Annotated in this window: 57 protein-coding genes (1 of these 57 only partly in view); 23 read left to right on the forward strand and 34 right to left on the reverse strand. The window is 44.3% G+C overall.

The window, feature by feature from the left end; translation table 11 throughout:
* Window positions 1-12: 12 nt before the first annotated feature.
* Complete coding sequence (locus tag AC1DCV_RS15535) at window positions 13-867, reverse strand: ester cyclase (protein ID WP_477023987.1); 855 nt, start codon at window positions 865-867, stop codon at window positions 13-15.
* A gap of 189 nt (window positions 868-1,056) precedes the next feature.
* On the opposite strand from AC1DCV_RS15535, the gene AC1DCV_RS15540 reads away from it, so the two are divergent.
* A complete protein-coding gene (locus AC1DCV_RS15540; RefSeq protein WP_477024466.1) occupies window positions 1,057-1,239 on the forward strand; it encodes a LytTR family transcriptional regulator DNA-binding domain-containing protein in 183 nt (60 codons plus the stop codon).
* A gap of 1 nt (window position 1,240) precedes the next feature.
* Here AC1DCV_RS15540 and AC1DCV_RS15545 read toward each other — a convergent pair whose 3' ends face one another.
* Window positions 1,241-1,945 carry a phosphodiester glycosidase family protein gene (locus tag AC1DCV_RS15545; RefSeq protein ID WP_477023988.1) on the reverse strand — a complete coding sequence of 235 codons (705 nt, stop codon included), beginning with the start codon at window positions 1,943-1,945 and terminating at the stop codon, window positions 1,241-1,243.
* 155 nt (window positions 1,946-2,100) lie between these two features.
* Between AC1DCV_RS15545 and AC1DCV_RS15550 the strand changes: the two genes are divergently transcribed.
* Complete coding sequence (locus AC1DCV_RS15550) at window positions 2,101-4,524, forward strand: TonB-dependent receptor (RefSeq protein ID WP_477023989.1); 2,424 nt, start codon at window positions 2,101-2,103, stop codon at window positions 4,522-4,524.
* 47 nt (window positions 4,525-4,571) lie between these two features.
* On the opposite strand, the gene AC1DCV_RS15555 is transcribed toward AC1DCV_RS15550, so the two are convergent.
* Complete coding sequence (locus AC1DCV_RS15555) at window positions 4,572-4,913, reverse strand: winged helix-turn-helix transcriptional regulator (RefSeq protein ID WP_477023990.1); 342 nt, start codon at window positions 4,911-4,913, stop codon at window positions 4,572-4,574.
* 120 nt (window positions 4,914-5,033) lie between these two features.
* Between AC1DCV_RS15555 and AC1DCV_RS15560 the strand changes: the two genes are divergently transcribed.
* On the forward strand, window positions 5,034-5,639 hold the full coding sequence (locus AC1DCV_RS15560) for a VOC family protein (protein ID WP_477023991.1): 606 nt from the start codon (window positions 5,034-5,036) through the stop codon (window positions 5,637-5,639).
* A gap of 1 nt (window position 5,640) precedes the next feature.
* Here the strand turns inward: AC1DCV_RS15560 and AC1DCV_RS15565 are convergent, their stop codons facing one another.
* A complete protein-coding gene (locus AC1DCV_RS15565) occupies window positions 5,641-6,045 on the reverse strand; it encodes a winged helix-turn-helix transcriptional regulator (protein WP_477023992.1) in 405 nt (134 codons plus the stop codon).
* Between the two features lie 83 nt (window positions 6,046-6,128).
* Here AC1DCV_RS15565 and AC1DCV_RS15570 point away from each other — a divergent pair, with 83 nt between their 5' ends.
* The gene (locus AC1DCV_RS15570) at window positions 6,129-7,025 is read left to right on the forward strand and encodes an NAD(P)H-binding protein (protein ID WP_477023993.1); all 897 of its coding nucleotides are present in this window, start codon (window positions 6,129-6,131) and stop codon (window positions 7,023-7,025) included.
* Window positions 7,026-7,099: 74 nt separating this feature from the next.
* Here AC1DCV_RS15570 and AC1DCV_RS15575 read toward each other — a convergent pair whose 3' ends face one another.
* The 3 genes from AC1DCV_RS15575 to AC1DCV_RS15585 form a co-directional block, all read right to left on the reverse strand.
* Window positions 7,100-8,557, reverse strand: a complete 1,458-nt coding sequence (locus AC1DCV_RS15575) for an aminoacyl-histidine dipeptidase (RefSeq protein WP_477023994.1) — start codon at window positions 8,555-8,557, stop codon at window positions 7,100-7,102.
* A gap of 135 nt (window positions 8,558-8,692) precedes the next feature.
* On the reverse strand, window positions 8,693-9,454 hold the full coding sequence (locus AC1DCV_RS15580; protein WP_477023995.1) for a hypothetical protein: 762 nt from the start codon (window positions 9,452-9,454) through the stop codon (window positions 8,693-8,695).
* Window positions 9,455-9,723: 269 nt separating this feature from the next.
* Window positions 9,724-10,482, reverse strand: coding sequence for a MerR family transcriptional regulator (locus tag AC1DCV_RS15585; RefSeq protein WP_477023996.1), 759 nt, complete (start codon window positions 10,480-10,482; stop codon window positions 9,724-9,726).
* Between the two features lie 134 nt (window positions 10,483-10,616).
* Between AC1DCV_RS15585 and AC1DCV_RS15590 the strand changes: the two genes are divergently transcribed.
* Together AC1DCV_RS15590 and AC1DCV_RS15595 are read left to right on the forward strand one after the other, a co-directional pair.
* On the forward strand, window positions 10,617-11,009 hold the full coding sequence (locus AC1DCV_RS15590) for a helix-turn-helix domain-containing protein (protein WP_477023997.1): 393 nt from the start codon (window positions 10,617-10,619) through the stop codon (window positions 11,007-11,009).
* A 47-nt stretch (window positions 11,010-11,056) separates the two neighbouring features.
* A complete protein-coding gene (locus AC1DCV_RS15595; RefSeq protein WP_477023998.1) occupies window positions 11,057-11,443 on the forward strand; it encodes a VOC family protein in 387 nt (128 codons plus the stop codon).
* Between the two features lie 2 nt (window positions 11,444-11,445).
* On the opposite strand, the gene AC1DCV_RS15600 is transcribed toward AC1DCV_RS15595, so the two are convergent.
* Window positions 11,446-11,847 carry a DoxX family protein gene (locus tag AC1DCV_RS15600; protein ID WP_477023999.1) on the reverse strand — a complete coding sequence of 134 codons (402 nt, stop codon included), beginning with the start codon at window positions 11,845-11,847 and terminating at the stop codon, window positions 11,446-11,448.
* A gap of 270 nt (window positions 11,848-12,117) precedes the next feature.
* Between AC1DCV_RS15600 and AC1DCV_RS15605 the strand changes: the two genes are divergently transcribed.
* From AC1DCV_RS15605 to AC1DCV_RS15630, 6 genes are all read left to right on the forward strand, one after another.
* A complete protein-coding gene (locus AC1DCV_RS15605) occupies window positions 12,118-12,459 on the forward strand; it encodes a YciI family protein (protein ID WP_477024000.1) in 342 nt (113 codons plus the stop codon).
* A 58-nt stretch (window positions 12,460-12,517) separates the two neighbouring features.
* Window positions 12,518-13,759 carry an RNA polymerase sigma factor gene (locus AC1DCV_RS15610; protein ID WP_477024001.1) on the forward strand — a complete coding sequence of 414 codons (1,242 nt, stop codon included), beginning with the start codon at window positions 12,518-12,520 and terminating at the stop codon, window positions 13,757-13,759.
* 238 nt (window positions 13,760-13,997) lie between these two features.
* Window positions 13,998-15,044 (forward strand): cupin domain-containing protein, encoded by a 1,047-nt coding sequence (locus AC1DCV_RS15615; protein ID WP_477024002.1) that lies wholly within the window; start codon window positions 13,998-14,000, stop codon window positions 15,042-15,044.
* A gap of 70 nt (window positions 15,045-15,114) precedes the next feature.
* Window positions 15,115-15,429, forward strand: a complete 315-nt coding sequence (locus AC1DCV_RS15620; protein WP_477024003.1) for an ArsR/SmtB family transcription factor — start codon at window positions 15,115-15,117, stop codon at window positions 15,427-15,429.
* A gap of 19 nt (window positions 15,430-15,448) precedes the next feature.
* On the forward strand, window positions 15,449-15,907 hold the full coding sequence (locus tag AC1DCV_RS15625) for an SRPBCC family protein (RefSeq protein ID WP_477024004.1): 459 nt from the start codon (window positions 15,449-15,451) through the stop codon (window positions 15,905-15,907).
* A gap of 11 nt (window positions 15,908-15,918) precedes the next feature.
* Complete coding sequence (locus tag AC1DCV_RS15630; RefSeq protein WP_477024005.1) at window positions 15,919-16,440, forward strand: SRPBCC family protein; 522 nt, start codon at window positions 15,919-15,921, stop codon at window positions 16,438-16,440.
* Window positions 16,441-16,483: 43 nt separating this feature from the next.
* Here AC1DCV_RS15630 and AC1DCV_RS15635 read toward each other — a convergent pair whose 3' ends face one another.
* The gene (locus AC1DCV_RS15635; protein WP_477024006.1) at window positions 16,484-17,176 is read right to left on the reverse strand and encodes a DUF2461 domain-containing protein; all 693 of its coding nucleotides are present in this window, start codon (window positions 17,174-17,176) and stop codon (window positions 16,484-16,486) included.
* Window positions 17,177-17,324: 148 nt separating this feature from the next.
* Here AC1DCV_RS15635 and AC1DCV_RS15640 point away from each other — a divergent pair, with 148 nt between their 5' ends.
* On the forward strand, window positions 17,325-18,308 hold the full coding sequence (locus tag AC1DCV_RS15640; RefSeq protein WP_477024007.1) for a metallophosphoesterase family protein: 984 nt from the start codon (window positions 17,325-17,327) through the stop codon (window positions 18,306-18,308).
* A gap of 108 nt (window positions 18,309-18,416) precedes the next feature.
* Here AC1DCV_RS15640 and AC1DCV_RS15645 read toward each other — a convergent pair whose 3' ends face one another.
* On the reverse strand, window positions 18,417-19,082 hold the full coding sequence (locus tag AC1DCV_RS15645; RefSeq protein ID WP_477024008.1) for a dihydrofolate reductase family protein: 666 nt from the start codon (window positions 19,080-19,082) through the stop codon (window positions 18,417-18,419).
* A gap of 146 nt (window positions 19,083-19,228) precedes the next feature.
* On the opposite strand from AC1DCV_RS15645, the gene AC1DCV_RS15650 reads away from it, so the two are divergent.
* Window positions 19,229-21,115, forward strand: coding sequence for an ulvan lysase-like protein (locus tag AC1DCV_RS15650; protein ID WP_477024009.1), 1,887 nt, complete (start codon window positions 19,229-19,231; stop codon window positions 21,113-21,115).
* A gap of 32 nt (window positions 21,116-21,147) precedes the next feature.
* Here the strand turns inward: AC1DCV_RS15650 and AC1DCV_RS15655 are convergent, their stop codons facing one another.
* The 12 genes from AC1DCV_RS15655 to AC1DCV_RS15710 all read right to left on the reverse strand — a co-directional run bounded on the left by AC1DCV_RS15655 (window position 21,148) and on the right by AC1DCV_RS15710 (window position 34,783).
* Window positions 21,148-21,927 (reverse strand): DJ-1/PfpI family protein, encoded by a 780-nt coding sequence (locus AC1DCV_RS15655; RefSeq protein WP_477024010.1) that lies wholly within the window; start codon window positions 21,925-21,927, stop codon window positions 21,148-21,150.
* A 77-nt stretch (window positions 21,928-22,004) separates the two neighbouring features.
* Window positions 22,005-22,919 (reverse strand): GlxA family transcriptional regulator, encoded by a 915-nt coding sequence (locus tag AC1DCV_RS15660; RefSeq protein WP_477024011.1) that lies wholly within the window; start codon window positions 22,917-22,919, stop codon window positions 22,005-22,007.
* A 31-nt stretch (window positions 22,920-22,950) separates the two neighbouring features.
* A complete protein-coding gene (locus AC1DCV_RS15665; protein ID WP_477024012.1) occupies window positions 22,951-23,508 on the reverse strand; it encodes a hypothetical protein in 558 nt (185 codons plus the stop codon).
* A 5-nt stretch (window positions 23,509-23,513) separates the two neighbouring features.
* Entirely contained in the window at window positions 23,514-25,709 is a 2,196-nt protein-coding gene (locus AC1DCV_RS15670) for a peptidase domain-containing ABC transporter (RefSeq protein WP_477024013.1), read from the reverse strand.
* A complete protein-coding gene (locus tag AC1DCV_RS15675) occupies window positions 25,709-28,912 on the reverse strand; it encodes a lantibiotic dehydratase (protein ID WP_477024014.1) in 3,204 nt (1,067 codons plus the stop codon). Before AC1DCV_RS15675 ends, AC1DCV_RS15670 begins: the two co-directional genes overlap by 1 nt.
* Window positions 28,913-28,946: 34 nt before the next feature.
* Complete coding sequence (locus AC1DCV_RS15680) at window positions 28,947-30,158, reverse strand: lanthionine synthetase LanC family protein (protein WP_477024015.1); 1,212 nt, start codon at window positions 30,156-30,158, stop codon at window positions 28,947-28,949.
* Window positions 30,159-30,289: 131 nt separating this feature from the next.
* Window positions 30,290-30,493, reverse strand: coding sequence for a class I lanthipeptide (locus AC1DCV_RS15685; protein ID WP_477024016.1), 204 nt, complete (start codon window positions 30,491-30,493; stop codon window positions 30,290-30,292).
* Window positions 30,494-30,573: 80 nt separating this feature from the next.
* On the reverse strand, window positions 30,574-30,747 hold the full coding sequence (locus tag AC1DCV_RS15690) for a class I lanthipeptide (RefSeq protein WP_477024017.1): 174 nt from the start codon (window positions 30,745-30,747) through the stop codon (window positions 30,574-30,576).
* A gap of 71 nt (window positions 30,748-30,818) precedes the next feature.
* Window positions 30,819-31,025, reverse strand: coding sequence for a class I lanthipeptide (locus AC1DCV_RS15695; RefSeq protein WP_477024018.1), 207 nt, complete (start codon window positions 31,023-31,025; stop codon window positions 30,819-30,821).
* A 506-nt stretch (window positions 31,026-31,531) separates the two neighbouring features.
* Window positions 31,532-31,726, reverse strand: coding sequence for a class I lanthipeptide (locus AC1DCV_RS15700; RefSeq protein ID WP_477024019.1), 195 nt, complete (start codon window positions 31,724-31,726; stop codon window positions 31,532-31,534).
* 325 nt (window positions 31,727-32,051) lie between these two features.
* Complete coding sequence (locus AC1DCV_RS15705; RefSeq protein ID WP_477024020.1) at window positions 32,052-34,262, reverse strand: TonB-dependent receptor domain-containing protein; 2,211 nt, start codon at window positions 34,260-34,262, stop codon at window positions 32,052-32,054.
* A complete protein-coding gene (locus AC1DCV_RS15710) occupies window positions 34,262-34,783 on the reverse strand; it encodes a DUF2911 domain-containing protein (protein WP_477024021.1) in 522 nt (173 codons plus the stop codon). The genes AC1DCV_RS15705 and AC1DCV_RS15710 overlap by 1 nt, the downstream gene beginning before the upstream one ends.
* 108 nt (window positions 34,784-34,891) lie before the next feature.
* Here AC1DCV_RS15710 and AC1DCV_RS15715 point away from each other — a divergent pair, with 108 nt between their 5' ends.
* On the forward strand, window positions 34,892-35,731 hold the full coding sequence (locus tag AC1DCV_RS15715; protein ID WP_477024022.1) for an AraC family transcriptional regulator: 840 nt from the start codon (window positions 34,892-34,894) through the stop codon (window positions 35,729-35,731).
* A gap of 22 nt (window positions 35,732-35,753) precedes the next feature.
* Here the strand turns inward: AC1DCV_RS15715 and AC1DCV_RS15720 are convergent, their stop codons facing one another.
* From AC1DCV_RS15720 to AC1DCV_RS15730, 3 genes are read right to left on the reverse strand one after another with little or no spacing between them, the layout of a single operon-like run.
* Window positions 35,754-36,815 (reverse strand): PorP/SprF family type IX secretion system membrane protein, encoded by a 1,062-nt coding sequence (locus AC1DCV_RS15720; protein ID WP_477024023.1) that lies wholly within the window; start codon window positions 36,813-36,815, stop codon window positions 35,754-35,756.
* 11 nt (window positions 36,816-36,826) lie between these two features.
* Window positions 36,827-41,707, reverse strand: coding sequence for an Ig-like domain-containing protein (locus AC1DCV_RS15725; RefSeq protein ID WP_477024024.1), 4,881 nt, complete (start codon window positions 41,705-41,707; stop codon window positions 36,827-36,829).
* A gap of 51 nt (window positions 41,708-41,758) precedes the next feature.
* Window positions 41,759-43,099 (reverse strand): SNIPE associated domain-containing protein, encoded by a 1,341-nt coding sequence (locus AC1DCV_RS15730; protein ID WP_477024025.1) that lies wholly within the window; start codon window positions 43,097-43,099, stop codon window positions 41,759-41,761.
* A gap of 698 nt (window positions 43,100-43,797) precedes the next feature.
* Here AC1DCV_RS15730 and AC1DCV_RS15735 point away from each other — a divergent pair.
* Window positions 43,798-44,040, forward strand: a complete 243-nt coding sequence (locus tag AC1DCV_RS15735) for a hypothetical protein (RefSeq protein ID WP_477024026.1) — start codon at window positions 43,798-43,800, stop codon at window positions 44,038-44,040.
* 89 nt (window positions 44,041-44,129) lie between these two features.
* Here AC1DCV_RS15735 and AC1DCV_RS15740 read toward each other — a convergent pair whose 3' ends face one another.
* Window positions 44,130-44,507, reverse strand: a complete 378-nt coding sequence (locus tag AC1DCV_RS15740) for a MauE/DoxX family redox-associated membrane protein (protein ID WP_477024027.1) — start codon at window positions 44,505-44,507, stop codon at window positions 44,130-44,132.
* Between the two features lie 293 nt (window positions 44,508-44,800).
* Between AC1DCV_RS15740 and AC1DCV_RS15745 the strand changes: the two genes are divergently transcribed.
* The 7 genes from AC1DCV_RS15745 to AC1DCV_RS15775 all read left to right on the forward strand — a co-directional run bounded on the left by AC1DCV_RS15745 (window position 44,801) and on the right by AC1DCV_RS15775 (window position 52,395).
* Complete coding sequence (locus tag AC1DCV_RS15745; RefSeq protein WP_477024028.1) at window positions 44,801-45,490, forward strand: DUF3592 domain-containing protein; 690 nt, start codon at window positions 44,801-44,803, stop codon at window positions 45,488-45,490.
* A 538-nt stretch (window positions 45,491-46,028) separates the two neighbouring features.
* Window positions 46,029-46,985 (forward strand): TOMM precursor leader peptide-binding protein, encoded by a 957-nt coding sequence (locus tag AC1DCV_RS15750; protein WP_477024029.1) that lies wholly within the window; start codon window positions 46,029-46,031, stop codon window positions 46,983-46,985.
* 8 nt (window positions 46,986-46,993) lie between these two features.
* Window positions 46,994-48,283 (forward strand): YcaO-like family protein, encoded by a 1,290-nt coding sequence (locus tag AC1DCV_RS15755; protein WP_477024030.1) that lies wholly within the window; start codon window positions 46,994-46,996, stop codon window positions 48,281-48,283.
* A gap of 9 nt (window positions 48,284-48,292) precedes the next feature.
* Window positions 48,293-49,150 carry a SagB family peptide dehydrogenase gene (locus AC1DCV_RS15760; protein WP_477024031.1) on the forward strand — a complete coding sequence of 286 codons (858 nt, stop codon included), beginning with the start codon at window positions 48,293-48,295 and terminating at the stop codon, window positions 49,148-49,150.
* 431 nt (window positions 49,151-49,581) lie between these two features.
* Entirely contained in the window at window positions 49,582-50,544 is a 963-nt protein-coding gene (locus AC1DCV_RS15765) for an erythromycin esterase family protein (RefSeq protein ID WP_477024032.1), read from the forward strand.
* Between the two features lie 128 nt (window positions 50,545-50,672).
* Window positions 50,673-51,476 (forward strand): SDR family NAD(P)-dependent oxidoreductase, encoded by an 804-nt coding sequence (locus tag AC1DCV_RS15770; RefSeq protein WP_477024033.1) that lies wholly within the window; start codon window positions 50,673-50,675, stop codon window positions 51,474-51,476.
* 61 nt (window positions 51,477-51,537) lie between these two features.
* Window positions 51,538-52,395 (forward strand): RNA polymerase sigma factor, encoded by an 858-nt coding sequence (locus AC1DCV_RS15775; RefSeq protein WP_477024034.1) that lies wholly within the window; start codon window positions 51,538-51,540, stop codon window positions 52,393-52,395.
* Between the two features lie 156 nt (window positions 52,396-52,551).
* On the opposite strand, the gene AC1DCV_RS15780 is transcribed toward AC1DCV_RS15775, so the two are convergent.
* The 8 genes from AC1DCV_RS15780 to AC1DCV_RS15815 form a co-directional block, all read right to left on the reverse strand.
* The gene (locus AC1DCV_RS15780; RefSeq protein WP_477024035.1) at window positions 52,552-53,190 is read right to left on the reverse strand and encodes a class I SAM-dependent methyltransferase; all 639 of its coding nucleotides are present in this window, start codon (window positions 53,188-53,190) and stop codon (window positions 52,552-52,554) included.
* Window position 53,191: 1 nt separating this feature from the next.
* Window positions 53,192-54,196 carry an NAD(P)-dependent alcohol dehydrogenase gene (locus AC1DCV_RS15785; RefSeq protein WP_477024036.1) on the reverse strand — a complete coding sequence of 335 codons (1,005 nt, stop codon included), beginning with the start codon at window positions 54,194-54,196 and terminating at the stop codon, window positions 53,192-53,194.
* A 330-nt stretch (window positions 54,197-54,526) separates the two neighbouring features.
* Window positions 54,527-54,883 (reverse strand): nuclear transport factor 2 family protein, encoded by a 357-nt coding sequence (locus AC1DCV_RS15790; RefSeq protein ID WP_477024037.1) that lies wholly within the window; start codon window positions 54,881-54,883, stop codon window positions 54,527-54,529.
* A 185-nt stretch (window positions 54,884-55,068) separates the two neighbouring features.
* Complete coding sequence (locus AC1DCV_RS15795) at window positions 55,069-55,722, reverse strand: DUF2461 domain-containing protein (protein WP_477024038.1); 654 nt, start codon at window positions 55,720-55,722, stop codon at window positions 55,069-55,071.
* A gap of 5 nt (window positions 55,723-55,727) precedes the next feature.
* A complete protein-coding gene (locus AC1DCV_RS15800) occupies window positions 55,728-56,096 on the reverse strand; it encodes a VOC family protein (protein WP_477024039.1) in 369 nt (122 codons plus the stop codon).
* A gap of 73 nt (window positions 56,097-56,169) precedes the next feature.
* Window positions 56,170-56,985, reverse strand: a complete 816-nt coding sequence (locus tag AC1DCV_RS15805) for a DUF6597 domain-containing transcriptional factor (protein WP_477024040.1) — start codon at window positions 56,983-56,985, stop codon at window positions 56,170-56,172.
* A 59-nt stretch (window positions 56,986-57,044) separates the two neighbouring features.
* Window positions 57,045-57,455, reverse strand: coding sequence for a DUF3592 domain-containing protein (locus AC1DCV_RS15810; protein WP_477024041.1), 411 nt, complete (start codon window positions 57,453-57,455; stop codon window positions 57,045-57,047).
* 55 nt (window positions 57,456-57,510) lie between these two features.
* Window positions 57,511-57,671, reverse strand: partial view of a DUF3592 domain-containing protein gene (locus tag AC1DCV_RS15815; RefSeq protein WP_477024042.1) — the final stretch only. It continues 193 nt past the right edge of the window; only the last 161 of its 354 coding nucleotides appear in the window; its start codon lies beyond the right edge, outside the window; it ends in the stop codon at window positions 57,511-57,513.

The following is a 57,671-nucleotide window of genomic DNA, read 5'->3' on the forward strand; positions in this document are numbered from 1 at the left end:
CTTCCACTACTTTTAGTTGGCTGCTGCGGTATAGATGCCTCTGTCGGCTGTTATGCCTAAGCGTTTGAACATTTCTGCGGGATTAAATCCCTGTTCCTTATATTTTGCCTGCACCGTTTCTTTTGCCTTTGCCAGGGCCTCTCTATTCTCCCACTGCGCCACCGTTATACAGATAAGGTTACCTTGTTCATCGGTATACACGTATTCTGCATCCGTAATGAATCCTGGCAAGGTTTTGATGAACTGACGGTTAAACGTGGTTCTTTCTTTGAATTCAGCAATGGCATTTGCAGGTACCAGGAATTTATCGATGAACTGAACCTGGTCTTTTATTGGCTTTACCGGTGCTATATTGGCCGGCACCACATTCAGGGATTGTAAAATACCCAAACGATCGAGCTGCACATCTGAACCCACTATTTTCCCGTTTTTGAATTCATATATAGAGATGCCATCACTGCTGATCGTTTTGCCGGTAGCCGGAACATTCCGGAAGGTGCCGGTTTGCGTACCCGTCCATTTCCACCGGGCCACTACCTTATCTCCTTCACTTACCAGCGTGATTAATTTATACTGAATATCCGGGAAGGCATTGATTAGTGGCATGAATGGGTCTATAAATCCCTTTACCCCTTTTGCACCTCCTGCACCTGCAAACTCTTCAGATATCTGGTTGGGTAATAACTCCAGCTGTTTCTTATTCAAAGATGTTTCATATAATTCCTGTACGATCGCTTTATTGTTTTCCATGGTAAATGTTTTATTGTTTGCGTGTTTGTTTACTTCCTGTGCATTTGCTATTCCAGGCATTATTGCGCCGGCTAATAGCAGGGATATGGTGGCTGTTGCTGTTTTTATCGTGTTCATGGCATTCATTATTTTATACAAAAGTAGCCTGGTGCCCGGACCAGGAATTGTAAAAAATCATTGATTTATGTGGGAAGGGGTCAAATTCAAACCGGGAGTGGTCACTTTCAAGAAGGAGCATATTATAACGGGGAAGGCTACGCATTTTTACAAAAAACAATTATTCAAATAATATATCTTTAATTATGAATAAGGGAATACTCCTGGTGTTGCTGGTACTGGTTTTGGGGCTGCCACCAATCACACCTGGTGAACAAAAAGTTTGTACGCAGTATGGTAAAAGAATCCGGCGGCTACCTGCTGATGCTCGACGGTAGTACGGTTCCGGTATCAAGGTCCAGGCGCGATGATCTGAAAAAAGGATTAATGTAATTCATAATACTACTGGAGGCTTCACCACGCCGATGATCACACCAAATTTCCCGTTGTCTTGCCACATCTCTTTTTCCGGACAATACATCTGGGAAATAACGCCGTCCAGGTACAGGGCATTTTTGCATCCTTTATTCTTAAAAAACAGGGCGAAATCATAAAAGCTAATGGGTGCTGTTGAAATGGCAAACAGCACACTGCCATCCGGCAAAATGCCTACGCCATTCCTGATATTGAGGTTCTTTGAACCGGCTTTAAAAGCAGGATGAATGGCGCCATCAATCACCAGCATAGGGCCTGATTGCGTGGCGTATTTAATATGTCCGTCATTCCTGAAATGGTTGCTGGCACAAACAACCGCCACCTGCTCGGTGGTCAGGTAAAAAACACCGTTAGGTTGCAAACCGAAATTCCCCTCTGTGCTGGTGAGGTTCAGCGGTGTTATTTCCTGCTGCCGCTGGATATACAATCCTACCGGTGCATAGTCTGGCTGAAACATTCCCCCGTTCATGGCAAAAGCAAGGGTGTCATTTTTAGCTGCCAGCTTATTTCTAAGGTCTGCTATGGTGCTGAAAGTCTGTCCTGGCAGTACTTTCCAGTAAAAATGGATCCGCTGATTAGGGGTAACGATATAGGAGGCTATTTTATCCTGTGACCATGATTTAATGCCTGTCAGGGAAAGCAGCGCGAATAAAACAATTTTCATGGTATCGTGTTTTACGTACTCAACCTAACATTTATTCCTGACTTTCACAACTCCTCCCAGCTTATCGGGACTTTACCACTTATCATGTTATCATTTCCCCTCCGGGTGTTATTTATTATCTTGGTGACTATCTTTTTACATAAATTCCGTTATAGTTGAAATTATTTTTCCCGCTGGTTCTAATCAGCCTGTTCTGTAGTCATGCTTATGCCCAGTCAACCCTTTCCGGAACCGTGCGCAGTGCCACGGAAGCACAGCTTCCCTTTGCGATCATCCGTATACAACGTCTTCATTCCGCTCAGCAACAGGCCGTGCAGGCCGATAGTGCCGGGCATTTCCGCTTCCGCAAACTGGAAGCCGGCCAATATGAGCTAAGTGCCTCGCTGACCGGTTATCAATCTGCCGTATTGCAGCTCACCCTGCAAAAAGATACTGTTATTACCCTGTTGTTGCAGTCTGCCAATACCCGCCTGGATGAAGTGGTGGTATCTGCAGCGAAGCCTGCTATTAATGATAGTCCTGATAAGTTGGTATACAATGTTTCATCCAGCATTACGGCTACCGGCAGCGATGTACTCACTACCATCGGTAAAGTACCGGGCATCAAAGTGAATGATAATGAAATCAGTATCGCCGGCAAGGGCGCAGTGAAAGTAATGATCAACGACCGTTTGGTACAATTATCCGGCCTGGAGCTGATCCGTTACCTGAGATCGATGTCTGCCAACCAGATCTCTAAAATTGAATTGCTCAAAAACCCCTCCGCTAACTTCGATGCAGAAGGCAATGCAGGGTTAATCAATATTACCACCAAACAAAGTAAAAAGCAAGGGTATTCCGGCAACATACAGGCCAACGCCAAACACTGGTTTTACAGTCCTGCCAAAGCTTTTGGCACCAGCAACTACGAAGCGCTGAATGCCAGCGCCACGCTCAATTACAACACAGCACGCTGGTCGGCTTATGGCAGCATCAACGTAGACCAGGATCATCACCTGGAAGGCTTTCAGACGGTACTTAGTTATCCGAAACAAACCTGGCTGCAGAGCGATACCGGTGATTATAAATATCGAAATATAAATGTGGTAGCAGGCGCTGATTACAAGATCAGTTCCAAAACCACTATCGGCATCAACTACCAGGGCGGCAAAAACATTTACGATGGTTCAGATCATGTGAACAATCCCGTTTACAATAACAACACCGGGAAAATGGATTCTCTCTTAAGAACCTATGCTACCTACTACCCTGTTGCCCTCAGCAATTCCGTTAACCTGCATTCCGTTATCAATTTTGATACTACCGGCCGCAAACTATTGCTGAACGCAGATTACATGAATTACTACCGCACAGATAAGTCTGATTTTGAAAGTCATAATTACCTGGGTACTGACTTGCTGCATCCGATGGCTACTACCCGCTACTATGATAACAACAAACAGAACTTCAATATTTACACCTTTAAAGCGGATGCCGAAATACCTGCGTCCTTTGCAAAAATCATGTTTGGCACCAAACTGAGTTTCATCGATAACTACAGCAATGCATTCTACTATAAAAAAAGCCCTCAGGGTGAACTGACTTATGACACTGACCTGAGTAATGAATTTGATTACCGGGAAAATACACAGGCCCTGTATATCAGCATGAATAAAGAACAGGGCAAATGGAAGTTTGAAGCTGGACTCAGGGGAGAATTAACCCAAACCAAAGGTTATTCCTACACCCTTGATCAAACTACCATCAATAAATATTTCCGGTTGTTTCCATCGTTGTCGGTTTCTTACCAGGCCAATACCGATAACAGCCTGGCACTCACCATTGGCAAGCGCGTTAACCGCCCTTCCTTCTGGAACCTGAATCCGTTTAAATCGCTCTACACTGCGTATAGCTATGGAGAGGGCAATCCGTATTTAAATCCGGAATACAACACCAACTTCGAAGTATCACATACGTATAAAAGTATCCTGACTTCTTCTGTATTTTTCAATATTACAGAGAATGGTTTTAACAACCTGACGATCGCCAGCCCCGATACTAATCTCGTATATACGAAACCGTTAAACTTCCTGAAGACATACCGGGTGGGTATTTCAGAAAACATCACCCTTCACTTATTCTCCTGGCTGGATAACAATAACCAGGTCACCTTCTATCATACCAATGCAACATCTACGCTTCCCTATATTCAGGGCGTGAGCGGTTTCGGATTATACCTGGCTACCAATAACAACATCTGGCTCAACAAGGACAAAACTTTTGCTGCCGCCGTCAATGCCTGGTATCAGTTCCCGGAAGTAGATCATATCGGGAAATCGGATGCCTATTACAAAATGGATATCGGGTTGAAAGCCGCCGTACTTAAACAGAAGGTAGATATTACTTTAACGATGAATGACATCTTCCGCAGCAGCGCTACTGCCGTGACTTCCAACATTAATGGCGTACCACAGAAATTCACCAACTTCCAGTTAAGCAGGTATATCTTATTAGGGTTTACTTATCGCTTTGGTAGCAGTGAACATAAAGCCGCCAACAATGACAACGGCAATGAAGAGGAAAGAGGTCGTATACATTAAACTATAAAACTGAAGGGCTATTTTCAGTCTGCCTGGAGATAGCTCTTCTACTCCACCCCTTCTTCCTTCATCAGGTATTGCCCATACGCCGTTAAAACATCCATTGCCGGGAGGGCCTGCTCCGCCCTGGCAGTTAATGCATATTCCACTCTCGGTGGCTTTTCCTTGTACGTCTTACGCATTACCATCCCCTTTTCTTCCAACTCCCTTAGTTGTGTAATCAGCATCTTATCTGAAATATGTGCAATGGCCTTTTTTAAATCGCCGTATCGCACCGGGCCTTCGCGCAAAGTAAGTAGAATGGGCATCTTCCAGGTACCGCCGATATGTGCCAGTGCAAATTCAACAGGACTGTAATATATCCTGCTCTGATGTATAAAATCTTTCATAGCCACAAACTAATTTGTTTACAATCAAGTAGTTACTCTATTCTCCCTTTATCGTCAAAAAAGTATATAAAGCAGTGAAAATAAAATTAAAAAATATGTTTGCAGGACTAAAATATACAAATGATGATTCAAAAAGAATGGATGTCTGCTCCTATACTGAGATGTGTTTCCCTGGATGATACCCTCGCATTCTGGGGAATGCTGGGTTACCAAACCACGTATTACCAAAACAGACCTTACAAGTACGGTGTGGTGGAACGGGGAGGTTATTCCCTGCATTTTTTTTATGAGAAAGGATATGTTCCTGGTAAGATATATAGCGCCTGTCTTGTTGCTATAAAAGATGCTGCGGCTACCTATGCGGAGTTCACCCAAAGTTTACGCAAACATATGGGGAAAGTAGCCACCAGTGGCTTACCGCGCATTTCCAGGATGAAGCCGGGTCAAACCCGCTTTACGGTAACAGATCCTTCCGGCAACTCCGTCATTTTTGTGAGCATGGGTGAGGTGGATCAGGAAGCGTATGAAGCAGCAGATCAAGCTGGCCTGACCCCGATACAAAAAGCTACGGCGCTGGCTATACGTTTACGTGACTTCAAGGAAGACCGGGGGGCAGCCGCTAAAGTACTGGATACCGCCCTTAAAAATACCGGTGGAGAAACAGCTGCCGACATTGTACGAGCCATGCAGATACGCCGGGAGCTGGCGGAAGAAGCAGATGAATAAATCACCCCGCGTGTCCCGGAAAAGTTTTCAGATTTCTCCGGAAAGTAGCGGCGTTTTCTTTACTGTCGCCCACTGCCCAAACTGCCATAGCGTATAACACAGGCTTTAGTGCTTCTCCAGCCTTTGTAAGACTGTAAGTAACATGAGGAGGCACAACAGGCTTAGCTTCCCGTAATACGAGGTTATCGGCTTCCAATTGCTTTAAATGCTGGATGAGCATTTTTTCGGTGATTGCCGGAATTGATTTTCTCAGGTCACTGTATCTTTTGTTGCCGGATAATAAGTGAAACAGGATAATAGGTTTCCAGTAGCCGCCAATCTTTTCCATTACATAAGTGACAGGGCATTCCTGGAATGCAGCCTTCTTGTTTTCCTGGATGGTGGAGTTCTCTTTTGTCTTTGCCATAGATACATACTTTAGGGTAAGTACTTGTACAAAAGTAAGTACTAAACTACTTTTGTCAAAGAAAATTTTAAAACACATTTCTTATGAACATTACTATTACAGGCTCTTTAGGAAACATCAGCCAGCAGCTCACACAACTATTAACCGCAAAAGGACACCAGGTAACTGTTGTTAGTCATAATCCGGAGAGAGCAGCCGCCATTGAGCAACTGCACGCCATCCCGGCCATTGGTTCCATTGAGGATACTGATTTCCTGTTACAGGCGTTTGCCAAAGCAGATGCCGTATATACTATGATACCTCCCAACTTCCAGACAACTGATCTTCGTGGATATATCAAAAGTGTGGGAGAGCGTTATGCAGCCGCCATCGCCCAAACGGGTGTACGCTATGTAGTGAACCTGAGCAGTATTGGTGCACATATTCCTGATGGCCCCGGCCCTACCAGCGCCAACTATTACGTAGAGCAAAAATTTAATGCCCTGAAAGATGTGCAGGTGCTGCATCTGCGGCCAGGTATGTTTTACTCTAACTTCTATGGCAGCATGGATATGATCCGGCATCAAAACATCCTCGGCAACAATTTTGATGCAACAGCCAATATTGTGATGTCGCATCCACACGATATCGCTGCCGCCGCTGCAGAAGCGCTGGATACCCTTTCTTTCAGTGGGAAGTCTGTTCGCTATGTAGCAAGTGATGAAAAGAATGGTGCGGAAATAGCAGCCCTGCTTGGCCACGCCATCGGCAAACCCGACCTGGCCTGGATTGGTTTCTCTGACGATGCCATGCTGCAAGGCATGCTCCAGAATGGCTTAAGTGAACAAATGGCGAAGATCTATGTGATAGAAATAGGCGTTGCTTTAAGAGAAGGCACTTTGTTTGAAGATTATCGCCAACATCAGCAACGCGCATTTGGCGAAAGAAGCTTCGCTGATTTTGCAAAAGAATTTGCATTTGTTTATAATAGTCAAAATTAATGATCAGCACAGGCATCGCCTTAAAAGCCGAAACCCTGCGGAAGATCTCAGGGTTTCGGCTTTTAAAAACGCTTTTATTTTACAGGAATCTCTTTCAGTATATGCAGGAAATAATCATAAAACCTGCCCACCGAAGAGATCTGTACTTTTTCATCCGGAGAATGCGCCCCCTGGATAGTAGGCCCAAAAGAAATCATATCCAAACCACCCGCAAAGTGACCACCTAAAATACCACATTCCAATCCCGCATGACAAGCACCTACCTTAGGTTCGTGTGTGAAATGATCTTTGTACAATTTCAGCATCAGCCGGAGGATAGCGGAATCTGCATCCGGCTTCCAGCCGGGATAGTCGCCGCCCTGCACTACTTCGCAGCCTATATTTTCAAATGCAGCGCCTACTGCCATCGATACGTCTTCTTTCGTACTTTCCACGCTGCTGCGTTGCAGGGACTGTGTAATAAAAACACCATCTTTTACAATCACCCTCGCCAGGTTGGAAGAGGCCTCCACCAATCCTTCAATATCAGGACTCATGCGGAATACCCCATTAGGCACTGCATAAACAGCACGCAGCAACCGGGTAAAATATTCCGGCTCCATTACGGTAGCAGGTGTAGCCGCTGCACTTAATACTACCTGAAGATCTTTCTCTATCGACTTGTATTCTTCTGTTAAAACGGCGGAGAACTCTTTAATAAAAGCAGTAAAAGCGTCCTTGCCTGTTTCCGGAATAGTGACTGTTGCCTGCGACTCACGCGGAATTGCATTGCGCAAACTACCACCATCCAGACTTACCAGTTGAATATCGAAAGCTTGTTTAGCTTTATACAGCAACCGGTTCATCAGTTTATTGGCATTACCTCTTCCTTTATGAATGTCCATACCAGAGTGTCCGCCCATCAGTCCTTTGATGCGAATATCAAAAGCGATAGATCCTGCTCCGGCAGGTACTTCTTTATAAGATGCTTTGGTATTTGTATCKATKCCGCCGGCGCAACCGATGGTCAGTTCATCTTCTTCCTCTGTATCCAGGTTGAGCAGAATGGTGCCGCTGAAATTAGCAGGATCCAGTTGTTTGGCGCCTGTCATACCGGTTTCCTCATCAATGGTAAACATGGCTTCAATTGGCGGATGTGCCAGGTCTGTAGCAGATAATACCGTCATGATGGTTGCCACACCAATGCCGTTATCCGCACCCAGCGTAGTGCCACGGGCTTTTACCCAATCGCCGTCGACATACATATCAATACCCTGGGTAGCAAAATCAAAGTTAACGTCTCCGTTTTTTTGATGCACCATATCCAGGTGAGACTGTAATATCACCGTTTGACGGTTTTCCATTCCCGGCGTAGCGGGTTTTTTAATCACCACATTTCCTATGGCATCCCTTCTTGTTTCAAGTCCCAGGCTTTTACCAAAGTCCAGTATGAATGCAATGACGCGTTCTTCCTTCTTGGAAGCGCGGGGTACGGCATTCAAAGCGGCAAAATGCTGCCATAGCGGTTGCGGAGATAAATCCTTTAATTCCATCAGTAACGTGTTTATTAACGCCAGCAAAGTATACAAATCATTTCAAACGGGCAAAAAAGGGATGGATACTACCATTCATTTTTGAGAAGCAACATGGGCAGGGCTTAATAATACATTATTTTCACTTCCTGCGTTTCACTGCCAGAGTCCATGTTTATGCAACATGGTACTATCATTTGGTACCCATCTGTTATCTGTCATCCGGTAGGTTATGTCAAAGCTATCCATCTTTACCGGCTCTACTCCTTCTATTGCAGTGTATTGCACAGTAACACTATCTCCCTTTACATCTACCACGGATAACACTTCGTGGATAGCAGGATCCTCGGCATTACTTCCCATCCAATACCATTCGGAAATGGGCTGCTGTTCTTCCTGCGCCTGAGCAGTTTTAAAAAGATACAGGTCACTGGTGCACATAGCTGCACCTGTGCCGCAGGTTCTCACAAAAAAATAATCGCCTAACCTGCCAAATCCATCAAAGGCAGAAGTCCAGCAACAGTGAGAAGTTCCATAATAATAGTGGTATGATTTTTTAACAGATCCATCGGGATGCGTTTCAAACAGTAATAAATTTTCACGTCCATCTCCGCCATGGTCCAGTATGCAAGCCAGGTAATCACTGTCTTTATTCAATTGGTAGTACTTGCCGATGGTATCACTGTCTGTTGTATAACTCCAATCAGCTATCGTGGTATCGATTAGCTTAGAAGATAACAGGTAAGGCAATGCACTTCTTTTAATAATGTAACCGGTATCGTTTTTAAACACCGCACCATAGCCTGGTACTTTAAATGATTTTATTCCGGCTTGCTGTGGTTTTAGTTTACAGGCAGCAGAAAAAATAACACAGAGGGCTGTGATGGCATAGGTATACCAACGGGTAGGGCGTAGCATTAAAGGGAATTGTAACTCAAAGATCGTTGGTATTTTGATTATAATATTTATTCGGAATTATATTTTTTCCGAGAGATAAGTTCGCATACATCTACCATGAAATACAATATCTATCCCGATTATTTCGCGTTTGTCAAATCGTTCCAATGTCACCATTGTGTTTCAGATAATGCGCGGTAAACGCGTTGATAGTGGGTTACAAGGTTACTTTATATGGTCGTTCCAAAGTAGTGCAAAAGAAGAACTTTTKCACTACCCGTCATTTGAACTTACATCAGTTTCGTGGCCGCATAAATATGAATCGCCTGCTGCATGAACCGGCCAAAGGCAGGATTGGGTACACCATCTGTTTTTGCATACCGCTCATCAGCAGCGAGCAGGTCTCCTAATCCTTTATAGGCTTCCGCCTGGTTACCGGTTTTGCCCCAGAACTGTAGTATATATGCGTAGTGCAGATCTATTTCCGCCTGTACTGCTGCTGCCGCCGGATCCAGGTGACACATTGCTGCCAGGTTACTCCAGTTGGTTTTAAATCTATCCTGTAATTGTTGAAAGCTGTTTTTATCCATGGCCAGTAATTGTTTTTCTGCATGTGCTACCTGTCCGGGCCATTTTGCTTTGGCCTCGTTGCGCCAGGCCAGGGCCTGTTCTTTAGGCAAGCCTTCATATAAATCTTCTACATTCATTTTTACTTTGTTTTGTAAGTGAAAAATTGTTTTCTCCACAGTAGCCAGCATGGCTTCTATACGGTTTTTCTTATCCAGCAGCATTTGCCGGTGTCCTTCCATGGCCTGTTCCAGGTTAAAGCCGGCATCATCCAGAATGTCGCCGATATCCTTTAACTCAAAGTCCAGTTCCCTGTAAAAAAGCACCTGCTGCAACCGGAATAGTTCTGCCTCGCCATACAGCCGATACCCCGCGGAGGTACGGACGGATGGTTTCAGCAAACCTATCTGGTCGTAATGGTGGAGCGTGCGCACACTCACACCTGCTAACTTCGCCAGTTTCGTTACGGTATACTGCTTCATGATGACTGTTTCATTTTTCCTACCCCAACAAAGGTAGGGGCTGACGTTACGTAAGAGTCAAGCGTTTTTTTACTTTTTCTGAAAATAGTTTAAGGTGACAACATTATCACCTATTTGTTTAATTTTATTATACCATGAATTTTTACGCGACACAGGTACAAAAACTCAATAGCGAGCTGTATCCAAAAGATTATCTGACCCTTCAACTAAAGCAGGCCAGGCATTTTATGGAGCAACATTTTGCGGAAAACATCTGCCTGGAGCAACTTGCTCAGCAAGCGTTTTTATCTAAATTTCACTTTACCAGGTTATTTAAATACTATTACGGTGTTACCCCTTTTCAATATCTCACTTCTATCAGAATGCAGGCTGCAAAGCAATTACTGAAAAGCAACCGGCAGGTATGGGAAGTTTGCATGGCGGCAGGGTTTGAAAGCATTCCGACTTTCACCTCGCTTTTCAAAAGAAGTACCGGCTACACGCCTGCACGATTTCAACGGAAAGCGCAAAAAAGCAATATCCAATAAGTCCCGTGCCCATTCAGTAGTTATGTTTGTAAAACAAATAACAACATATGAAAATAACGGTAACCAGTATCATGGTAGATGATCAGCAAAAAGCATTACAATTTTATACGGAAGTGCTGGGCTTTATTAAAAAACGAGAAATTCCTTTAGGCGAACATGCCTGGCTGACGGTTGTTTCAAAAGAAGAACAGGACGGAGTAGAACTCCTGCTGGAGCCTATGGGGTTCGCTCCTGCCCGGGTTTACCAAAAAGCGCTCTTTGATGCAGGTATTCCGTTTACACTCTTTAATGTGGATAATATAGAAAAAGAATACGAACGACTTACAAAGGCAGGTGTGGCTTTCAGTATGCCACCTACCCAAATGGGGCCCAACAAAATAGCAGTATTGAATGATACCTGCGGGAATAATATCCAGCTGGTACAAACATTATAATATTAATCTTTTAAAACCGGCCTTTTCTCTGCCGCAATCACTATTAATGCTACTATCAAAATAAAACTGTACTCGCTTCCGCCGGTGCCGTGTTCTCCTACAAACCAACCCTGAGATGCATGTATTAATACGATGCCGATCAGCAGCAAGGCGATAAAGCCGGCGGTGACCCACTGTATGTAACGTCCCAGTATCAGCAATATGCCGCCTGTTATTTCATAGGCGGTGATGCACCACACCAACCCTACCCCGAAAGGCAGTCCTTTGTTGGTGAGGAAGTCACCGAACTGTGGGATGGTACCATTACCTACTCTTACAATAGCATGGGCCAGGAATATAATGGCCACGGCTATACGTAATAAAAACAGCGTTTGCTTCAGGGAAAGAAAAGGATACTTCGCCATAATGGTCAGGGATTAGGGGGTAATTGGTTATTGTAAATATAAGGAGACCGGCCAGTGAAACAATACCCGGATACCGGTATTTTCTAATCTACTTAAAACAAACAGCGCCCAAATCAGACTTGTTGTTTTCCTGATCGTGTTGCATTAATTAAATACAAATCGTTAATTTACAGGTAGCTTACAGTCAAAAAATAATAAAATGTATTAAATGTGTCCATCCCGGAGGCACTGAGTTGTTATGATGCTTTATAACAATTAAAACTTAACACCATGAAAGATTTCCTGTTTGTGTACAGATCAGATTTAAGCGTATTGGGCAAACGCTCTCCTGAAGAAATGCAGGCCAACACCCAAAAGTGGATGGACTGGATCGGTGATATCGCCGCACAAAATAAACTGACTGCCCGTGGCGACCGATTGCATCCATCCGGTAAAGTGGTAAGACCCGATCACGTCATTACCGATGGCCCGTATACGGAATTGAAAGAATCGCTGGGCGGATATTCTATCGTGAAAGCAGCCTCCCTGGAAGAAGCGGCCGAACTGGCCAAAGGCTGCCCTATCTTCCTAACCGGTGGTAGTGTTGAAGTCAGGGAGATCAGTGTCATGTAAAAAATCTTTTCATCTTAAAATCTCCAAAGCCTTTGTAATATTACAAAGGCTTTTATTTATGGAAAAAAATGAACTGATACCACACCTGTTCAGAACCGAATACAGCAAAATTACGGCGGTGTTATGTAAGCTGTTTGGCTTCGAGCATATCGAAATAGCCGAAGACCTTGCGAGTGATACCTTTTTGTCGGCCTCTGAAATATGGGGACTCAAGGGACTGCCCGAAAATCCTGTTGCCTGGTTGTATACCGTGGCAAAAAACAAAGCCAGAAATCACCTGAAACATGAGGCGGTCTTTCGCCAGAAAGTAGCAGCGCAATTAAAATATTCCGCTACGGAGACAGACATACCGGAAATAGACCTGTCCGCCAAAAACATCCACGACAGCCAGTTGCAGATGATGTTCGCTATTTGTCATCCGGCTATTGCAGCTGAAGCGCAAATTGGGCTGGCGCTGCGTATACTATGTGGCTTTGGCATAGAAGAAATTGCTGCCGCCTTTTTATCCAATAAAGAAACCATCACCAAAAGATTGCAACGGGCCAAAGACAAATTAAGAGCCGAACAGATCAGGATAGAATTTCCCGGCGAGCCGGAAATAAACAAACGGCTGGATACCGTGCTGAGAACCCTGTACCTGCTTTATAATGAAGGCTATTATTCCAGCAGCCATCATAGCAGTCTCCGTAAAGATCTCTGCCTGGAGGCATTCCGGTTAACTTCCCTGCTGACAGAAAATGAAAACACCAACAAACCCTTCGTACATGCCTTATTATCATTAATGAGCTTTCAATCGTCCCGGTTCGATGCCAGGATAGATGCCGCCGGCGAAATAGTATTATACGATGATCAGGACACTAACCTCTGGAATAAGGCACTGATTGCACAAGGCGAGGCATTTTTAAATACCGCCTCCCGGGGGCAGGAGATCTCAAAATATCACCTGGAAGCAGGCATTGCTTACTGGCATACCATTAAAGATGATACGAAGGAAAAATGGAGTAACATCCTGCAACTATATAATCACCTGCTGCAACTGGAATACTCTCCTATTGCGGCACTTAACAGAACATACGCCTTATCCAAAGCGAGGGGAAAAGAGGTAGCGCTTACCGAAGCGCTGAAATTGAACCTGGCAACACATCATCTGTACCAGGTGTTGTTAGGGGAACTCTATACAGGTATAGATAATCCCCGGGCATTATCCTGTTTGAAAACCGCCCTGGAGTTGGCCCATTCTCCGGCAGATAAAAAAATCATCCTGCAAAAAATGCACATAGTAGAACAACAGCTGTATTGAAAGCGAACAATTTTATTTCACAATTAAAATTACAGCTGCTGATAATCAAGTGATTAAAATTTTGCACTCCAATTGTTTGTCGTAGCTACAAATACCTAAATCACTTGTTATAAAACAACCGTTTTTCTTACCGGCACTTTGGGGAACCTATACCGCCACTGCTGAGGCTTAAGCCGGACCAGTCAAGCGCTGTAACCTTTTCTCCTTTGGGTTGTTCTCTACATCATAAAAAGGAGATATGACTATTAAAACTGTCAACTTTAAATACCAGTTGGAGAAAGCGGAGCCCAGAATCGGCCCGGGAGGCATTACCCGTGGCGCCTCCGTAAAGGAATTCCCGGCATCCACCGGCATTGCAGGGGTAAGTATGTGGCTGGAGCCTGGCGCCATGCGCGAATTACACTGGCATGCCAATGCTGCCGAATGGGCCTATGTGTTGGAAGGGAATATGCGCACTACCGTAGTTCATCCCGATGGAAATACCTACATCGATTTATTTCAGGCCGGCGATGTATGGTATTTCCCCAAAGGATATGGACATGTACTGCAATGTGTGGGACCAGAAAGATGTCATTTCATCCTCATCTTTGATAATGGTGATTTTTCGGAAGACCATACCTTCAGTATCACCGATTTCATTTCCAGTGTGCCACCAGGCATTGCGGCGCAGAACTTAGGCATCACCACCGCAGAAGTAGCCCTGCTCCCGCACGGCGAAGTATACTTTGCTAAAAGTGCGATCACTGCTCCTCTTTCCGGATTGGCGATGCCTGGAAATGACAGCACCCTGTTATCTCTTCACCGTTATCCGTTAAATGCGCAACAGCCCAAACTGGTGCCTGGTGGCGGCCTTCAGCGGGTAGTTACGCAAAAGGAATTTCCGATCGCTAAAACTATCACTGGTACTTTATTCGAAATAGCCCCCGGCGGTTTGAGAGAATTACACTGGCACCCCAATGCCGATGAATGGCAATATTACATCCAGGGGAACGCAGAGATGGGCGTTTTCCTCGCAGAAGGAAAATTCATCAACGATCAGTTTGAAGCAGGCGATATTGGCTATGTTCCTATGGGCGCAGGACATTATATTAAAAACACCGGCACTGATGTTTTAAAGGTGTTGATTGGTTTCAATAGCGGCCAATATGAAGCCATTGATCTCAGCATGTGGTTAAGTGGTAACCCCAAAGACTTGCTGGCAGGAAATTTCAGCGTTGATACCTCCCTGGTAGATAAATTCCCGCACAACGACCAGTTCATTATAAATGGATCCAGCGAAAAATAAATTTGCTAAACCGAATGGTTATATATACTTTTACTAAACCAAATGGTTATGTATCTTAAATAGTAAATGAATGAAAGCAAGACGAGACGTGTTTCAGGCCATCGCAGATCCCACCAGACGAGCTATTATAGGGCTACTGGCCCAACAGACACAAACCCTGAACACCGTGGCGGAGAACTTTAACATGAGCCAGCCAGCCATTTCAAAGCATATGCGCATACTTACGGAATGCGGACTGGTGCTCATTGTTAAACAGGGCAGGGAAAGACATTGCAGCGCCAATTTCAAAGCGCTGGAAGAAGTAGCCCAATGGGCAGAACAATACCGCTCCTTCTGGAACAACCGGCTCGATACCCTGGAGAATTTATTGAACGAAGAAGATTAATCAATTCATAAACTATTTCATGATGACAAAGAATAAAACGCCCGGCGCAGAAGCGCAAATGCTCATCAGAAAGCCTGTCAGCAAAGTGTTTGAAGCCTTTATTGATCCAGCCATTACAAAGCATTTCTGGTTCACCAAAGGCAGCGATAAACTGGTGGCAGGCAAAACGGTTACCTGGGAATGGGAAATGTACCAGGCTTCCAGCAAAGCTTTTGTAAAGGAAATTATACCCAACAAAAAAATAGCGATCGACTGGGGCGAACCCGCTACTGCTGTTGATTTTAATTTTGAAGCACTCTCCGATGATACCACCTACGTCACKATTTCCAACTATGGATTTACAGAACAGGGTGATGATCTGCTCCGCAAAATCAACGACTCCACAGGCGGCTTCACCACGGTTTTAGATGGCTTAAAAGCATACCTGGAACACCATATTAACCTGAACCTCATCGCAGATAAATTCCCAAAACGATAAAATAAGATTTTATGGAAAAGTACAGCAAGATCATTGCACCCGGCACTCTCCGGTTTGAACGCTCTTTGCCTGGTCCTATCAACAGGGTATGGGCTTACCTCACAGAATCAGAAAAACGCGGCAAGTGGCTGGCAAAAGGAGACATGGAACTTTTTGAAGGCGGTAAAGTAGACCTGTACTTTATGCACAAGGAACTCAGCCCCCTCCCCGATGTGATACCTGAAAAATATAAAGACATGGATCAGGGGCACCACTTTACCGGTACCGTATTAAAAGTAGATTCTCCCAACCTGCTATCATTTACCTGGGAAGGTGGTTCAGAAGTAACGTTTGAGCTAACCGAGCAGGCGGATCGCGTCCTGATGGTAATCACACATCAGAAACTGGGCGACAAAAAGACTACGCTGTTAAGTGTATCAACAGGATGGCATAACCATGTAGGTATCCTGGTTGCCAACCTGGAAGGCACTGTACCACTGCCTTTCTGGAAAACACAAACTGAACTGGAAGCAGTGTACGCAAACCTGATTTAATGATGGCTGCCGGAGAGCTCCCGGCAGTCCATCCATATCCCTGCTACTCACCGTTAGGGTCCGAAGACAACACTTCACTCATGTAGTCGAAGAACGGGCGCATCTTCTGAAACGTTCCATTAACCTCTTTCAAAAAGTTATCGCTTAACACCTCCTTATCAGAAAAAGATCTGATGAGCAGAAACTGTTTATAGCGCAACAGATCAATCGCTTCATGATCCGCTTCAAACCCTTTAGGAGTAGTTTTTAACTGCTCCCCTTTCAGTGATTCAAACGTAGTAACAAATGCCTTGCTGTTAATGATTTTCCGCAGTGGCTTAGCGTCAAACGCAATATCATCCCTGATGAGTTTCAGGTCTGCTGGTGTGGGCCCCCAGAAACCGCCGGCTACAAAGCTGTTACCGGGTTCAATATGAAAATAGTATCCACCTCTGCGACTTTTGGTAGCACGTTTAAAACTGCCACTCCAATGTGCTTTGTAAGGCGTTTTATCATGGGAGAAACGGGTGTCCCTGTAAATACGATACAAACTTTTTTTGCCTGAAGGCGTTTCTATCAGATCATGGGCAGAGAGTTCGTGCAGTAATGATTCTGCAAAGGCCTCTACCTCTTGCTGTTCTTGTTGAAAAACAGCTTTGTGTTCATTGAACCACTCCCTGTTATTGTTTTTTTTCAGCTTATTTAAAAAATCAAAACTGGAAGGTTGTATCTGCGCCGGTGCTGTTTTTTTAGCCATTGGTAATTTTTAAAGACCTGGCAAATATAGCACCTATTGCCCGGATTTAATTTGTTGGGCAGGCTCAACTGTTTTCCCGATATTGAAAAAAATGACTGTAAAATTCAAAGGAATAACCCTAATTTCCGTAATTATAAATTTACAGTGAATGGTGAAACGTAGAAATTTCCTGAAGCAAATAGGCTTATCAGGCACAGGTTTATTATTGGCCTCCAATACCTGGTCTGTCCCCATTATCCAACCGGCTAAAAGTGCTAAGAAATTACGCATAGGCGTTATTTCCGATCTGCATCATCTGCAATTTAATGTACCAGAAGTAGCGCGGATGAAATCCTTTATGGATGCGGTGATGAAAGAGTCGCCCGACTTCATTATCCAATGCGGGGATTTTTGCCGCCCCAAAAAATCCGAAGAAATCATGGCGCAATGGAACCGGTTCACTGGTCCAAAATACCATGTACTCGGCAATCATGATATGGATGTTTGCGACAAAGCCACCATCATGAAATTATGGGGCATGGAAAAACCGTATTATTCCTTTGATCAGGGTGGCTACCATTTTGTGGTGATGGACAGGAATTTTTTACGGAAAGAAGATAAAACGCTGGAAGATTACAATAACAGCAACTGGGGCCCACTACCCTCTCCTATGCGTAGTTTCACCGATCAGCCGCAACTGGAATGGCTGAAACAGGACCTGGCTACCGCCCAACATCCGGTTATCGTTTTTATGCACCAACCGGTTTTCCTGAGCGACTTTTACCAGGAGTTAGGTAATGCAGATGAAATTCTGGCCATCTTCGACGACGCCAACCTGGCGGCCAAACAAGCAGGAAAAAATACGGGGGTGATGGCCGTATTTATGGGTCATGATCATGACGACAGATACGGCGCGAGAAACGGGGTGCATTATTTCCTGCTGAACAGTGCCAGCTACGTGTACACTGAATCAGGCGCTCATTATTACAAAGATGCCCTCTTTGCATTCATTACCCTGGATCCTTCCGGCTGGCTGCATATAGAAGGAAGATCTACCAGCTACCGCGATCCGGTAACCGATAAAGTAAAAGCACAATTTCCTACCAGTATCAGTAATCATGCAGTACGGTTGTTACCGGAGAAGCGGGTTTAATTTCCTTATTAAAACGAGTGACGGTCTCCTGGTTTGTGGTATCTCCAAAAAGCTACACACTTTGGGGAGCTTAAGCCGAAGACCGTTGTTCGCTATTTTATTTACCATCTATCCTTCTTTCGCCCATTCCTTCCTCCTCTTCAACTCCGCTTCTGAAGGCTCCTGAAGCGGTCCAATGGTGCCTGTTTCTATTCCCCCTGCCGGTTCATAGGTGGCAATGATAACACCTGTAGTAGAAATAATCGAATTCACTAACTTCCACTGAACCGGCTGTGTGCCTTCCGCAAACAAACGCTTACCCGAGCCGAGGGTAACAGGGTATACCCATGTATACAACTTATCTACCAGGCCTTCTTTCAGCAATGTTTGTATGAGTTTACCACTTCCAAATACCAGCAGGTCCGGCCCCTCCGTTGTTTTGAGTTGCCGCAGCTCCGCCACCACATCACCGGTGATCAGCGTAGAGCTGGCCCAGCTTAGGTCAATAGGTTTACTGGAAACGGTATACTTGTGTACACGATCGAATAATTCCCCGATAGGATTTCCCTTTGCATATGGCCAGTAGGCAGCAAAGATTTCATAAGTACGCCTGCCCAGTAACAGATCAAAAGGTTGCGCCATAATGCCGCTCATCGTTTGATGCGTTAGGGCATCCCCCAGTTTGGCTGTCCATCCACCCCACTTAAAGCCATGGGTAGGATCTTCTTCCGGGCCGCCGGGTGCCTGCAATACCCCATCCAGGGAAACAAATGTGGTAACGATGATCTTTCTCATAATTTCTGTTTTTGTTTTATTATATTGGTGAAACCCGTAGTAGAATAACAATTCAAATATACTTTCAATGCGTATCACGGACACAGGGCAATCACGACTTTATTGGAGGGTGATTGCGACATCCGATACCATTTCAATAGCCACGTATGATTACATCCAGAAGGGACTTTCTGAAGTTAACCACACTCAGCAGCACCGGTTTATTATTACCGCAAATCGGCAGCTTCGCAGCGATCCTGAAAACAGATGGTAATGAACTGACCGTACTCAGCGAACAGCTACTCCAACAATGGGGCGATGCATTGCTCGCACTGCAGGTCAATCAGCCATCCGCCAAAGGGCTGCATGGCGGGATCCTTTGTCCTTCCTGCGCGGTGATACATGGCAGATGCGGCGATGCCATCTATCCGCTGTTATACTTAGCCAACAAAACAAAAAACCGGAAGTATACGGATGCGGCTATACGCTTATATGATTGGATGGAAGCCATGGTGAGTACACCTGATGGCGCCTGGCTAAATGAAGTGAGCATGGGCGACTGGAAAGGCATCACCGTATTCGGTGCTACCGCCCTGGCAGAATCACTGGTACACTTTGAACACCTGCTGGAGAAAGCCACACAGGAAAAATGGAAAAACAGGTTACAAAAAGCGGGTGATTATCTCTATAAAAATTTTACTATCAATACCGGCAACATCAATTACCCCATTGCTGGAGGTTATGCCCTATGCCTGATAGGTACCTATCTCCAGCAACCACATTTTATAACGAAAGGTAAAAGCCTGGCGCAGCAAAGTCTTGCTCACATTACCACCAGCAAATTATTATTCGGAGAAGGCAAACCCATTCCTGAAAAAAGTGCAAAAGGCTGCTACGCGGTAGATCTGGGCTACAACGTGGAAGAATCCCTCCCTTCTCTCGTGCTATATGGTAAGCTGATGAATGATACCCCGTTACTCGAACAGGTAGCCGCCTCCTTACAGGCACACCTGGAATTTATGTTGCCGGATGGCGCCTGGGATAATAGCTGGGGAACGCGTAATTATAAATGGACTTACTGGGGCAGCAGAACCAGCGATGGCTGCCAGCCTGCCTATGCATTAATGTCTGAGGGCAACCCGGCATTTTACAAAGCTGCATTGCAAAATACCAGACTATTAGCGCTGTGTACCCATGACAATTTATTACATGGCGGTCCGCACTATGTATCACACGGCATCCTCCCCTGTGTGGCCCACTCACTGGCACATAGCAAAGCCCTCACCACCGTATTACTGCACGCAACCAACATACAAYCGGCTACCGCAGCTCAGTTACCACGGGAACGCATATACGGCGTAAAGTCATTCCCGGAAATTAATACCTGGCTTATCTCAAAAAACAAATGGCGGGCCACCATTACCGGCTATGACCAGGAGTATACCATGAAAGGCGGCCATGCCAGCGGTGGCGCATTATCGTTGCTATGGCATAACGATACCGGCCCCCTGTTAGCCGGCAGCATGAACAAATATCAACTGGTAGAAGCGTTAAATATGCAGCGGGATAAAAACGCGGATACCGTTTGTTTGACACCCGGTTTCAAACTAACAGCCGGCGCGCAGGTATACCTCCATACCAATGATCTTAAGGCTACAGTGGATTACCAGGAAACATCCGAAGCCATCACCTTTAACACCCGCTCCCTGTTGGTGAATGAAACCCAACAGCCGGCGCCTTCTCCGGATTGTAGTCTCACCTATATTTTTGAGGAAAATACTTTGCATATCCACGGCACCGCTACCAATCAAAAGGCGGTGTATAGCTTACCAGTCATCAGTACTAATAATGAAATCCTAAAACTGATAACGCCTCATCTGCTGGAGATATATAAACCGGGGAGTATTGTGGAGATCACGGCCAATACACCAATACAGCTACCTGGCGTACTGACCGATCGCATCTTCAACTTTGTGCCTGGAATGGAAGCCATTCCGTTGTTGTTTGAAACAAATCACATTGATATAAAAATTGTTGTAAAACATCGTACCTAAAAAAGGCAGCTGTCTTCCTTTGCCTTACCAGTTTATTTGGTAGTTGCAGGAGCATGCGAAACTATCATTCCCTGCTCCGGCACATACTTATCGTATTCCATGTGCTGGGCTACCTTCAACGCCACATCGGCGCCCTTTAATTTTGCCACCAGGTGTAAAGCCCCATCAATGCCGGCAGAGATGCCCGCAGTGGTAATAATTCTGCCATTATCTACATACCGTACGTGTTCCAGTACTTTAGCTTTTGGCACTGCCTTTTGCAGATTCTCAATACTGCGGTGGAAGGTAGTTACAGTAAGATTGTCCAGCAGCCCTGCTTTTCCCAGGATGAAAGCGCCCGTGCAAACGGAAAAATAACTCTTGGTTGCTTTATCCCTTGACTGTATCCAGGCAATTACTTCCGGATCATCAGCGGCTATATTATCGTTGCCGCCAAAAACAGCGAAGACATCAGCAGGCGGTGCATCTGCAATGCTATAGTCTGGAAGCACTTTCAGGATGCCCTGCGATAACAGCGGCGCTTTGTTTTTTGCTACCGTGAACACCTTGAAACCAGCATAGGAAAACACTTCCATCGGGCCGGCAAAATCAAGTATTTCCACGCCCTCATAGAGATAAAAACAGATGGTCATTTTTTGATCGTTTATAGTGTTTTTGGGAATGAGTTCCATACCACAATGCGGACAAATTTCCGGTTGATGAAATACCAACGTATCACAGGGGCCACAGGGAGGACAGACATATAGAGAAGATTGTTTTTGTGACCATGCCACACATGGCAACAATAAGAGCAGGAACAGCAACTGTTTCATCGCAGAATAATTTATAGGGCAAAGCTAACCGGAAGCGGCCATACAAATCAGGACAAGTACACTACTAATCGGGACAGTTATATGGCTTTTTTCAGGAAGCGCCGCAGTTGATCCGGGCCCTTAAAACCGCATTCCTTTGCAACCCAGGCGACTTTGTGCTGCGCTTTTAACAAATGCTGCGCCTTTTCCTGTCGCAGCTGTTGAACATATTGTCCGATTGTATTGCCGGTAGTGGATTTAAACAGGCGGGTAAGATTCCTCGGACTGATGTGCACCAATGCCGCGAGGTCTTCTATCGTTATTTTATGCTGGAGATGATGTGCAATATAATCCTGTACCTGGTGAACCTGGTAATTGATATGCTGCCTGTTTTGCAGGTAAACACTATGTTGCGATTCCGTACCGTCGCGGCGGATATACACCACCATATCTTTCGCTACCATATAAGCAAAAGCAGCTCCATGCTGCTCTTCCAGAAGATACAAGGCCAGGTCAATTCCTGTGGCAATCCCAGCACTGGTGAACAGCTTTCCGCTTTTTACAAATAGTTTGTTTTCTACCACCTTCAGGCGCGGATATTGTTTTTGTAAGGAAGATGTCCACGCCCAGTGCGTAGTGCAGCTATGGCCGTCTAACAGGCCTGCAGCGGCTAATGCAAAGGCCGCCGTACAAACGGAGCAGATGGTAGCTCCCGTAGCAGCAGCGGCTTGTAGCCATGGCATCCACAAATGGTCGTCTTCCCGGTTCCACCTGGCCAGCTCCATTCCTGCTACAATAATGATATCCTGCGCAGTAATGGTTACTGTATGAAGTGGATCTACTGCCGCAAATCCAAGCCCGGACGAAGTAGCCGGATGTGAGTAAGGTGAAACATATCGGAGTTCATAGGGTTGCCCGCAACAACCGGATTCATAAAATACGGTCACTGCGCCTGCCAGGTCCAGGAGATGGACCCCATCAAAAAGAAAGAATATGATCCGATTCGATACCATCGGACTAAATTAGGATATAATTGATAAACGCTTATCTCCACAATCGCCCAAACATTCGCTGCAGTACACTCTTGTCCTCCGTCAGGATCTCCGCAGTGCCATCCAGTCTGGGTTGCACCGGAATCTCTTTTCCGGTAGTTGTCTGTAAGAGATGATCCAGGTGAATGCCTACCTGGAAATTAGTATCCGCCACGTTGGCTTCAGCAAACATCACCGTTCCCTGCAACAACCCATATTCTTCGTAAGGATAAGCGGTAAGGCGGATAAGTACCTTTTGTCCGGCTTTTACTTTCCCGGCACCTAAGGCTTGCATGCTTCCCTTTACGAGGTATGAGGACTGCTGTGGAGTAATAACCACCCTTGCGGGTATCACTTCCGGATAACGGAAAAACCAGGCGGCTACAAATGCGCCCAGCACCAGGATACCGATGAGCGTAATACCACTACGCAATATCCACGGTGGCATCTTCCCCATGATTTCCTGTACTTCTTCGCTGCGAACGGAATCCAGCGAAGCATGGCTGAGGTGTCCGTTCTGTGAGGTGGTTACATTTATAAATGCAGTACCATCAGGTTTATGTTCCGGCATGATAACTATCCTCCTAATTCCAGTTGATTTTTAACAAGTTCAAAATAATTTCCCCGCCGCGCAGTGAGTTGCGCATGTGTGCCCGTTTCTACGATACGGCCTTTTTCCAGTACAACGATCTGGTCCGCGTACTTCACTGTACTTAAACGATGCGCGATGACCACCACTGTTTTCCCTTTAAAAAACTGCTCCAGGTTATCCATGATAACACGTTCATTATTTGCATCAAGTGCACTCGTTGCCTCATCAAAGAAAAGGTAATGCGGATCTTTGTAAATGGCACGGGCTATTTGCAATCGTTGTTTCTGGCCAGCGCTGATACCACTGCCGGCATTGCCGATCTTTGTCTGGTATCCAAGCGGCAGCTCCTCAATAAAGTCCCGGATATTGGCTGCAGCTGCAGCATGTACCAGGCGCTCGTTGTCTATTCGTTCATCACTGATCGCAATATTTTTCGCGATAGTTCCTGAAAAAATAAATCCGTCCTGCATCACACTACCACACTGACGCCGCCACCATTTCGGTGACAGCTGTTGCAATGATTTATCACCCAACTGTATATGGCCTGTTGTTGGTTCATAAAATTGCAGCAACAATTTCATCAGGGTAGTTTTACCGCTGCCACTGGTGCCTACAATGGCCGTCACTTTCCCCTTCGGAATGGTAAGATCGATATCCTGCAATACATAAGGAGATTGCCTCCCGCCGTATTGAAAAGACACCTGTTGTAATTGAATGTCGCCACGTCCCTGGTCATTTGCAGGTATCGTCAGTTGCTCTCCCGTTTCTTCTTCTGCGCGATTATGGATTTCTCCCAGTCTGTCCAAACTCATTTTGGCATCCTGTGCTGACTGAACAAAAGAAAGCAGTTGTTCCAGCGGACTATTCATTTGTCCGATGATATAACTCACAGATAACATCATTCCCAGTGTGAGATGTCCATTCATGACCTCCCTGGCAGTGATAAAGGAAATCAGGATATTTTTCAACTGATTAAAAAATACAGCGCCCAACTGTTGATACTGTCCGAGTGCCAGGCTCTTCACACTGATTTTATAAAGCCCTGCCTGTACATGTTCCCACTCCCAGCGCCTGGCCGTTTCACAGTTGTTGAGTTTTATTTCCTGCATACCGGTAATGAGTTCAAACAGGATGTTCTCATTTTCACTCATACGCTGAAAGCGTTTATAGTCAAGCGCCTTACGCCGCCGCAGGAAAAAGAATATCCAGCCAATGCCCATAGCACTGAAACAGGCAAATACCAGTAATATCTTCCCGCTATATATGCCTAATACAATCGCAAAGACAAACAGGTTTACAAAAGAAAACAAGGTAGACAATGTGGTACCTGTCAGGAAATTTTGGATACGGGTATGGTCGCCTATGCGTTGGTGAATATCTCCGATCATTTTTGCATCAAAAAACCGGATCGGCAGTTTCATCAGCTTGATAAGGAAATCCGAAATGATGTTGATGTTGATACGACTGTTCATATGCAGTAGTATCCAGCTACGAATCATTTCAATAGCGGTGGACCCTGCAAAGAGCATCAGCTGGGATACCAATACCAGGTATACGAAGCCCATATTGTTCCGGTTAATACCATAGTCTACCAGGCTTTGCGTAAGAAACGGCATGACCAGCGACAGTGCGCTGGCCACCAGCACACTCAGAAAAAGCTGTATTACATATTTGCGGTAGGGTCTTAAATAATTAAACAGAAACCGGAAACCGGTCGCTTTGTTGTTCATTCCCGGCTGCTGGTAGAATGTTTCTGTTGGTTCCAGCATCAGTACTACGCCGCTATTACTGTTGCCCTGCCAGCAGCGGAGAAAAGTTTCCTTATCCACTTTCACCATACCGTGACCGGGATCTGCGATGAGAATTTTATCATGCTTTTTATCCCGGTTATAATTTTGAGGAGGCAACACTACGAAGTGTTGTTGATTCCAGTGCAGGATACAGGGCAGGTCCACATTTTCATCGAGCTGTTCGAAATTGATGCGCACTGCGGTAGTACGAAAACCGATTTTCTCTGCTGCTTCCCCGATGCCCAGCATACTTACCCCTTCCCGGGTAATGTTTGCCTGCTCCCGGAGATATTCCAGCGAATACCGGCGGCCATAATGCTTTGCGACCATGCGCAGACAGGTAGGTCCGCAGTCCATTGCGTCCAGTTGCTTATAAAAGGTGAATCCCATTATTTCGTGATGGCCACCATAGCCAGTTGTGATAAATAATATTTTTCCAGGAAATGATATATCACCATTTCATGCTTACGTTGTTTGCCAACAAATATCCTGTTAAGAAACAGGTGTACATGACTGGCGATGATACCCTGATAACGGTCTTCCGAGCCGCAATATTGCCGGATATGTGCCGACAGCGGGGCAGCCGTAGCTGTACGTAACCGGTAAGCTGCAATAGCCTCCGTAATGTCGTTATCGTCATCATTAGCAGGATTCATCACGGACATGATTTCCTGCTGATGCTTCCGGTATTTGTCATTCAGTGGCTTATGTAATAGCGCACTCCCGCCAAACTCTGTGATAAATGCTTCCTGCAGCGACGATAGCAAATGCTTTTTCTGCTGCAGCGTCAGCGCAAAATCATCGAGCATCATATCCACCCCACGCATCGCCATTTTCCAGCGATATACTTCTCCTTCTGATCCTTCCAGCATACTGACAATACTCAGCACCGCCATGCTGTCACTGCAAAACAGGGCTTCGCTCTCTGCGATGGTTGCTGCACCATAACGTTCTATCTCCCGTACGTAGGTGTCGTACTGTATCTTCTGTACCTGTCCTCCCTGAACATACGGCTGCATAGCAGCAGTGATGCGATGTGAGATGACGGTGTTATTGGCCGGGTTCGCGCTGTTAAGAAACCGGAGCCGGATATGTGGTTGCGGATCGCCGAAGCGCAGAAAGAAAAACTGTTCAAATAAGCCATCTTCCTGCCATTCCGGGATGCTTTCCGCAAAATAATTTGCGAGTAATTCTTCCGCTACGCGGTAGCCGCAGTAAATCTTTACATACAGCCATTCACTGCCTGGAGGAAAGCTGCGGGTAATGAGTGACCTGGTAGCAGTCGGCAATTTGTTCTCTGCTACAGCTTTGCTGGCCGAACCTGGGCTCTCCTCTGCAGCTTTGCTGCTTTTAGTCACCCTGACAACGGCTGATTTCTCTTCCTTTACCGGCAGGTATTGCAATGGTAGCAATATTTCATGCGCATATACCTGATTTGCATCATCCCGCAATACCCCACCCTGTTCGTCTAACAGGCACTCTTTTAGTTTTACGCTGGAAGTCTTTTTTATCTGATCGAGCAAAATAGCCACCGCTAATGGTTGCGTCAGATCCAGCAGTAATTCATTATCTGCTTCGGATAATAATACTTTGTCGGGTATGCCTTGCTGGCGGCGGTACTTCTCAAAAAAGCGCAACTGAATATTTTCATCCGTTCCAGCCTGTTCGGTGTCTTTAGTGGTGAGTGTCCAGCTGGCACGGCATACAATTATGTTTTTATACGCGACCCGGGGCAATCGTGGCCGGGAAGCCAGTACGCCCCAATCCCAGTGCAGATAAGACATACCTGACTGGTTCTGCAGGTCGCACAGGAATTTGTACACCGGTAAACTGTTAAAGCTATAATTATGTGCAGAGCTAAGGCGTGGAATCACCCGCTTGTTCAATCGTTTACTTCTTAAAATTACTTCCTGCTGGGAAACGGATACCATCAGGTCTGTCACCGGAATCTGGTATGCTTCGTCTACACCGGCGATGCCGATGTAGGGGATTTCATAATTGCGCAGCACGGGTCTTATTAATACGTTGGCAGCGCGGGCTTCCGGGAAATGCACCACTTCTGCCATCACCACATCCGGATAGGACGCTTCCTCTTCCTGCAGTGCGGCCTTTGTTTTTGCTGCCAAAACCGGGTCTCCGCTGCAGAAGCGCCCCAGCAGATTGGCCGCAGAAGGGCCTCCTAAAGATTGCATCGCAAAAGTATAATTGCCTTTGTCTGCTTCTTCCGCAGAGGCAGCCTGTAGCGAGCCAAACAGGTAAGAACTTCTGGAGATAGGCACCGTTTCCGGATCACCCATTTTTTGTAATTCTTCTGCCGTAATCTGCACGATGGCCTGGCCATCTCTCAGGAATTCTTCATACTTGGTCAAACCTAATTGCTGCAACTGCGACCAGTTGACCGTTGTGCTTTCAGGCGGCGCTTTAGTGGCTATATCTTCCACAAAAGGTGCATGAACCGTATTTTCTATGCCTGCCCCGTAGCCAATCCCCGTTTCTCCATCAAGTACCATGTTCAGTGGCATTTCCCGGGATTCGTATTGCTCGTAAAAGCGTGTAGCAAAATTCTTCATTTCTGAACCCGCATCTTTTGGATAGCCATGGCAGAGGGCCATCAATTCATTTACCTGTTGGGTAATATCCTGCACCAGGCCTTCACTGAGCGTACACGCCGTAGCTGTTTTAAACAGGTCTATCTGCAGCAGGTCCTTAGGGATACTGAGCGGAAAAGTGCGCTCGCAGATATCATGAATCGCCTGGAGACGGGAACGCTCAAAATCGGGCTGCTGAAACAGCCCTTGCAGGGTCAGCAAACTATCGCGCAAAGCAGCCACATCTTCGATGGAGGAAATGCGACCGATAAGTGCTTCGAGATTATCGGTCGCCGTAATTTTAGGCTCAATTTCAGCGATTAAGAGCTGCGACTGGATCAGCTCCTGCACAAAAGTATTGGCTTCCTCCTCCATGATGGAGGGATCTTCCTGACGAATAAGCTGTACTATGCCGGCAATGGTAAGACCGTTCACCGCCTCCCGGAATATCTTTTCCAGGAAAACAGAATGAGCCACTGCCGTCAGCATATACCTGCGCCGGTTGTTATTGATGGAATATTCTGCATAGCGGTATTTTTCACCCGCTTTATAAAGACTGTTATTGGTATAATAGCGCAGCTCCCTGCTCACAGCAGGCAATTCCTGAATATGATGACAGATTTTAGTATAGTAGTCCATGTCCAGCCGCACCTGCTGACGTGCCTCGCTGACAGGATGTAATTGCAAATGAGTAGTGGGTCCGACGGTACCGGTAGTACATCCGGCAAACAGGCCATAAGGCGTGCTCCTGCTGCATGCCCGTACCCAATATTTGTACAATGATTTACGCAGCTTCTCTGTCTTCTTTTGATTAAAAGCTTCAGGCTCGCTGAGATATCTTTCCAGTTCCTTCAACAGGTCCTGGGATCCGATATGTAAAGCGTACATAAATAAAGGGTGACTGTTGGCCAGCACCTGCAAATTGTTTTGTAAAACTTCCCGGTATTGATGTATGGGATAAAGTGGACTTCTTATGAGGAAGAATCCTGTATGTGACAATGCCATAGCTGATTCTTTTAGTTTTTACAGTAATAGGTAATCAGGATATCAGGAAACATTCATCCCATGCTAACGGATGATCCTGCAGATGTGATAAGATAGAAAGTCCTACGCCGCTGCCGCCGTCCAGGAGATCCCAGGAGTAGTCCCACTGCTTATCTTTTCCCTGCCATACTTTGATACCGTGTTTACTGCCATCTTCCGAAAAAGAAATTTTCTCCATGGTTTTATTATGCCAGTACGCTGCACATGTATAAAATGCAGGGTCTTTGGTTTCGAACCAGAATTTCCGGTAAAAAGCGGCAATACCGCTGGCGCCGTGACAAATGCAATTGTCTACAATCCCTGCTGCTTCGTCCGTAACACGGGCTGTGTTGTAGTGCATGATGTATAATGCCTCTTCCATCCAGCTTTTTTCAGACAATACTTTGCCGCATTGCCATAGGCAGATGGCCACATTGAGATCGCCATAGCACCATGATAAGCGGCTGTTGGCGCTGGCATAGTTACCATCCAGGATAGCGGGATATAATGCAGCCAGAGAATCGGGCGCGCGTTCAATTTTATGCTGCAACATAAATGAGATGCTTTCTGTGATCAACTGTTGGCACATGGCAGTGGCTATGCCTGCCTGATATATTTTAGCGAGTAATATCAGCGCAGAACAGCTGCCATGGGCCAGGCTGAAAGCGTCCACGAATTCTCCGGCAGGTTCTTCATGGGTATAAAAAATAGGCAGACTCCTTCCCTTGTCCGTCATCTTGCTGGCCGCAAAGAGTGTGGTCACAAAATATTCCAGGTGTGCTTTCACATCTGCTCTTCCGGTGAAACCCAGCAGAAAATTACACATCCCGATGCTGCCATGCAGGAAATCGAAATTTTTACATTCTATGTGATAAGCGCTCTGCGCGATGGTAGCCGTAATAAAATCCGATGCAAGGTAGTCCATATCCATTTCCACAAACTGGTGCCTGTTGAGGTGATCCAGCAGCCAGAAAGGGCCTGTATGTCCTGAACAGAAAGAATAGTTCAATCCTTCTTCGGGCGTATAACCCGCATATATTTTTTCAAGCAGCGCGGCGGCGTTATCTGCTTTTTCGTCGACGTATTGTTCGTAGTAGAACATAAACAACAAGGCACCCCAGGGACCCTTAAACAGGCTGTTACTCTGACCAGGATCATATTCCGCCTTATCCAGCAACGAAACAAGATCATTATACATATGTGCTAACTGCGATGCGGTGTTGTCCATTTTTCAATCATTGTTTAATGTGCACAATTGGGGAAGCAGGTGCCCCCCCAATTGAATAAAATCGATACAGGTAAACGCTTTGTGATAAGATCATCACCCGATCTTGTTGTACCTCAGATGCCCGGACTAAATCAAGGGATCATGCAGCAAGGACGGCCTGTGCCAGGACTGGTGGCCCTGCAGCTGGATATTTGCCTGGTATCGGTCGTGCAAATAGTACCAATGGTTGCTCCTGCACCACCTTGCAGTTGAAATTGTTGATCAGCATTGAGCTGAGCAATAGGTTCTTTGCTGAGCATCAGTTTTTTGCTCAGGTCAATTTGTTTCTTTTTCATACTGTAAATAGAAAAAATAATCCTCCCCTGTCTGTTGCCGTGGGGCGGTTGTTCAGCAATCCGGATACCAGCAGGTATCTTTATCTTATGCAGCCATCGGGACAAGTCACTTCATCTGTTTCCACGCAGCAGGCACTCCACCAGGTAAGTGGGCCACCACCAGCTAATTTGGCTTTCTGCTGTTGATTAAGTTCAACAATAGCTTCTTTTTTCAGCATCAGTTTTTTGCTGAGTTCGAGTTTTTTCTTTTTCATATTTGGGTTGTTTATGGACAAAGCTTACCCAGTAGCTATCGGGCGATAGCCTGCATAAAATTCATCCGGGTTTAGAGATCAGACTGGCAGAAAATGCAATTCGGCCGATTAGGAGGTATGGTAACACAGGTTTCAAACTGCGTTCCCAGACAGGGAGGCCTGAGGGTCAATGGTGCTAATCCACCAGCAATCATGGCTTGTTGGGTAGTGTTCAGCAAGGCAATAGATTCCTTGTTCAGAGAAAGCTTTTTCTCCAAGGGCATTTTTCTTTTTTTCATAAAAACAATGTTTACAGGTTTACGGGTTCAAAAGGGTTTGGATTTAGATGTTGGTTTTGATTTGTTGTGTCAAAATTACGCTTCTTCTCTGTCGCTAAAGCAGCAACAGCGCCATGTGCCAGTTATTCAGCAGAATAATAAAAAAGGGAACTACAATATTTTTTTATGTGAGTTGAGACATAAGATGCCGGGTTAAAAATGAGATTTTGAAGTTAAATAAATTAATCTTGAAAAAAAAATTGTTTTTAGAAAATTAAAAATCGGTTGCCTCCCTCTTCCGAAGAACAATGGAAAGATGGATCAGCCGGCATTACCGGGGATTAAAAATATACCGTCCAGTAAAATTAATACTACCGTTACCCCGGATAAGGTGCTCGACTTATCCGGAGTATTGTAAAGGTATTTTTGTTTGTACTAACAAACAGGAAGTGAATAACGAACGAAAATTACCCGGTAGCTACCAGACGATAGCCCGCATAAAATTCATCCGGAATTTAAAAACAGATCTAGCAGAAAACGCAATCCAGCCGACCTGGAGGTATGGTAACACAGGTTTCAGCCTGCGTATCCAGACAAGGAGGTCTGAGGGTCAATGGTGCTAATCCACCGGCAATCATGGCTTGTTGGGTAGTGTTCAGCAAGGCAATAGATTCCTTGTTCAGAGAAAGTTTTTTCTCCAGGGGCATTTTCCTTTTTTTCATAAAACAATATTTACAGGTTTACGGGTTCAAAAGGGTTCTGATTTAGATGTTGGTTTATTGTATCAGCATTACGCTTCTCCACTGTCGCTAACGCATGTGTAGTACCATTTGGCAGCTATTCAGTGTCATAAAAATAAAGGGAACGAAAATGTTTTTTTATGTAAGTTGAGATATAACATGTCGGGTTAAAAATGAGATTTTGAAGTTAGAGAAATTAATCTTGAAAACAAAATTGTTTTTAGAAACTTAAAAAACGGTTGCCTGCCTCTTCCGAAGAACGACGAAAAGATGGATGAGCCGGCATATGAAGGGAATTATTACACCGCTATATTTCGGGTTGCTCATCGTTGTGCTTTATCTTTTTTACAGCGAGACTGCTTTTCCCAAAACGGTAAGTAAACGCGATATTAGCTCTGGCACTTTCTGTGTGTCGTTCAAAATCCAGCAATACCGCATTGCTTTCTCTTAAAAAACTCCATTTACGGGAATTAAAAATATCTCTTCCACTAAAATTGATAGTGGCCCGTTTATTCAAAAAGTCAAACTTCACGCCGGCATCCACCCCATATGCAGCATGGTTCCTGTCCTGCGCCACCACGTCTGCCGCACGATAATCGCCTCTCAGTTGCAACGAAAAATGATCGTTGATAATAATGTTATGGGTGATGTTGGCATTCCAGCTAAACCCTTCACTGGCGGAGAGTCCATATGCAGGAGCAGCGGCTGTTTTATTGTGATAAACATTCGCATTGACTAAAAAATTCCAGGCTTTCATCACATTCACCTTACTGATTAATTCCAGTCCACCTGTACAGGAATGTGCCAGATTTTGAGAGGTGGTGGTAATGATACCCTTTACGGGTGGTCCTTCTATCCGTTTAATAAAATCATTTGTCTGACGGTAATATAAACTGGCTGTCAACGTAATTACTTTCCAGTATTGCTGATATCCCAATTCAAAGAAATGAATATCTTCTGGCAATAGTGCCGGATTGCCTGCATCATAATTGACCGGATCAGAAACATCCAATACGGGGTTCAGCTGCCGGGGCGTAGGTCGCGCTACCCGTCGGGAATAACTGAACTGTAACTGTTGCTCCGCACCTGTTTTCTGTGTCAGAAAAATGCTGGGGTATAGTCTGAAGTTCGTGACCCTGAAAGGTGTATAGTACAAAACATGACCGGTATCATAACCCATCAGCGTTGCACTGAGTAACGCATCTTCAGCCCTGACACCAACCTGGTAGCTAAAGTTCCCCACCTGGTTTTGATAATTTAAATAGAGCGCATGTACCTGGTTGTTGCTCTTAAAAGTATTACTGACGCCATCATATTTATCGTATAACCCAGTGGCATTATTAAAATTGTATGCATCCTGTACCCTGTCACTCCACCGGATCTGACTGCGGTAGCCAGCATCTAACTCACCTGTTTTACCAACAGGCAGTATGTAATTGAGTTGTGCATTATAAAATCTATTATGCTCGCTGTTGTTATTTTGCAGTATGGCGGGCATTGTTTTAACTACCTCTCCATTGATATTATAAACATCCGTTGTATAGCTTTGCAAGTTATGATTGGCGCCTTGTGAAAATCCAAGACTAACAGTTAACTCCTCTTTAGGTTTATTAAAAGTTTTAGAGAAGTCCAGGTTTATATCATAGCTATTACCTTTTCCATTAGTCAGATTAGTACGATGACTTTGCTCTATAATCGCGTGGGAAGCGCTTAGCTCATCTATGCTTAAGAACTCCTTTCTGTTATTGGTAGCGTTGTTAAAGCTGCCGGAGACACTCAACACATTTTTCTCATTGAGATAATAATCCATCCCTGCTTTCAGGTTGCTTCCTTTGTCGACCGTTGTAGAGGGAAATGTTTCGTTAGAGAAAACAACCGGATCGTTTGCATGGAGATAAGTGAGGTACTGATAACCATTGCTAAGCCGCGTACCATACCGGTAGCCATAACTGGCATACAAATTAAGCCGGCTATTTTGAAAGCCAATATTTGCACTGCCATTATAGTTATGCTGTACACCGGCTGTTGCTGCTGCGGAGCCGTTAAACCCTGATTTCTTATTTTTTATCAGTATGATGTTGATGATTCCTGCCTGACCTTCTGCATCATACCTGGCAGAAGGGTTGGTAATGACCTCGATACTTTCAATAGAGCTTGCTGGTATCGACTGCAGCAACTGTGCTATATTTCCGCCGGCAATCAGGGAAGGCTTTCCATCAATTAAAACATTCACGCCGGAAGACCCTCTTATGCTTATATCTCCATTCCCATTTATTTGTACTGAGGGTATATTCTGTAATAAATCTGCGGCAGCACCGCCTTTACTTACCAGGCTCTGATCTACTGCAAATTTCTTTTTATTGAAACCAATCTGTGCCTCATTTTTCTGCGCTACTACCGTTACCCCGGACAAGATGCGCGTCTTATCCGGAGTATTGGTAACGGTATCTTTGTTTTGTGCTAACAAACGGGAAGTGAACAGCAACAAAACGACCCATGCTTCTAAAGATCGTTTCATTAATTTACATTTATCTTAATCGGAACTGCCACTTTCTCCCATTCTACCGAAAAGCTTTCAGGAGTGATATGATACACTAGTTTCTCCTGGCTATGTCTTAATTTTTTTGGCTTCACATCTATCCGCAACTGGTCTTCTGATTCATTATATTTAAAAGCGCCCCATTGCTTTGGCTGTTTGTTAAAGATGGCGGTCCATTTCATTTTTTCTTTAGGTATCAGAAAAAAACTATACTTCCCTGCAGGTAATAATTTACCTTGCACTTTAATATCTTTATCTGTTTCAAAAGTGGTCGCCTCATTAGCGCCGGCACGCCACACTTTATCATAGGGAACTAATCCACCCCATATTTTACGGTCCTTTACGGAAGGACTGCTGTAATGAATATCAATGTTGGTGTTTTTTATTCCCCTGCTAATGGAATCAGCCGGACTTACCCGGGGTTTGGCCTGCTGAGCAAAGGCCGAAGCCGATACGATCATTGCTGTAACTAGCAAGATGACGTTGAAGGATTTTTTCATACTTTATTTAAATTGTTTTAATTCTTTAAATTGTAACTAAAACAAAGGTAGGGGGCTACACAGGATGCGCTGCTGTACATTTTTTCACTTAATCAGTACTTTCAGAACATGAGAAAAGAGAGTTTACATTTGCCTTTTGAAATTGAATTCGCTACACTGGAGCGATACCCCAAAGGCTCCAGGCACAATAGTTACTTTGAGTTAATCTACATTTTCAGTGGTACAGGCATCCAATACATTAACCAGCATAAATTCAATTATAAAGCAGGCAATCTGTTCCTGTTAACGCCACAGGATATTCATTCCTTTGAGATCACAACAGCTACCCAATTTTTCTTTCTTCGTTTCAATGAATATTATGTAAAGACAAAATCCGGTCCCGAAAAAGATACGATACAGCGAATGGAATTTATTCTTCAGAATGCCAGCCACCGACCCGGATGTATCCTGAAAAACCAGGTAGACAAGCCCCTGATTGCTTCCCTGGTAGCAAGTATCATACAGGAAAGCAATCATCAGCAACTCTATCATAAAAAAATAATAGAACAAATTGTAAATGCCATTATAACTATTGTAGCAAGAAATATTGCTTTGAAGCTCCCTAAAAACATCAAGGAAAATACAGGAGAAATAGTATTGGATATATTGCATTATATCCAGGAAAACATCTTCGATCCATCCAAACTAAGAGCCGCGGAGATCAGCCGGCATTTCGGCATTTCATTAAGTTATATGGGGCGGTATTTCAAAAAGCAGACGGGAGAAACTTTGCAGCAATATTTAACCTCCTATAAGCTGCGGCTGGTGGAATCCAGGCTATTACACAGCGATATGCGGATCGGAGAAATTGCTTTTGAATTTAACTTTGTAGATGAAAGTCATTTAAACAGGTCCTTTAAGAAATTAAAGGGCGTAAGCCCTACGGAGTATAGAAGGCAGTATTGCTAGAAATAGTTATGCTACAGTATTGTTACATAGGAAACCTGGGGCATAACGATTGTCTCCGCTCGCTCTTACGGTTATTAAGAAAATCCCTGTAAGATAAAACCAGTTCAAAGCCCCCACGATGCTGTGCTGCAGCGGCCAGTTTATCAATATTTATATCGTAGCTGATACCAAGCATAAATTTAGATTGCTGCAGCTGAATAACCGGGATAATGGCGTCATTCATCCGGTACAAAATTCCACCAGTAATGGTTTGTTCTCCCCCACCCATAAAAAGATCCCTACTGAGCATAGCACCCACCTGCAGCGTGCTGATATTTACAGGTGTTAAATGTTCTGCAAATTGCCGGAAGTAATCCGCATAAAAAATGAACCGGTCCGTTTCACTGGTGGGCGCAGATAACCCCAGGTTGAATGCCAGCTTTCTGTTCAATACGATGGTATTGCTCTGGAAAAATCCCACCTTCGGCTTTGTAATGTGAAATAGTCCTGCTCCCACAAAATAATCTATGTCTTCTTTCATCACACCATTGTAGCTTAAGCCGGTAGACAGGTCAAAATAGTTTACGCTCGTGTTATCAAAAGTCTGCCGCGAATACGGCAGCACGCTGAAAGTTCCGTTACTGCCTGGAATAAACTGATCGTTCAGTACCAGCTTGGTGGGATCAAATCGTTGTTGCATCGAGCCAGCCATAAAGGCAAGTGATAAATAAGAGTTTCGCTGGCTGCTCAATGGCAAACTATAATTAATGGCAGGCAATATCTGGGTAGTGCTAAACTGAGAGGTACCGGCTACATCTCTGAGCAACTGCAGGCCTACAGTAAGGTTATCATCACTGGTTATATTCACAGGAAATTTGACTTCCGTGCTTAATCCAAAAGTTCTATACGGCACCGTTACACTTTGCCATTGATTCCTGTAAGAGGTAGTTACCCGTATATCTCCGGTGAAAATTCCAGCTAATGCAGGATTGCGCAATAGTGGCTGATCATAGAATTGCGAAAAGCCAACATCCTGTGAAAAGCTTTTCGTCACCACCAGACAAGCAGTAACCAGTATGAAAAATATTTTATAATACCCTTTCATAAATAAGTCATTTAGAATAATGTAACATTTCCCTTAAACGAATAAGGCACTCCGTTCTCACAGATAACGTCCACCGTATAAATGTATACCCCCGTATCTGCCGGCTTTCCATTCACCATACCATCCCAGCCATAATCAGCACTGTTAGGAGGGAAATTATTCCGTTCAAACATGATGCGTCCCCAACGGTTAAATACCCGGAAAGATTTCACGGACGAAATACCAGTTGCCCGCACGATTAACTTTCTATTTTCCGGTACATTACCATTAGGAACGAATGCATTGGGAACAAATACCTGGGAGTTCTGGCAAAATACATTGATGCAGATATCCGCACTTCCTTTACAGCCATATATGTTAGTGACATCTACCTTATAGCAGATGTTATTCTTGATAATGGCAACAGGAGAAGCACAGGTGGCATCATTGCAGGTAAGGTCCTGTGACGGTGTCCAGGTATAACTTTGTATCGGCAAAATACCGGGTGCAACCGCATTAGTGATTACAGGCGCCAGGTTTAAACGATAACCGGTGGGCAATGTCATGGTATCCTTTGCAAATGCTACCGAAGGATATCCGCCAATCTGTATCAGGGTATCTGTAGTCGTGCTGCAACCAGTTTGGGAAGAGGTAACAGTGACAGCATATATTCCCGCATCCTTAATATTTACCTTATTAATTCCGGCATTAGGTCCATTCACGGGAAACCCGGTTCCCGGCCCTTTCCATAAATAATTCAGGGCAGCATTTCCAGGAATGGAACTATATGCCTGCAACACCAGGTCATCACCTACACATAACGGCGTTCTTGCAGAGATCACTGGTTTGGCGGGTGCCTGCTGAATCACCACATCAAAACTGACAGGCGGCGAAATACAATTGTTTTGTGTAGCATACACCACATAGGTGCCTGCATCTTTCATTGCAGCAGATGGAAATGAAACAACTGCATCCCTGATAGTATCTGCTGAAGGGCCAAATGCCGGGCCCGCCCAAACATATTCAATAGTTCCAGGCTGATTATTTCCGGAAGAGAGTGCTGTCAATGTAAGCGGTTGTCCACTACACAACGGAGGATTATATCCTGCCACCGGTTTTAAAGGCGGCGTAGGATCTTTCAGTATAAATACATCCGGTATTTTTTGCGAGAGGCAACCACCTGCTGTTTCTACAAATATGCCGGAATAAGTGCCTGCTGTCAATGGTATCGTAATCCTTCCTGAAGCATCTGTATTGGTAGAAAAAGTAAGGGCAATTTGAAATTTATTGTAATGTACCACCACCGGCACATTAGGCATAGCGGCATTGTTGAGGTCCAACACCTGTAAGGTAATGGCGCCAGATGGAATGCCGCATGCAATAGGATTATTATAAGCCGCACTCACTATTTTAGCGGTAGGATGAACCGTGGCCGTGATGGGGGCTTTGGGACTTTCACATCTGTAAATGTTGGTCTGACTGGCATAGTATACCCACTGACCGGCAACATTCGTGTTAATGACAGGCGCGCGGTTTAACAACACTCCATTGCCATCATACCACTTAATCGTTGTTCCGGGTAAAGGAATTACACTTAAGACTGTTGCAGGCGTACCCATACACAGATCAGTATTGGTGGTTACCGGCGCCGGTGTGGCGGGATAGACGGTCAACGCGATATCAGCTGATGCACCGGGACAGGGCTGCAATCCAGGATTGACAGGCGTTACCCTTACTGTGAGTGATTGACTGGCGTTGCCCCTGTTTGTAAAAGATAAAGATATTACCGCATTAGGATCTGATGAGGAACCGATGGTTGTACCAGTGACATTTGCAGGTAATGGCCCAACAACGGTCCAGTTATAAGTAGTGTTAGCTACTGTGGAAGAGGGCTTAAACAGGGCTGTTTCACCAGAACAAATAGATTGAGATGTTACAGGGAAAGTCACTACCGGACTCGCTGTGATCATTACACTGGTGGTGGCTACATATCCCGGGCAAGGTGGGGCCGCTGCAATGGTATATGTAACGGTATAAACACCGGGAGTACTGCCCGCCGGATTAATTTCACCGGTTGTTGCATTGATGGATAATCCCGTGCTGCTGGTAAAACGCCCACCTGTTGTACCAGATAGGGATACTGGTTGCGAAACAGCACTACTGCCACAATACGGAGATCCTGCGTAATTAATAGTTGCGGTTGGAATACTGTTTACCATCACAGTGGCAGTGGTACTATAATTTGCGCAGCCACCTGCGCCAGGAACAGTATAGGTAATGGTATACCTACCTGCAGCAGCACCAGAAGGATTAATTTCTCCTGTAGTTATATTGATGGGTAATCCCGTTGCTGGTGTAATGGAATAAACGCCATTCCTTGTGCCGGTAAGCACTACTCCTACAGGCAGATTGGGGGTAGCCGGCGTATTTAATGTATTACATACGTTCGCCACAGGATAATCAATGGTAGCCGATGGCGCGAGTGAAATGGTAACTGAGGTGGTGGTAGTAAAGCCTGGACAAGGAGCAGCAGGTGCAACTACATAGGTCACTTTATAGGTACCTGGTGTACTGGTAGCAGGTGTAATTACGCCTGTTAACTGATMTATTATTAATCCTGTGGTACTGGTAAAAGTTCCACCGGCAGTACCGGTGAGCTGTACCCTCGTAGCAGCATCTGAAGTGCAAATAGCCGGGTAAGCAATCGTAGCTGTTGGCGTACCATTTACTGTAACCGTAGTGGTGGCCTTATAAACCGGACAGGCGCCTGCGCCCTGAATTGTATATGCTATTGTATAGATGCCCGCTACTGCACCGGCAGGATTAATTTCTCCGGTAGTAGCATTGATGGACAACCCTGTTGCCGGAGTGATGGAATAACTACCGCCTGTGGTGCCGGTATGTACAACTGGTACAGGAGGATTCGGTGCATCCGGTGTATTGGCCATATTACACAGGTTGGCAGGCTGATAGGATATAGACGCTGAAGGAGCAAGACTTACGTTTACGGTTATCGCTGCTCTCGGCCCCTCACCACAACCTGTTACTTCACTTACATAGTAGATAGTACTGCCGGCAATGGCCGTTGATGGTGTAGGCGCAGTGGGCGAACCAATACCACCGGAAGCATTGGCGTACCACAATAAATTGTTTCCAACAGCGGTTAATGGAGTTGCGGACTGATACTGGCAATAAGCAACCGGCGTAGTTACCTGCGGTGCCTGTGCTAATGAATTAACGGTTACCAATATAGCAGCTCTTGGACCTTCGCAACCATTAACAGTTTGACTCACGTAATAAGTAGTATTGCCAATGGTAGCCGTAGATGGTGTTGGTGCTGTAGTAATACCTCCGCCACCCGTTTGATTGGTGTACCATAACAAGCCTGTTCCCGTGGCGGTTAACGGTGTAGCCACCTGATTCTGACAGTACTGCACTGGTGTAGCCACAGTGGGTGCCGGCGGACGCTCTTTTACTGTTACTTTCACCGGTATTCTTATGCTTTCACAACTATTGGTAAAGGTTTGACTTACATAATATAAAAAGGTCCCCGGGCTGTTGGTGGAAGGTGTAGGCGCCTGTGGAGATCCGACACCACCTGTTGCCGATGTATACCACAATAACCCCACTCCTGTTGCCACCAGCGGAACAGCGGTTTCTCCCTGGCAATAAAATACAGGAGGACCTGCCACGGGTGGTGGAGACGGTGGACTTACCACTACCTGTTTTGTTTTAACATCACTGCCACAGGTGGCATTAGATGCTGTTAATGTAACGGTATAAGTCCCGGCTGCCGCATACGTATGGCAAGGGGGATTCTCGTTATTGGAAGTAGTGCCATCTCCAAAATTCCATGTAAAATTACTCACGGTGCTACAACTCTTACCACTGGACCCATTCACTGTTTTATTAGTAAAACAAACGGGAAGATTTAAACAGGGTGCGGTAGGATCTGTGTCAAAATCAGCAACAGGCTTCATTCTCACTACAATCTGATTCAGCGTATAGGTAGTAGTATAACATCCATTAATTACTCTCAGTGTGGCTGTGAAGTCAATTTGAGGACAGGATGATTTGGTGTATTGATGGCTTAACAAACGAATACTGTTTGTTGGACTCAGCGGATGTTGCAAAACAACTGGTGGAGTGCCATCGCCAAAGTCAACTTCATAGGTAGTACCGGGAGAATTGCCAAACCAGTTACCAATTTGAAATTCAACCGATACAGGAGCACATAGTCCGGTGGTAGAGGTAGATGTGGTGAAGCTGGCTAATGGATTCTGTCCGTTGTAAAACCGATAGCCTGCACTTCTGCTACAACCATTGGAAGATTTAATCGTCATGGTGATCTGAAAATACCCTTGCGCTGCATAAGTATGCGTCATCTGTCCATTTACCGGCCAGTCTGTTTGCATAAAGACGGGGGTGTTGTCTCCCCAGTCAATAGTATATTGATTACCGTTGCCGGCTACTACAGAGCTATTGATAACATTAAGATTATACGTAGAATTACCATTACAATTGGTAAAAGGATCTGTTGCCTTATCCGTCAATGCGGGTTTAGGCACCGTCAAGATGGTCAAATCTGCGCTGCTAAAGGCCGTCCCATCAGGAGTAGTGATGGCAACCTTTCCAGTCGCGGCCTGGTCAGAAACAATGGCAGTGATAGTGGTAGCACTGTTCACGGTGAAAGAAACAGCATCATCACTTCCCAACTTTACGTTTGTTGCGCCAGTGAAGTTACTTCCCGTAATCGTTACGGGCTGTCCCTGGCATACGGCCGTTGGCGCAAAGCCACTGATAATCGGTGGTGGTGGTGGTGGCGGTGTCTGGGATAAAACGGGATCTCCAGATAGTATGCAATAGAAAATAATTACACAGCGTATAGAGGATTGTAAACGGGATTTGAACATAGAGGTAACTGATTCCTTAAGATACGTAAAATAAGATGAACTCCCTGCTTCCTATATCAGGGAAGCAGGGTATTTCCGCTCTTCTTCGGATACTGCCAGAACGGGCTTATTAAATTGCTCCAGCATGGTCATCGTTTCCCTGTACTCTCTGGCTTCTGCTACCTTTGTAAACTGGATTTCTGCGTTGGTTTGCTGCAGTACAAATTGTTCTATCTCCGTCAATGTTACCCTGAAAAACTCTTTCTTATGATTAATCCGGTTTAATCTCCGTTCATGAAAATATTTATGCAGTGCATTCTCCAGCTGTGGCGCATTTTCAGAGTAGATAATGGCATGTACGTCAAATTGAAAAGGCACGGAAGCATCTCCCAGTTCCTTCACCCTGTCCAATGGATCCAACCTTCTCGTCATCCCGATTTTGTATATATCTTCCCCAAAAGACCCCAGGTTGGATATAATATAAATGTGACCAACTTTGGTAAGTTGTGCCAAAGCAATGGCACGCTCTTTTCTATCATGCGCACTCTGTAGTCTTTCTTCCAGTATTTTTACTTTCTCTGTAAGAATATCAACGTTGGCGGTGGTGCTCCGTGAAAGTTCCTGCCGGGCTTTATCAAGTGCCGACTGATACCTGGATTCTTCTTCAGCAGCATCTTTTTGTGCCTTTTCCAGTTCCTTCTGTACCCGCTCTTCGTCTCTCATTTGTTCTCTGATCCGCCGTTGCTCTTCTTTCTCCTCATACTTCTTTTCTTCGTATTCGTAGGTCAGTGCCAGTTCATCGAGCTTTAAATTCAGGAAATTACTAGCAATGGAAACCTGCTGGGTAACACCCAGCTTATTAATGCTTTCATAAGATTTTAAAATCTTCTCTTTTGTCTTCATCGCATTATTCCACTTCACTTTTGCCATGAGACCATCACATTCACCGTTAAAAGCAAAGAGCATTAGTTTTTTCAACTGATTGGTCATCTTCTTCCCTTCTGCTTTACTTCCGCCTACCGTCCATTCTGTGCTACAAATGGCTGCCTGATCCTTTCTTATAAGATCTTTTTGCCGGGCATAATTATTTTCGAGTTTTACTTTGTATGCTTCTGAAGTTTCCAGGTTAAACTGAGGAATGTAAAGTCCAAACGAGCCTATCTCCAATGTATCCCTGTAAAGATTCACTTCCTGTTCCAATTGGGCATGAATACCCAATGCCTGTTGGAACTTCGCGTTTAATTCATTCAATTTTATATCGTATTGCTGAATTTCGTTCTTTTTAGCCGTAATGGTAGCATCTATATCAATTATACCGGCATATCTTTCTTTCAGTGAATTGATTTCTGATTGTGCAATGGATAACTCCTCTTCTCTTTGCTTGATCAGTTTATTTTTCTTATTAAAAAACATAATATAGGATTGTGGTGAGCGGTAAAATGTTAGTCTATAGTAAGGGTACAATTTGGTGGTTACTGTTGATCAGGGGTATACCTGCTTTATTCCGGTAGCTGTAAACTTAAATATTTTTGCGGATTGATCAAAGTTTTAAGTGACAATAGCATAATTGCCTTAACAAATCGGGGAATAAACTTTTCTTGTATAGGATAGGTATAAGTGCGCGGGCAAAGTACTTCATTTTCCAGGTCTTGTTTTACTGCGTATGAATGGTGTTCAAACTTATTAGTTAGTACGCATTAACTGGGTAATTCATGGTTAAGGAAAACGGATTAACAATTGATTTACATATATTCCCTTATCCTTTCCCTTAACGGATAATTTATAACTCATAAAGTTCATTAAATAAATTCTATGCTTAATAAGACCCGGTAAATCGCTGTGACTATTATTCTATCAACATTTTCAAGGACTAAAATAACTTTTCAAAATTCAGAAAATTATCAGACGCCTTTGAAGAATATAAAAAATCTGATACCCCGGCAGTCCATCAAATAATTATCTTAAAAAACAAACATAAAAAACTCCTATTCCTTCTTCCCTTAGTATGCCTGTCAACTTCCTTTAAAAATGGCAGCAGCGAAAAGAAAAAATTGCACCCGGGCCTAAAGATTGTCAGAGGTATTTGCCACAGTGGAAATGAAATCCGTAAGATGAAATTGTTTATAAAAATGAATGGCGCCGATAGTGTATTTGAGGAGATTTCGATACAACACAGAACCAACAACGCCTATACTTATACTTGTGTGAGAGGCTATTTTGAAAAACCACTTATATCCTGCCAGATAATTGATTGTGATAACGTGACTACTGCCATCGTAAACTATGTGAAGTCAAAAGACAATCCTGAGATCGACTCCGCCAATCACTTAGAGATTATATACCTAAAGCATTAATACAAAAGCGGGTGCCTCATTAATAACGAGGCACCCGCTTTACATATTCATATGATGAGCCCAATGTTATTGCCTCATCCTTAGTCAACCTATCTTACCATCGGCAGGTATTTCTCCCGATTCTCAATAATCACCCAAATGTTAATGGCGAAAAGCGCCAATGCGATGGGTAAACCCGATGGTGCATTGATCAGGTTAGTCAGCAAAACGCCCACCATCACAGGGAGAATAACGATGGCACCCAGCGCCCTGGTTTTCTGCATAATAAAAAGTGCACCACCTACCACTTCAATCGTGCCTACCAGTGGCATCAGCCAGCTGATACTCATAAAAGCGCCCATTAATTTCATCAGGCTTTCCGGCATGTCTTTGGGCATTGGCATGTAATTAAAAAACTTATTGAGCCCGGCATTAATGAACATCAGGCCAAATAGAAGGCACACGACAAATAGAATTTTGTTTTTCATAGTGGTAAAATTTATCGCAAACATACATTATTTTGAAATGCTTAAGTTATCAAGACATCCAACTTTTAAATAATGAGCCTCCCATTTACATGTACACCTTTATGTGGACGGAAAAATGATTGATGCCGGGAAAATGATGACAGTAGAATAGCTTTCTCATAAAATATCTTTCTACATGATGCATCTGCCGACAAAATCGCCCAGCTCCCTTTTTGAAAGCTGCTCACCAAAAGGCACCTGTACTTATCTATTCAATTTTCTTATATTGTGCACTTAATCAATTGCTTACCCCAATGAAACGCAGGTCGGTATCTATCACTTTCAGTATCTTTTTGGCAGTAGGACTACTGCTCCTGGCCATTAGCCTGGTTCTCTGGTATAACACTGCAAAATATAATAACACAGCAGTAAAAACCACCGGAACTGTAGTTGACCTGCTGGCGAAAAGCGACCGTACTTTTTCGCCTGTCGTTACATATGATGACGCTAATGGTGTTAAGCATCGTTACATTTCCTCTTTTTCTTCCAAACCTGCGGGCTACAAAATAGGCGAAACGGTTGCCATCTACTATGACCCCAAAAATCCGGACAACGCAGAAATAGCCGGTTGGCAACAATATTTTGGCAGCCTGATAACAGGTGGCCTGGGATTCATATTTAGTGCGCTTGGCCTGGGTTATTTCGTAGTGAGAAAGATCAGCCACTCCCGCCATGAACAACTAAAACTATCAGGGTTCCTGATGCACGCTGATATTGTTTCAGTGGATATCAACCGATCCGTTTCTGTAAATAACCGCCATCCTTTTTTTATCCGGTGTGAAGGGAAAGATTCACTCACCGGAAATATCAGTAATTTCAAAAGTGGTTTTATCTGGTCTGATCCCACCCCACTAATTGGACAAGATAAAAAAATAGACGTGTATGTAGATCGAAACAATCCGCGTAAATATTATGTAGATATCAGTGCTTTTGAGGAAAAATAAAGCACTTTATAATAGCACATCTATCAACAAAAAAACAATCTTCAGATACTATATTTCATTTAAAACATCATTCGACGCAAAATAGGATTCCTAAGTATAAACCCATATCCCATATTCACAAAAGACGCCTGCTTCCGGTGAACCAATGCCCTTAACGCAAGGGATATCCGGGTATTTCCGGCTCCATTTGTTTCAAGCCCTTACAGCAAATCAGGTATTTCAAAAATCCCCGGAACCAGGTATTTGCAGCTTGTACCGGCATCGCTAACTTCGTGTTATCTGTAATAACCCATTCCTTAACACTCAAAAATTGTAACACATGAAGATTACCATGCTTTCCGGAAAACCGTTGGCACAAAATGTTCTCATGGCTGCCGGCTGTTGTTGCTGTAGCTGCGGTTGCTACTGGCCGCCTTCCAATCCGGAGTAACCCGATTAATTTCCAATTGCGGCAAGAGAGCCTGCAGGGAGGTGTTTAACCTGTTCTTTTTACGGTGCTTCTMTTGCCGTATTTCCGCTGATTTAATTTACCGAAACCATGATCCAAAACCTTGACATCTTTAAGGATGCAGGTAACAACTGTTACCAATTAAGAAGCAAGAGTCTTCTGTATGCCTTGGAGTTTGATACGGAAGAAAAAGAAGATTTATTCCTACGTATTGTTGCAGCGATAAAGGATAACCCCGATAGCTCGCTCAAAGAGCTGAAACAAAAGATCTCCCATCAACATAATGAAGCCGCCGCACTGGATCTGCTGCATTCGCTGCACGAATATAACCTGCTACCAACGGCAATTTCAACGGAACTTAGTAACGCCGCCGGCGCAATAAATAATACCCATTCGAATAAAGGTGTACTGGTCATTGCGGGACAAGGAGCATATGCAGAACAACTACTGCAGGCAGCCCGCAAGCATCCGTTCAAAGAAGTGATCTTTGCTCCTTACGCAACGCTGCAAACAGAAGAAAGCATCAGAGAGCTGGTTGCTGCTGCAGACTTTCTTTTGGTAGATGGCAATGAATGGTCGCCTTATCATAATGAGCTGATCAACAGCTACTGTTTGAAATATAATAAACCCTGGCTTTATACTGCTGGTGTAGAGGGCATGTCCCTGAAAATAGGTCCGCTGTTTTATGGCAGGGAAACCGGTTGCTACCATTGCCTGTCAGGCAGAATCAAGAGCAATCACGAGCTTCCACATTACCTGCAGGGATACGAAACCTATTTGCGCAACAGCAAGATGCCTGCACAACCTGATCATATCCCTTCCAGGGAAATTGTTTATGCGATAGCCGCCAATATGGCTTTGCTGGAGGTGATGAAGTTCCTGGAAGACTGGTCTCTTCCAGCTACCTGGCGGACTATGCTCAGCCTGAACCTCTCCAGTATGCAACTGGTAAAACATCCCCTGCTGAAGCAACCTTTCTGTGAAGTTTGCAAACCGCAACTCGAATACAACGCTGCTCCCTGGCTCGAAGCCATTACGCTAAAATAGTCCGCCCCATGTATCTCACTACCTTGCAGAATACACTCAAAGCCGTTTCCAGCGAAATCGGGTTGCTGCATCATATTGTACGACTTCCCAGGATGAGCGCCGATCCCCATCAGATCAGCTACGGCATATGGCCCGCAGATACCACTTATCTCTCCGCCGAAAAATTTGCCGGCAGGAGCTCCGGTTGTGGCAGCAACTGGCAACAAGCTATCCTGACCACTATCGGCGAAACAGTGGAACGCTATGCCCCGGCTTTTTATAATATGGAAGAGAGTATTTTCGCTTCTTACCGCAACCTAGGCAAACATGCCATTCATCCTGCTGCATTTGCACTTTTTCATGAAGAACAATATAAGCAGCAACAATKCCATATGCAACGGTTTACGGAAGACCTCGAGCTGCACTGGTTCCCGGCGATCGACCTTACCAACGGCCAAACGACCTATGTTCCCGGGCAATTCATCTATATGCCGTTTTCCAAAGATCCCTGTTATGTTTTACCCAATACATCTACGGGATTGGCTGCACATTCCAATTATTATAAAGCCGTCCTTAACGCCCTGTTTGAGGTAATTGAACGGGACAGCTTTACGATCACCTGGATGAATGAAATCGTACCTGCGAAGATCAGGATCACAGCAGAAGTAGAAGCGTATATCCGCGACCGTTTCCCTTCTGAATACGACTGGCATTTTTTCGATATCCGGTACGATATCGATGTTCCGGCCGTTTTCGGTATCTGCTTTGGTGAATCGGAATTCGGGAAATTTGTGGCGGTAGGTGCTTCATGCCGGGCTACATACGGCGAAGCACTGCAGAAAACAATACAGGAAATAGGCCAGGCCATTCCTTATTTCAGATATCTGCTCGCCGAAAAGCGGGATTGGATGCCGCCCGAAGACTTGTCCATCATCCGGGGATTTGAGGAACACTCTATCCTGTATATCAAGCGACCAGACCTTTGCAGCATATTCGAACAATGGACGCAAGCGGAAGAAAGTCTTACCGTGGACCTTAACGAAACCCCTCCGGCAACGGACACAACAACGATCAGAAGGATCCTGCAGGACCTGAAGGACAAAGGATACAACGTGCTGCTCAAAGACATTACTACTCCCGATATCCGGCAACTGGGATACTACAGCATAAAAGTGATTGTTCCGCAGCTGATACAGCTGGGAGGCCTTTATCCCCACTATTTACTGGGCGGGGAAAGATTATACACCGTACCCGCAGCAGCCGGCTATCCCCATAAAGGATATCATGAACTGAACCACACACCACATCCATTTCCATAATCTGCTACAATGAAACTCTCACAGATCAGGGACCAGCTTAATAAGCTCGACAACTCGCTTTACGGTCAGAAGAATATTGAAGATTCCGTAGCCATGTTGTACCACGAGAATTCGAAATTCAATACACATACCCTCCGGCGATTTCGCGAAACGTCAGGTACCTTCAACAATGGCTTTATAACAGAACGATGGTCACAGCCCTATAAATGCTACCCTGACCGAAAGCGTATCGACTTATCTGTTTATACAGAAACAGCTCATTCCGGAGACCTTTTCGGGCTGCTGGCCAACCGCCGGAGTACACGCAACTATGATAAAGATCACTGCATGTCAGTCGGAGACCTGGCAACGATCCTATACAACGCCTATGGCGTTACCCGCAGAGAGAAAATAAACGGACTCCCTTATGAAGCCCATATGGGGTTCCGCAATATCCCCTCGGCAGGCGGCCTCTATCCCCTGGAGCTTTATGTAGTCACCTTTAACGCAGATATTCCACAAGGACTTTATCACTACAGACCGGATCTCAATTGCCTTGAAGAATTAATAAAAGCAGACCACAGACCGGTATTAAAAGATATCATCCTGGCGGCGCCTTATGTGAACCTGAACGCTGCGTCGGCCATGATCATTACAACCGGCCTGATTGAGCGCGTGATCATCAAATACTCCGACCGCGGATACCGGTTCATGATGCAGGAGTCTGGCGCGGTGGGACTGATGGTATCACTCCTGGCTGAATCTGTGAACCTGGGCACCTGTAGCATTGGTGCTTACAACGATGATCTTTTGAATGATTTTCTCAGCATCGATGGTGTTTTTGAATCCGTTAATAATGTCATTATCATTGGTGGGAAAGTGGGGTAAATTTCAGTAGCTCAAGAATACCTTCATTGCGGATGATTATCATCCCTTACCAGTCTTCCGTAAATGTAAGATAATGGTTGGTCCTTCAGGCAGATTTCAAGCACTTCACGGATGCCCGCATTCACTACGCTAATGTTTACAGGAGCTGTTCTATCCGGTATATCTTTTTCATAAAAAAAGATGTATTCGCTTTGCCTTTTGATGAGGTTAAATATTTTTTCAAGGGCGCATTCCTTTCATTCAGCGTAATTTTCTGCGCCGCGGCTGTAGTGCTGGCCAATATCCCCGCAAAAACAATATTGATACTATCATCTCCTTCAACAGAAAAACCTGGCATTGAGTATGGCAAAATATGTTTTATGGAAATCCTACCCATCTGCATCTCCCCATAGATGTATTAAAATATTTAAAGACCAGATAAACCAAAAACGATGTACATAAGAAGAAGTATGACCATTTGCATTCTCCTGCTTGCCAATGTTATAACCGGTTATTCGCAGGATGCAGATACAAAATGGATCAATGAAAATGCATATGTAATAAACACTGATACGGCCGTATCAACCACAGACCTCACCTTTCTCACATCTGAGCTAAAAAATAACATCGTATTTGGATTAGGCGAAGCATCACATGGGACCAAAGAATTTTTCAATCAAAAACGCCGGATAATTGAATACCTGATCGCTCACCTCAATTATAAGCGCTTAGGCTTCGAGTTCAGGGAATCATACATAGGGCCGCTCAATCAATACTTAATCAGTGGAACAGGCGATCTGAAAACCCTGATGAAGGATATGGCACTTTATAACACAGAAGAGATTTACAATCTTTTCCAGTTTATAAAACTATACAATAGTAAACAACCTACATCTGAGAAGGTCAGCGTGTTTGGCTTTGACCGGGAAGAATATGCATCTGATCCGCTGAGCCGGGATAAATTGATGGCTGAAAACATCATTTCTGAACAATCGTCTCACCAGCTCAAGACAATTATATGGGCTCATAATGTGCATATTGCCAAGGATACCACCATGGCTCAATTCAAGGCAATGGGATATTATCTGCAACAAAAGTTCGGTGAAAAATTTTATGTGTTGGGCTTTGATACTTTTAAAGGGTCAGTAACTGTTATAACCGGGGATGGATTTGCTAAAGAGGACTTCCAAACAGAAAAAGGATCGTTTTCAGAAATGTTTGCAAAAGCAGATCATCATACTTTCTTCCTCCCCTTTAATATAAAGCCGAATCCTTTTTCAGGTGTAAAAAACAATATCACCAATATATACTCCAACTGGACAACAAACAGGTCGTTATCCGTGATACCAGGTGTAGACTTCGATGCAATCCTGTTTATAAAAACAACAACTGCATCAAATATATTGGCTGAATAAACAGCTGACACCAGCTGTAAGCACCTTAATAACAACTAATAATCAATATATTACGAGATATTCATCTTTTTTTTTCAAAAAACCGATCGTTTTGCAAGGCTGATTCGTCAAAAGATAAACGCAATAAAATGATTTATCTGAAAGACAAAGTAGCCGTCGTATTTGCTGCATCCGGAGATATTGCGGGAGCAGTTTCGCGATCGTTTGCCCAACACGGGGCAAAAGTGTATGTCACCGCCCGGAACGGGGATGCTGTAAAGGCATTGGCCCAGGAGATCAAAGCGGGTGGTGGAAATGCGGAAGCCGCCAAAGTGGACGCATTGAACGAGACCGAAATAGACAACTTCTTAAAAAAGGTCGCCGCGGACAATGGCAAATTAGATGTTGTATTCAATGGAATAGCGGTTGATTACAACGAGATGGGGGGCCGCCCGCTCACAACGGTCGCTACTTTCAAACAATTTATGGCCCCTATGGAAACGATCTGCGGTTCACAATTCCTTACTTCGAGGGTAGCAGCGAAATACATGATGCAAACCCAATCCGAGGGAACTATCTTATTGCTCACGGCAGCATTATCCAGGAGCAAGCTGCCTAATGTAGCAGGCATCACGGCCGCCAGTGCAGCTATTGAGGGATTAACGCGGGTAATGGCCGCCGAATGGGGTGGAGATGGCATAAAGGTAATCGGTATTTGCCCCGGCGCCTTAATGGAGACGAAGAGGATCTCCGGATGGATTGAGGCATCTGCAAAACACCTCGGAATACCTCCGGAGCAGTTGATTGCACAGTACAAGTCCTTCGACCTGTTAAAGACGAGTCCGACATTGAAGCATGTTGGCGAAACGGCTGCTTTCCTTGCCTCTGAAACTGGTATCGCCTTCAACAGTCATATCGTTGATGTGGATTGCGGCAAGCTGAACATATTATAGTATATTAGAGGTTGCAGCCTTCCCGTGGAAGACTGCAACCTCACTTTTTATTTATTAATGAATGGAAAGGGAAGACATTCTCCAATCAGCCATATCCGGCGATATCAATGCATTCCAAATGCTGTTTGCCGAATTTCAAAACCAGCTAAAATCTTACCTGTATCGCTTACTTGCCGATCGTAATGATGTAGATGACCTAACGCATGATACATTTATCAAAGCATTTACTAAAATATCAACCTTTAAACAGGATGCTTCCCTGAAAACCTGGGTATTCAAAATAGCTACCAACCTTGCCTACGATCATCTACGGAAGTTGAAAAGATGGCAGCCTGATGCCCAGGATCGCGGAGCCGACCTGGCCATAGGTTCAGAGGAAGTCAGGCAGGCCTTCTGGAAGGTACATGATACCTCAGCGGCCGGAGCTTACGAAATGAAAGAGCATATCGACTTCTGTTTCACATGTATCTCAAAGACCCTGCTCATCGAAAATCAAGTCGCACTGATCCTGAAGGATATTTACGATTTTCAAACTAAAGAAATTTGTCTCATTCTCGGGAAGACTGAAGGAGTAATAAAACACTTGTTGAATGATGCCAGAAATACAATGACGGGTATTTTTGAAAACAGGTGCGCGTTAATTAACAAAAATGGCGTCTGCCACCAATGCAGCCATATAAATGAAATTTTCAATCCCAAACACGATCAGCAGGAGCAACTGATGAAGTTGGAATTAGTGAAAAAATCGAAAAAATATAACAGAGAGCAACTTTTTACATTGCGAACATTATTGGTAAAGGCCATCGACCCCCTGCATGCTTCTGGTACCGATCTCCACGAATCTATTATGAATTGTGTCAGAACAGCTATTGGTGAAAAAAGTGATTTTTTCGGCAAGCATCCAGATAAGGCAGAGTAGCCCCATCACAACAAAGTGCCTTGAAAATATCACCAAAGAAGAATTAGTGGTCTATATAAAAGAGTTTATGAATGGCATTTTTAGTCTCAATTAATTGCTTCGGAAAATACCGTCGGCAGCTGTTGTGATGAAAAATACATGGAGCTATCTTTTTCTTTATTTTTTCTTAGCCCAGATGTAACCTCGTCTGCTTTGGTATTCCACATCCGCATGCGGACGCCTTTCTATGGCATCAATTATCTTAAAACCCGCTCCATCAAGTAATGCTATTATATCATCCGTCTTAAAGAAGAATAAATCAACATCAATTTCCTTATCATGAGCTTTCTCAAAATGAACAACCTCATCTCCTACGTGAAAGGAAAATAAAAAATCTCCCCCTGTCTTCAATACCCTGTTTATTTCTTCGAAACACTTCCTGATCTGGTCATGGGTAAAATGGACTATCGCATAGAATGCAAGCGCACTTCCAAGATATCCTGACGGATAAGCGATATTCAACAAGTCCCCGGTTTCAAATTTAATTTCAGGGGAAAGCTTCCGGGCAGCACTGACCATTGCCGGCGATAAATCAATGCCGCAGATATCTTTCAGGCCATTGTTATACAGAAATTTTGTTGTTTGTCCAGGACCGCAGCCAAAGTCAGCACATAATCCCTTGCCTTTATTGACAGCTGCGAATTCTTTCAATAACAAGCGGTCAAAATGCTTTTTGGACAGTTCGTCCGAACGCTCAGCCGCATAGTCATCGGCGACCAGGTTATAACAGCTTAATACTTTCTCCTGTGAATTCATGTTATTCTAAGTTTTCCAATACTAACCGAATTACTTTTCCTGCTCTTACCTTTTCTATCGCTTCATTCACTTTAGTGAATRGCATAACATCCACCGCGCTCTCAATATGATGCTTTACCGAGAAATCAAGCATATCTATCATGTTCTGGCAGCTACCTACATAATTTCCATAAATAGTGCGTTGAGCATAATCATATAGCAAACCAAGGTTAATTGACTGCTTTTCCAAAGGCGTAGCCACCACACAAAACTTTCCCTGTGGTTTAAGAATTTTTAAAAAAGGATTCAGATCATACGGCACGTTCAATGTAGAGATAATAAAATCAAATTTCTTATTAATCGTTGTAAGATTATTGAGGTTTGAGCTAAGTACAAATTCAGCTCCCAACTGATTAATCATCTCTTTTTTCTCCGGAGAATGAGAAAATGCATATACCTCATGCCCCATTTTATTTAAAAACTGGATGGCCAGGTGACCAAGACCACCAGCTCCCAGGACCCCAACAACGGAGTGGGCTGGTAACTGTGCTCTTACAATTGCTGAATATACGGTAAGACCAGATGACAGCAAAGGAACCGAATTGGTTGGGTGAAGTGCTGGTGGAAGTTTAAATGCAAATCTGTTATCGACAACAATATGGTCCGCCAAACCACCATAACAATCCACACCAATTACTTTTTGCTGAGCGCAATATTGTTCGTTTCCCGCTTTGCAAAACTCACAATCAAAACAAGCCTCCTGCTGATAACCGATCCCAACGCGGTCGCCCACATTCAACGTAGTGACATTTGATCCGGTTTCTTCAACAACTCCTACAATTTCATGCCCCGGAACAAGCGGATATTTTGTATCCCCCCAATCATTACTTATGAATTGGACATCTCCCCTTGCAATAGAACAATAAATAATTTTAACCCTTACCTCATTGTCGCCAACATTTCTTTCATAATAAAATGGCTCCGCTTTTCCACCTTCTTCTTTAATTCCGTATGCTTTGATTTTCATAAATAGATAGGTTTTTTGATGTTTTTTGCTACCAGATTAGGATTATTACTTAGTTGATGCCCACCGCTTTCAATTGCGCGAAAGGTTGTCCATGGAAGTTGGTACTTGCATAATACAAAATGATCTAACGGTATCTCTTCGTCATCACGACAATGGTAAAAGAAGATACGACTATTTTTTGGAAGATTTTCCGGGAAATCTTTTTGAAGTTTTAATCCCTGTACCCAATCCGCTTTACCACTCCAGGATGGCATCGATATCAGAAAAGTTCCGGCTGCCTTTGCTGGGGCCTTATGCTCAGAGGTATTTCAACAGCAATGACGCACCCATTTAGCTGGTGGTAGTCTCTATCACAAAAGCCTTTAATCCGGCCATCTTACCATCGCGAAACCGCCAGACATCGCAGTAAGAGTAATCGACCATTATCCCGGCTTCGTTTTTCATACTGATTTTGCCGAGTGCAGTAACAAACTCATCTTCGGCGATTAGGTTTTCGACCATGAACTTTGGCGGCTCCGCATAAGCCGTTGCCATATACTGTCGAACGGCTTCCTTCCCTTGTAGTACCCTGTCACCTACAAATGTCCATACCGTATCGTCGGTGCAGAAATACAGAAATGCTTCATAGTTCCCTTCCGTGATAGCTGCGTTTGCTTTTTCCAGTATTGCCTTATTATTCTGAGTCATGTAATATCCCTGATTTTAAGTAAATACCCCGATAGACTAGATTTCCTCCTGCATGATGACTGCCGGTACCGGCATGAGAAATAAATTTAGAACATTTTTTATTCATTCTCACTACTATGCCCAACTCAAAAAAACCTCACAACAGTATCGTCGTGAGGTTCAATTTCTTTTTCCAAAGCTACATCTTACAGAAAAGGTGTATTGAGAAAGTCATTGAGAGGCTTCAGGGATTTATAAATTTCAGCAAACTTTTTTGATGCCTCTTTTTCCAAAAGCGCTTTATCAGAAACAGGATGGATAGCTACAAAGCACTTCAGTTTCAGGTATTCAGCCATGGGGTCTTCTTTTTCAAAGCCCGGGGGAACACGTTTTAGTTTCCCTTCTTCGCTCAAACCTCCGAAATAACGGCAGAAACATGCTTCGCCCACAATCTTTTGAAATGCTTCGGCATTATTGGAAATCTCTTTCCGAAGTTCTTTCAACTTATCATTTTCCAACATATAGATACCTCCTGCCAAAAAGGATTGTCCTGGCTGGATATGCAGATAGTATCCCGCTTTCTCATAACCTTTTCCCGCTACTATGTTTGCTCCGAAATTGGTTTTATAAGGCTCCTTGTTATGAGAAAACCTGGTGTCGCGGTATATCCGGAAAAGCGATTTCCCTGCATCTACGTTCCCTAATTTCTTATCAAATCCGGCCATCTCCCCTATCAGTTCTTCAACAAATGAAATAACATCTTCGCGGGCAGTCGTGTAGGGGGTTTTATGCTCATTGAACCATTCACGGTTATTGTTCCTTTCTAACTTTTTCAGAAAGTTCAGGGTAGCTATATTCATCTGTTCTAGTTAATTGAATGGAGTGCCATTTTGTTTCCTTCGGTGTCAATGAACATTCCGATATATCCTACTTCGGGACTGATGTGTGTTTTCGGAACAATTATCTTTCCATTGTTGGGTTCTACTTTGTCCAATACTGTTTGTAAGTCGTTCCCACCATTCAGGTAAGCAATGGCTCCATCTGTTGAGGGCTTGTAATCTTCGCCCTGAACGATTGCTCCCGACACGTTTGTGCCGTCTGTGGKGAAGAAGCCCATTTTTGTACCGAACATCTCTGTTTCGTTGATTTCCAACCCTAAAATGGCTTTGTAGAAAGATACCGCTCTGCTAAAATCCGTTGCAGGAATGTCGATGAAATTGATCAGATTTTCCATTATCAAATTATTTTATGTTCGGTAGCAAAGTTATTATGCGCCTGAAACATAAAATTGTAAAAATGGGACAAGGCTATTCTGTTCTGTCAAAAATCAAAGACATCTTTAAGTCATCACCATAAAATTCTTTGGGAGTCAGCCCGGTAAATTCTTTGAAATCTTTAATAAAATGTGCCTGGTCGTAATATTCGCCCTGATAAGCCAACGCAACAAGACTTGTAATTTTCCTATTCAGCAACATTTTGAGCGTGGCTTGTAGTCTAATGGTTTTTGAAAGTTGTTTCGGGCTTAAACCAATCGCTGAAGAAAATTTGCGTACCAATTGTCTGCGGTTGATATTGGTTTGTTTGGAAAGTTCGTCAACGGATAACTGTCCGTTAGCTGTCAATATAGTTTCAACAGTTGATTTTACAATATGGTCAATGGTTTCGGTATCAATCAATCGGCTTAATAAAAAAGTTTCAATCAATGCTATTCTCTCAGAAGTTGAACCAGCGGCTAAAATCTTTTTTTCGATTTCTTTTCCTTCTTTTCCAAACAGCTTTTCCAATGTAACGGCTGTATTTTCCATTTCTTTTATCGGAATGGTTGCAAAAGGCAAAAATCCGTATGGATGAAAACGAACAAAAAAAATACCTGTTTCTCCCGTCGGCTCTACTTCAAGCGGTCGTGTCAGTTGTCCTATTACAAAGCATCTAGGCAAGAAAACGATATTTCCGTTTTCGCTGTATTGTTTATACAAATCGCCGTAGTGAAAAATCATTTTCATACAGCCGTCAGGAACGATGGTATTTTTTTCGGGTGTTTTTTCTTTCGGGCTTTCCAATGTCCAATAGCATTCTACCAGTGCCGCTAAGTCTTGACTGGGTGGATAAATTTGATGATTCATTTATTGGACGACGTTTATTAAAGTACTAAACTACTTGTTTATAAATACAACCTGAGACCTTAAGCGCCAAAATATCCACGCAACAGAAAATAACCCCCTCCAATCACCAAAAGATCCAGCGCCACGACCATCAGGCTCAGAGGCCACCAAAAAATCCCCCAGTAGTTGAGGAACCTAACAGTATCTGGTTTGCCAGGCTCGAATATAAATGCAATCGTTTCACCGATCTGCCATTGTGCAGAGGAAGAACCCGATGAATGCCTATACGTAATTACTTCATGCTGACGGGTAGGAATATCGAAAACAGGAAAATAAAATGTACCCTCACTATCTTGTTTTTCAACAAGCTGAACAACAGTGCCAACAGCGCGCTCACCATCTTTTACAAATGTCAGCTTATTCCTCAGCTCTACTAATGCACCAGCTAATAATAACCCGCCAACAATTACAAAAATGAGATATATGATCATCTGCTTCGCTTTAAATAATAATACTATGTAATTACCAGGAACGTTCTTTTACTTTTCAGGTATTTCCTTTATCCGGCCAACTTATCAACGGTTTAAGAAAATAGTAACCTGCCCCCACGATAATCAACGGAATAGCGCTGGCCATAAAAATTATCGACCAGTTGAAGAGCCAGAAATAGCCCATCAACGTGGCGGAATCCGGGTTTTCAGGATTAT

Source organism: Chitinophaga sp. 10T418 (assembly GCF_056394125.1).

Coding starts and splice junctions, on each gene's coding strand:
- AC1DCV_RS15535 (WP_477023987.1), bottom strand. CDS start 867: ATGAACACGATAAAAACAGCAACAGCCACCATATCCCTGCTATTAGCC.
- AC1DCV_RS15545 (WP_477023988.1), bottom strand. CDS start 1,945: ATGAAAATTGTTTTATTCGCGCTGCTTTCCCTGACAGGCATTAAATCA.
- AC1DCV_RS15555 (WP_477023990.1), bottom strand. CDS start 4,913: ATGAAAGATTTTATACATCAGAGCAGGATATATTACAGTCCTGTTGAA.
- AC1DCV_RS15560 (WP_477023991.1), top strand. CDS start 5,034: ATGATGATTCAAAAAGAATGGATGTCTGCTCCTATACTGAGATGTGTT.
- AC1DCV_RS15565 (WP_477023992.1), bottom strand. CDS start 6,045: ATGGCAAAGACAAAAGAGAACTCCACCATCCAGGAAAACAAGAAGGCT.
- AC1DCV_RS15570 (WP_477023993.1), top strand. CDS start 6,129: ATGAACATTACTATTACAGGCTCTTTAGGAAACATCAGCCAGCAGCTC.
- AC1DCV_RS15580 (WP_477023995.1), bottom strand. CDS start 9,454: ATGCTACGCCCTACCCGTTGGTATACCTATGCCATCACAGCCCTCTGT.
- AC1DCV_RS15585 (WP_477023996.1), bottom strand. CDS start 10,482: ATGAAGCAGTATACCGTAACGAAACTGGCGAAGTTAGCAGGTGTGAGT.
- AC1DCV_RS15590 (WP_477023997.1), top strand. CDS start 10,617: ATGAATTTTTACGCGACACAGGTACAAAAACTCAATAGCGAGCTGTAT.
- AC1DCV_RS15595 (WP_477023998.1), top strand. CDS start 11,057: ATGAAAATAACGGTAACCAGTATCATGGTAGATGATCAGCAAAAAGCA.
- AC1DCV_RS15600 (WP_477023999.1), bottom strand. CDS start 11,847: ATGGCGAAGTATCCTTTTCTTTCCCTGAAGCAAACGCTGTTTTTATTA.
- AC1DCV_RS15605 (WP_477024000.1), top strand. CDS start 12,118: ATGAAAGATTTCCTGTTTGTGTACAGATCAGATTTAAGCGTATTGGGC.
- AC1DCV_RS15610 (WP_477024001.1), top strand. CDS start 12,518: ATGGAAAAAAATGAACTGATACCACACCTGTTCAGAACCGAATACAGC.
- AC1DCV_RS15615 (WP_477024002.1), top strand. CDS start 13,998: ATGACTATTAAAACTGTCAACTTTAAATACCAGTTGGAGAAAGCGGAG.
- AC1DCV_RS15620 (WP_477024003.1), top strand. CDS start 15,115: ATGAAAGCAAGACGAGACGTGTTTCAGGCCATCGCAGATCCCACCAGA.
- AC1DCV_RS15630 (WP_477024005.1), top strand. CDS start 15,919: ATGGAAAAGTACAGCAAGATCATTGCACCCGGCACTCTCCGGTTTGAA.
- AC1DCV_RS15635 (WP_477024006.1), bottom strand. CDS start 17,176: ATGGCTAAAAAAACAGCACCGGCGCAGATACAACCTTCCAGTTTTGAT.
- AC1DCV_RS15640 (WP_477024007.1), top strand. CDS start 17,325: ATGGTGAAACGTAGAAATTTCCTGAAGCAAATAGGCTTATCAGGCACA.
- AC1DCV_RS15645 (WP_477024008.1), bottom strand. CDS start 19,082: ATGAGAAAGATCATCGTTACCACATTTGTTTCCCTGGATGGGGTATTG.
- AC1DCV_RS15655 (WP_477024010.1), bottom strand. CDS start 21,927: ATGAAACAGTTGCTGTTCCTGCTCTTATTGTTGCCATGTGTGGCATGG.
- AC1DCV_RS15660 (WP_477024011.1), bottom strand. CDS start 22,919: ATGGTATCGAATCGGATCATATTCTTTCTTTTTGATGGGGTCCATCTC.
- AC1DCV_RS15665 (WP_477024012.1), bottom strand. CDS start 23,508: ATGCCGGAACATAAACCTGATGGTACTGCATTTATAAATGTAACCACC.
- AC1DCV_RS15670 (WP_477024013.1), bottom strand. CDS start 25,709: ATGGGATTCACCTTTTATAAGCAACTGGACGCAATGGACTGCGGACCT.
- AC1DCV_RS15675 (WP_477024014.1), bottom strand. CDS start 28,912: ATGGCATTGTCACATACAGGATTCTTCCTCATAAGAAGTCCACTTTAT.
- AC1DCV_RS15680 (WP_477024015.1), bottom strand. CDS start 30,158: ATGGACAACACCGCATCGCAGTTAGCACATATGTATAATGATCTTGTT.
- AC1DCV_RS15685 (WP_477024016.1), bottom strand. CDS start 30,493: ATGAAAAAGAAACAAATTGACCTGAGCAAAAAACTGATGCTCAGCAAA.
- AC1DCV_RS15690 (WP_477024017.1), bottom strand. CDS start 30,747: ATGAAAAAGAAAAAACTCGAACTCAGCAAAAAACTGATGCTGAAAAAA.
- AC1DCV_RS15695 (WP_477024018.1), bottom strand. CDS start 31,025: ATGAAAAAAAGAAAAATGCCCTTGGAGAAAAAGCTTTCTCTGAACAAG.
- AC1DCV_RS15700 (WP_477024019.1), bottom strand. CDS start 31,726: ATGAAAAAAAGGAAAATGCCCCTGGAGAAAAAACTTTCTCTGAACAAG.
- AC1DCV_RS15705 (WP_477024020.1), bottom strand. CDS start 34,262: ATGAAACGATCTTTAGAAGCATGGGTCGTTTTGTTGCTGTTCACTTCC.
- AC1DCV_RS15710 (WP_477024021.1), bottom strand. CDS start 34,783: ATGAAAAAATCCTTCAACGTCATCTTGCTAGTTACAGCAATGATCGTA.
- AC1DCV_RS15715 (WP_477024022.1), top strand. CDS start 34,892: ATGAGAAAAGAGAGTTTACATTTGCCTTTTGAAATTGAATTCGCTACA.
- AC1DCV_RS15720 (WP_477024023.1), bottom strand. CDS start 36,815: ATGAAAGGGTATTATAAAATATTTTTCATACTGGTTACTGCTTGTCTG.
- AC1DCV_RS15730 (WP_477024025.1), bottom strand. CDS start 43,099: ATGTTTTTTAATAAGAAAAATAAACTGATCAAGCAAAGAGAAGAGGAG.
- AC1DCV_RS15735 (WP_477024026.1), top strand. CDS start 43,798: ATGAAATTGTTTATAAAAATGAATGGCGCCGATAGTGTATTTGAGGAG.
- AC1DCV_RS15740 (WP_477024027.1), bottom strand. CDS start 44,507: ATGAAAAACAAAATTCTATTTGTCGTGTGCCTTCTATTTGGCCTGATG.
- AC1DCV_RS15745 (WP_477024028.1), top strand. CDS start 44,801: ATGAAACGCAGGTCGGTATCTATCACTTTCAGTATCTTTTTGGCAGTA.
- AC1DCV_RS15750 (WP_477024029.1), top strand. CDS start 46,029: ATGATCCAAAACCTTGACATCTTTAAGGATGCAGGTAACAACTGTTAC.
- AC1DCV_RS15760 (WP_477024031.1), top strand. CDS start 48,293: ATGAAACTCTCACAGATCAGGGACCAGCTTAATAAGCTCGACAACTCG.
- AC1DCV_RS15765 (WP_477024032.1), top strand. CDS start 49,582: ATGTACATAAGAAGAAGTATGACCATTTGCATTCTCCTGCTTGCCAAT.
- AC1DCV_RS15770 (WP_477024033.1), top strand. CDS start 50,673: ATGATTTATCTGAAAGACAAAGTAGCCGTCGTATTTGCTGCATCCGGA.
- AC1DCV_RS15775 (WP_477024034.1), top strand. CDS start 51,538: ATGGAAAGGGAAGACATTCTCCAATCAGCCATATCCGGCGATATCAAT.
- AC1DCV_RS15780 (WP_477024035.1), bottom strand. CDS start 53,190: ATGAATTCACAGGAGAAAGTATTAAGCTGTTATAACCTGGTCGCCGAT.
- AC1DCV_RS15790 (WP_477024037.1), bottom strand. CDS start 54,883: ATGACTCAGAATAATAAGGCAATACTGGAAAAAGCAAACGCAGCTATC.
- AC1DCV_RS15795 (WP_477024038.1), bottom strand. CDS start 55,722: ATGAATATAGCTACCCTGAACTTTCTGAAAAAGTTAGAAAGGAACAAT.
- AC1DCV_RS15805 (WP_477024040.1), bottom strand. CDS start 56,985: ATGAATCATCAAATTTATCCACCCAGTCAAGACTTAGCGGCACTGGTA.
- AC1DCV_RS15810 (WP_477024041.1), bottom strand. CDS start 57,455: ATGATCATATATCTCATTTTTGTAATTGTTGGCGGGTTATTATTAGCT.